Here is a 52,572-nt window from a genome sequence, read left to right as displayed (position 1 = left end):
CACGGCTCAACGACCCCGCCAGCCACGGGACACGGCAGATCTCAAACACGGTCTGAGGGTGGGCTTGCTCGTAAGGCAGGTGGGCTTGGGAATGCAATGGACGATAGACGGATGGCGGAATGTGTGCCCTGTGGTCGGTCGCCATTCATTCGGTCGCAGGGACATGGATTCACCAAGTAAGTCAAGACTTACCTTTGGGGAACTTTGACCGTAGGGTGTGGCTCGAATCGAAGGAGCCCCCTGTTGTCGAAAACGAATGATCCCGCTGTGCGTGCGGTTGAATCCGAGCGGGATTATGTGTCCTCCTTGCACGAGTTCCTCGCCGAGCGGATTTCCGAGGCGCGAGTGCACCGGGCGAGTGTGCTGAAGGCCCCGGCGGACAGTGCCGGTGAGGCATACGAGAGAGAAATCGCCGCCGAGCGTCTGGCCAAGGAAATCGGTCGGCTGGAGGGCGCCGAAAAGGGGCTGGTCTTCGGGCGCATCGACTGGACGGACGGCACGGCCCTGCGCATCGGGCGGATCGGACTGTACAGGGAGGAGGACGACCTGCCGCTGCTCGTGGACTGGCGCGCCAACGCGGCGCGGCCCTTCTACGAGGCGACACCGGTCCACCCGATGGACCTGCGGCGGCGCCGGCACCTGCGCATCGAGGAGCGCACGGTCGTCTCGGTGAGCGACGAACTGCTGGACGGGACCGCCCCGACCGACGAGGACGTCGTGGGGGACGGCCCGTTGACCGAGGCCCTGTCGGCACGGCGTACGGGAAGGATGCACGCGGCCGTCGCGACGCTGCAGGCCGAGCAGGACGAGATCGTCCGCTCCGCCCACCGCGGGGTGACCGTGGTGCAGGGCGGGCCCGGCACCGGTAAGACGGTGGTCGCCCTGCACCGGGCGGCCTATGTCCTGTACGCGTTTCCGCGCGCCGCGGAGGAGGGTGTCCTGGTGGTCGGGCCGAACGCCCGGTTCCTCGACTACATCTCCCAGGTCCTTCCCTCGCTCGGGGAGAACGACGTCGTCCTGGCGACCTGCCGGGAACTGGCCGGAGTGTCCACGGACACGGTGGACCGGTTCGATGCGGCGCGTCTCAAGGGCAGCTCCGACCTCGCCGAGGCCTTGGCCGGCCTGCTGCGCGAACACCAGGCCCCCGCCGGTGACTTCACCGTGCGGGTCGGACAGGAACTGGTTCGCCTATCCGGCGAGGAGGTCGCCACGGCACGCGACGCCGCCGTGGCAGCCGTACCGGGACACAACGCCGCACGCCGGGTGTTCAAGGAGCTCCTGGTCGACGCCGTCACCGATGCGATGCAGCGAGACATGGGTGACGTCCTGGAGCAGATCGACGCCGATACCGAAGCGATGACGGGCTTGGACCTCGACCGGTTCACGGGAGCCGCCCAGCGCCGTGCCGAAGGTGTGGCCGACTCGGGTCCGGTCCACGAGCTGGACCTGGACGCCATCCGAGCCGATCTCCTCGACGACGCCGGTGTCGACCGAGCGGTCGAGGTGTTGTGGCCGCGGTTGGTCCCCGGTGACCTCGTGAAGGCGCTCCTGACGAACGCCGGCGCTCTCGCCGGGCGCCTGCCCCGCGCTGCGCGGTCAGGACGACCCGTGGACCGACGCCGATGTGCCGTTGCTGGACGAGGCGGCGAGCCTGGTCGACGGCCCGCCCGAGCGGACGTACGGGCACGTCGTCGTCGACGAGGCGCAGGAGCTGACCGCCATGCAGTGGCGGATGATCGTCCGCCGATGCCCGTCGCGGGCGATGACGCTGGTGGGTGACTTCGCCCAGGCAGGCCCAGTCGCGACAGCACGCGACTGGAAGGAAGCACTGAGCCCCCACGTCGGCCCGCGGTTCAAACTGCACAGCCTGACCGTCAGTTACCGCACCACGCAGGAGATCCTGGAGAGCGTCCGGGACCTGCTCACGCGGATCGCTCCGGACCAGAATCCCACACGGTCACTGCGGAGCGGTGAGCGCCCTCGCACCGTGACCGCACCTCCGGACGGGTCGGTGACCGCCGTCGTCCGGGAAGTCCGCGCTCAGAGCACCGCGCACCCGGGCGAGCTTCTGGGAGTGATCTGCGCCGACGGCAGGGTGAGCGAGCTGACGGCCCAGGGGATCGCCCATTACGCACGCGTCGTGCCGGCGTCCGAAGCACGCGGCCTGGAATTCGACGGGGTAGTCGTCATGAACCCCGAGGAAATCATCACGGCTCGCCCCGCTGGGGAGCGGGACTTGTACGTAGCCCTGACCCGGGCCACCAAGCGCCTGTGCACAGTCACCGTCCAGCCCGCCTGACGATCCGGCATTCGCGGAAGTCGCGATCCCTACGGAGGTAGATCCGTGAGAATCGTCGTCTGCCGGCCGCGGAGCAGGGGAGCGGACGCCGCCTGTGCGGTCTCGGAGCGCCGGCTCAGGCGGTGGCGGTGGCCAGCAGGGCGAAGGCGACGAGCGGTCCCAGAGGTCGTTCTGCTCCCTCCAGTCGGCAGGTCGGTTCTCGGGGGTCCACGTCTTACTCCGGTTGTTGATCGGGGTGAGCAGCAGGACCGCGGGCCGATGGTGTGGCGGCTGACCCGGGCGGGACGGCCTCCGGTCGTGTGAGGGCCGGCGGCCGACTCCGCGTGGTGGGCCGCCGGTCCCGTGGTCCGGTCGTCAGTTCAGTGGTCGGCGGGGAAGCGTGCGGTGACCGGGCCGTTCGGGGTCTCGCGGTGCAACCACACCGGCTGGCGGCCGAGTTCGGCGACGGCTGGTGTCACGTACAGGATGCCCGGCTGCTCACCCGGCTCTGCCGTGTCGTAGGCCGCTGCGAGGACCAGGCGGAGGACCTCGCACGCCATGCCGTCCGGATCGGCCGCGGCGGCGAGCGGGTCGAGCCGGGCGCCCAGGTCGATCAGGGCTTGCCGCAGCGTGCTGGTGATGCGGCTGACGGGTGCGCCGTCCAGGGCGGGGTGACCGCTGGTGTCCGGATGGGTCAGCAAGGTTGCGGTGGTCGGTGGCGACGAGGTCACGGTATCCATGCCCTGGACGCTAGGGGAGGGAGCCGACACCGGCGGGGCCGCTCCTCGACGATCACCCGATCGGGGCGCGTACGGTCGAGCGCGGCCCGGCGTCGGTGCGCGCCGTGTCGGTGAGGGGTGGCAGGCTTTCCGGTACAGGTCAAAGGATATGACGACGGTTCACCAACTGGACCGGGGGCCGAGGCGGGAGGGGAGGGGCATGGACGAGGACGAGTGCCTGCGCCGGTACGGGCTCCGCCCGGGCGGAGCGGACCTCGACGAGATCCGCCTCCTGCTGGCGGAGCGGACGGCGCGCGAGCGACGTAGCCAGGGCGAGGGCGACACCGAGGTGATGAAGCTCTGCGGCGGCCGCGGCGGAGGCCCTGGTGGGGCTGCGGAGGGGGAGTCGAGCGGTGAGTTCGAGGGCTTCTCGGTGGCGGGGCACTCCGCGTACTACGACGGGTACTACGGGGACTGCTGAGGACGGAGTGCCGGTCGGGCGGACGCGCTCCGGATCCCGCCGCCGCGACCGGCAAGTGGGTGCAGTGCGTGTACGCCGGGTGCGCCTGGCATGCTCGCGTCCGAAAAGACTGCAGGTCAAAGCCCTTCTCCAGAGCGGCTGTCAGGTCTAGCATTCCGGGCACGACAGGTCCGACCCGAGCCGTCAGGGCTGTCGAGCAGAGCGGCCGCGCTCATCTCGGCCGAGCCTCCCCGGCCGGGGCCCGGGGGAATCCTCCCCAGGTCTTGGCCCTCTGCGGTCGGCCCTGATCCGTGCACACCTCTCCCTAGACCCTGGCAGCGTGATGATGAAGGCGTTGGAAGCACCCCACCCGAAGATCGAGATCGTGCAGGTGGACAGCGCCGGGTCCGATCTGTTGGCAGTCGTCGTGCGATGCCTGGCGACCACTCAGGTGGGTGCGCGCTTCCGTTGCGTGGGCCGGCACGGTCGTCCGGTCGACCTTGCCCTGGCGGAGATCCGCCGCTCCCCGCAGGCGGTGGTGACCGAGGTGGACCCGCCGCACGGTGCCCACTTCGTGTTCACCGGTGCGGGTGCGGACGACCTCCAGTTCAAGGCCGGGGACGTCCTGCGGGGCATCAACCCGGGGGCCTGAACCCGTCCTGACGGGCCCTCGCATCGTTGCGGACCGCCCTTCCCCGGGTGTCAGCGGTGGGTCAGGTGGGTGCCAGGCCGTGCGGGCACAGTGGTTTCACGCCGAGGGGGGTACGCGCCACTGCCGAGGCTTGGAGAGGTGCCGGAGCGGCTGATCGGGTGCCAGGCCGGTGACGGTCGAGCAGGACCTCCGGGTCCGCACAGGTTCGAATCCTGCCCTCTCCGCCCTTAGCCGGGCCCGGGACTGACGGGACGGAAGTTCCGTTGACGTGATGGTTCGGCGGAGAGGCGGGCGCCCGCCCGATCTGCTAACTCCTTCACAATCACGCCGAGTTGGTCGGCCAGCCGTCGCGTGCGCCGTTGGTAGCGCTCGATCAGGCCGGGGACTTGCTCGCAAAAGGTCTGCCGCGGGCAGCCCAGACGCCACGACCCTGCGCCCGTCCACCGGCACATCCGCGATCACCCGCCCGTGAAAACCGTGGACCTGTCCCGTCAGCTGCCCGCATATCGGCCACGGCACCGGATCGTTCCGGGTCCGCTCCGACACCCTGATGAACTCGCGCTCATCCGTCACGCCAGCGATGACCAAGCCAGACAGCCCCGAAAACACCACATTCACAAGCTCGTTGACATCACGCATACCATGCCGACGACGACTGTCGCCCTTCGTTACCACCGATTACGAGACAGAGCCGTTCATTGGACGGACTCCGTACGCGCGGTGGAGATCCCGATGGGCGGGGTGAGCGCGCACCGGTCGGCGCTGGGGCGGTCGGCGCCGACCGGTGCGGGCCGGGTGGGTCAGCCCTTGGCGAGGGCTTGGACGCGGTCGTAGGCGCCGTTGAAGTAGTTCTGGTCGCCGGGCAGCACACCGGAGTCAGATCCGGCAGGACGATCTGCCGGATCTTGATGAGGCTGCTGCCGAAGTAGCCGCCCGGACGCCGGGATGGCGGGCTGTCGGCCTGGCGGTGGGTCAGGTGATGTGGCGCGATGAAGCAGCACCATGGCCTCAGCGACTAGAGACGGACAGGGCGTTGGTGAACGATCCCGACTCGGTTGGTGTGCTCGTCTCGGGCCCGGCGGAGGCTGAGCTGTCGGTGGTGCTGTTCCGTGGTGGCTGGGCCGATGTCGACTGCTTCGACGGCCTGGACGACGCCGGCGCCCTGCCGGCCTCGGATATCGCCTCAGCGCGGGAGTTCGCCGTCCGGCTTGACGGCTGGGTGGCCCACGTATTTGGTCAGCTTTCCTGATTTGGGTGAACTGAGCCTGTGAGGGGGTCTTGCTCGGCGCCTGTCGGCTGGAGCCGAAGAAGACCCGTCGCGATCCTCAACCGAAAACAGCCGAAATGGGAACCGATCCCAGGAGATCCACACCACCACGACATCCGCCTCAGCCAGAACACCGGGGTGCGTATCCGCAGTCCCTGGCTGAGCCTCAGCCCGAAGTTGTGCTCTGCTCGGTGGCTGTGGTGTACAGGCCCCGGCCGGTCCGCTGCGCACGACCGCTGCTGGCGAGGCGCTCCAGCTGGGTGCGGATCGCGTTGACGTTCGCGGCGATGGCCTCCAGCCCGAGCTCTTCGGTCACCTCACGGGCGCGCAGCGGCCCCGCCATCTTGGCCAGCACCGCCAGCACACTGTCCGCGTCGGCGACACTCCGCCGCCGGCCCGGGGACGGCGCGGCTGAGACATCGGCCGCCGCCCGCTTCCCGGCCGCGGATACCTTCTTCACCGTCTCCTTCGGCGGGGCGCCCTTCGTTGTCTTCTTGGCCACTGACTTCGTCGCAGTCTTCTTCGTCGCGGCCGTCTGCTGCTCCATCTGCGCAGCGATATCCGTGGAGGCCGGGCCGGTGTTCCTCGCCGCCACCGTCTTGCGGGCGGTCGTCTTCCTCGCGGTGGTCTTCCTCGCCGTGGTCGTGGCGGGCTTCTTCTTGGCGCTGGTCCTGCGCGCGGGTCGGGTGACAGCTGGCACCGGCTGAGCTTCGGCTTCGGCCGCGCCGGACTGCCCGACGCCTGACTCCTGCACCTCCACCGCCTCCTCCGAAGTGGGCAATTGGGCCGGGGCAGCCGACGCGTCCCGGTTGTCCAGGGGAGTGCCGGCCAGGGCCCGCAGGCCATCCAGGACGCCGGTCATGGCGTCAATCTGCGCGGTGACGGCGGCGAGTTCCTCCTCCAGCTCGCGGCGGCGCTCTTGTGTGGCGGGAAGCCGGGTTTCCAGCAGCGTGATGGTGGATTCCACCCCGCTGTCCGAACCGAAGGTGCCGCTGTCTCCCACAGTTACTCCCAAATCGTTGTCGATCACCGCTCGTTGCGGTGAATCTACGGGCCCCGCAGCCCGCCTGTACCCGGCTTTGCCGGAAACCTCCACCTATGAGTTGTGCGAGGCAGGCCAGGGTGACGCCCCAACAGCGATACCGAGATCAAAAGGTGGAGGCGGACACTGGGGTGGCTCCAGTACTGTGCGCAGTCGTCCCAGTCGGCTACCGCCGACCGCGTATTTCACTGTGAGCAGGAACGTTTCTTGAACATCGACTTCGGGCTCGACCCGGTCTTCTCGTGGTACATCATCCTGCTGGCCGTCAGCGGGGTGGTCATGGTTGCGATAGCTCTGCTGCCCGTGGGCGGCTTGACGAACGGCATGCGAGCCCTGAACGGCGTCCTCGGCGTCGGCTTCGCGGGATACGCGTACTACCTGTGCTTCGTCTTCGAGGGCGGCAGTTACGCGGTCTTCTTCTACGCGTTCATCCTGCCCGTGCTGATGACCGCACGGTTCGTCAAGTCGCTGTCGGAGGGTCGCCGGGCCTGACCTGCCGTCACCACGCGGCCCCTGTCATCGGCATTCAACGAGCTACCGGTGACAGGGGCTGCGATCCATCGCTTTCCTAGACCCCCTGCGAACCGCTCCCGTACTGGTCTGCGCGGCACTGGGCCCCGTCGACCGAGCCTCGAGGGTGCGAAATTCAGACGTGGAGCCGGGGGTTGGGGCCTGGCCGACGAGGTAGATCCGCTTGCGGAGTTGCAAGTACAACACCGGGCTGACCGACCCACAGGAGTTCCTGATCACCCCCGGCCGGGCCGATGGGAGCTGACAAGACAGCGGCTCGTCTCTCACCACGGCTGCGGAGGGGACAAGGCGGATCAGCTGTCCACCTGCCGCCAGCAGTACCACCCGTGCTGCTACAGGACAGTGAGGGTGATGACCCACAGGTGGGGGACGGGCGGGTCGGGCAGGATCACGTAGTGCGCGATCAGATCCGGCAGGACGATCTGCCGGATCGAGTCGTCCAAGTCTTCGCGGTCGCTGGCCGGCCACGACCAGGGGTCGGCCATCGCCAGCTCAAGAGCACCTTGGAGCTGCTTACACTGATCCTCGGTCAGGACCGTGCGGACCAGGGCGGTGGCTTCGCCGGAGAGCCGGGCCCGGTAGGGAAGATCGGTCACTGGCCGAAGACGTCCTCGAAGTCGTGGCCGTCGTCTTCGGGCCGCCCTTCCCGATCCCAGGTCTGGACAGCGGCGGCGGTCAGGGCGGCAGCCCGGGCAATCTGCTCCGCACGGCTGCCGTGCGCCGCGAGGTAGTCGGCCGTGACGACCCGGGCGAGATGGGTATCGAGGTCGACGCCCGCACGGGCGGCCTCGCCCCTCAGATGGTCGACCACTACGTCGTCGAGACGGGCCGTCAACTCAACAGTCATAGACCGATGGTACGGGCGCTGGGCCGGGTTCCGTAGACCACATCGACGTACTCATCGCCTGGAACGCGGAACGGGCCCCGCCTGCTGGTGTGGCCCGCTGCCGGGAAGCGGACTGCCGCCGCGGCGGCGGCTGTCGCAGCCCGGCCGGAAGCGAGGCCGGGCGGCAGGCAGCCCGGGCTACGGCCGGGGGTGGTGCTTGCGCACCGCGGCGAAGGTCTCCGGGTGGTAGAGCCCGGGAACGCCGTACGGCAGGAGCTCCGGGTCGAAGTCCACCGGCAGGCCAGCCACCACCCGGAGCTCGGCCGGCGCGGTCCGGCGCCACTTCGGCTCGTAGGTCTTCTCCAGGTGCACGTGCAGCATCCGCCTCGCCATCTCCCAGTGCCGGGCCTCCTCGAAGGTGAGGTCGTTGTCGAGCATCCAGATGGACAAGCGCCTCATCATGCGGGGCGCCATCAGGAACTGCCCGAGGGTGGGAAACGGGAACTTCGAACGCTTGCGCATCAACTCTTACAGCACAGGCAACTTGAACTCCGATACATGTCCCAACGACGCGGTGGGCATGCGAGTATTCCCAGCTCAGACGGCGTTTGAGATCTGCCGTGTCCCTGGGCTGGTGGCCTCGTCGACGCGGCGGTCGTTCACCCGCGGCGCGGTGGCCTCGACCGGGCCGGCGGCGGTGGTTACGGTCCGGGGCCGGTGGTGGCCGTTGCGGACTACCAGGCGGTGCCCCCGCTCGTCCGTCTCGGCCGCCAACTCGGCTATGTACTGGTTGACTTCCGCCTCAAGCGCGGCGGCCAGCATCCGCCGGGCCCCCTCGCGGACGATCTCGTCGATCAGGGAGCCGGACTCCGTCGAACCGTCGGCATTCACTACGCTGAGCATGGGCGTGCCTTCCCGACCGGCGCTGCGAACGCGGGCCTACTCGGTGACCGTCACAGGATCATTCGGGAAGGTACGCCCTCCGCGCGCCCTCCCGGAACCGATCCACAGGTCTTGAGCATTGCTCCCAACTCTGGCCCGCCGACTGGCGAGACCTCCTGCGGGCTCCTGTCGCGCCGACAGCCTGAAGAGCACGTCTATCCAACCAATTGACAAGGGTGCACCACCTTTAGCGGGAGACCTGTCATCCGAAGCCAGGCGGGCGGTTGGGCTCTGTGATGGACTGGGAGTACAGGGTAGGAGCCAGGTCGTCGGGCGCAGAAAGCCCTGACCGCGAGGGTGGCGGCCAGGGCGAACTGCGCGCCTGCGGGGCGCACCGTTGGTGGTCCCGCACTGCTTGATGGGGTGTCAGCCCTTGGCGAGGGCTTGGAGGCGGTCGTAGGCGCCGTTGAAGTAGTTCTGGTCGCCGAGGAGGGGGCCGGAGTCGGCGTACTGCCAGATGGTTTGGTACGACCAGCCCGCCGGGAGGGTACCGACGGTGGAGGCGTAGCGGGCGATCCAGAGGGGGTTGGTGGCGCCGAAGCCGGAGTTGTTGCCGGTGCAGGTGGTCCACCAGTTGGTGGTGGAGTGTACACCCTTATACCTCGTAGCTGACCTGCGAAAACGAGGAAAGGTGCACATCTATGCAACACTCCGGCGGTGACCAATCTCGCGGCTGAGTGGGCCGCCTCCATGGGCGACGTCCTGACGGATGTGCCGGACGTCGTGAAGTTCCTGCCGGGTTGGCTGGCCCTCCTTTTGTCGGGCTACCTGGCCCTGCGCACGTGGCGTACTCAGCGGCTCCGGAGGGCGCTTGGTCCGGACGGAGAAGCTGTGCGCGAAGCATTGGTCGACGCCCGTCGCCTGCTTGAGGAGGTCTGCACTCGCGGAGGGCAGCGAGTGCAGTGGTTCCAGAAGGACGAGCAGCGCGAGGTCGGCCGCGTGGTGCAGGACCTTGCCGACCGTGTAGGAGACAAGAAGCTGCGGCGCGCGATGACCGCTGTCGCCGGGACATGTGCCGAGGTTTTCGCGTTCGCCCCGCCGAATCGGATCATGGTCGCCGTAGCCGGACAGCCCGAACACCCGAGCCAGATCGAGCAGCGGAACCGGGATCAGGCACAGCTTGCCCAGCAGGTGGAGCGTGCGCACCAGGGGCGCGGCGAGGTGGCTACGGCTATTACCCGGTTGAACGTCGTGGAGCGCCGCGTCACGGGCCGCTAGATCGTCAGTTCCGTGTGGCGTTCGTGATCGTGGGGCTGACGCTGGCCGTCTTCTTTCTCGGCATGGTCATCGGCCAGCAGTTCGCCGACTGTCTGTAGAGGCGGCGACGCCTCATGGCCAGACATTTCGCCGGCAGCCGGTCAGGAGTAGACGAACCCGAGATCCGTCAGCCCCTCCGAGCGGCACAGGTGATCAGACGCACCGTCAATCTCGGTCTGTAGGAGCTGGTATGCCGCGCCGTGGTCCGCTCCCCACCGCATCGCGGCCCGCCACAGTGCCCGGCCATGTCTGTGGCCTCGGAAGTCGGGCAGTACACCGAAGTACTGCGGGAGTAGCCGCAGCTGCCCGGCGTGGTCGGTCATGGTCTCCATGGGCCCGATGGCCCCGCTCACCCGACCGTCGGACACGGTCACCAGAACCGGCCCGACCCCGCCAAGCTCCATGCGGGAGTGCAGGAACGCGAAGCCATCGCCGGAGAGCTTGTCGGCGAACTCCGGGAACGTGGCCTGTACGGCCGCCGGCTGGTCCTCCAGCGGCCGGACAGTGCCCACCTGGTCCGTGGTGCGCTCGGTGGCGAACTCGCGGAACTGGACCCTCGTACAGGCCACGCCCGACCGTGCCGGTTGGCCGGGAGCACCGAAACTGACTACCCGGGCCTTACCCGCGCCGTGCTCGGCAGCGAGCTTGGTCGCCAGCTCCGCGGCCTCCGCCAGGCCGCCCGGCTGGTCGCCGTACAGGTGAACCTTGACCGTGCCCGCACCGCGTCGGCTCAGTGTCGGGATGAGTGTCTGGCCGGGCCCGTGGTCGATGGCCAGTGGCAGCACGGTTTCGCCCTTCACCTCGGACCACCGCGCGTCCTTGTCGTACGGCAAGAACCGTTCCGTCCCAGCCACGGCGAGCACGTCGGCGAACAGCTCGCGGCCGAAGGTGGCGGGATGGATGGGGCCGAGTGTCGGCACGTACGGGACGGTCACCACCGGCCGCAGCCAGTCCCACTGGAGTTGCATGGCCGCACTTTACTCAATAGCGGTGACGTCTTCCGGCGAGTCGTCGAAGCTGGCGAGTAGAAGCCGAAGCCGTGCGTTAGCGTCTGCGGCCATGAAGGAGAACGTCACGCTGGTCGTGTCCGTGCTGGCGTTCTTGGTCAGCGTGGCAGCGGTGATCTATACCCACTTGCAGCTGAGCCTGGCACGGCGGATCAGACGCGAGCAGCTGGAACCGTTCGTGGTCGTGGACATTGCTCCTCACGGTCCAGGGTCTCAGATCCTGTGCCTGACGATCAGTAATACCGGGCCAACCGTCGCCCGAGACGTGAAGGTCCGTGTGAAGCCGGAACTTCGCACCAGCCTTGGCGCAGAGCAGGAGCGGGCACTAGCGCGGGCAACGAGCCGGACGATTCCCTCGCTCGCGCCGGGGCGGGTGATCTCCTACATGCTCGATACCGGCAACAGGCTCTACTGGGCCGACCCGCCGCTTCCGCTCCTGTACACCTTCGAGGTCTGCGCGCGCGGACCCTTCGGCGATGTCGAACCGCTCACGTACGTGATCGACCTGGAGGTCCTCAAGTTCACTGAGTTGAACGGCGAGACCACAGTCGGGCAGTTGACGAAGATCGCAGAGAATACCAAGAAGGCAGCCAGCAACCTGGAACAGCTGCGACGTGAGACCGAGTTGAGGCGTCCGTCGAAGCGCGCGCCAGGGAAGTGGACCATCAGGCATCTGATCGTGCGATGCCGAAGGCCCCGGTCGAGTGTGCGCCGGGGCCTACGGTTTCGTCACCGTTCGGGCTAGAACGGGTTGTCGTCACCTGCGTTGCAGGCGCACTTGGTGGACTCGGCGAGGTCGTCCAAGTCGTCCACCAACTCCACCTCCGTCACGCTCGCGCGGGTCGTGCTGAGCTGGACCAGGGTTACGGGGTTCATGCGGTCACCTCCTCTCGCGGTCGGCCGTGCTGGCAGTAACTTCCGAGTGGTGCCTTCGCCTCCTGGTAGAGCTTGGCCATGGGCCGGCAGACCCCGCAGGAGCCTGACAGCGTGCAGCCGGAGCACCCACCGGTGCGAAGCATGAGGGAATCGGCGATAGCGCCGAGCTTCCGCAGACCTTCGACGCCTTCGGCCATCAGGTCCACGTTCGGGTCGCGTCCGACCTTGCAGATCGACGCGACGCCGTACGGGTCGGAGTGGAAGAAGGTGTGGCCGGCGTTGCAGCCGGAGAACACCTTGCGCTGCCGCAGGTGTTTGGCCGACTGTGCGGGCAGTGTCTCCCCGCCCCCGTAGATCGTCGGGGCCATGTTGACGTACGAGTTGTGCTCAAGGCCCCAGTCCTCCGCCATGGCGACCATCGCGGCCTCCTCGTGGGCCGAGCGCTCGGTGACCACCAGGTTGAGGCGCATTGGGATGCCCGCCTCCAACGCGGCGGCCATGCCCTTCTGGAAGGTGGCGAACGACCCCTTCCGGCGGGTGAGGCCGTCGTAGCTGGCAGCGCTCGCGCCGTAGACGCTGACGACCACCCGGTACGCCGGGAGGGTGGTCAGCACGTCTAGGACCTTCGGCTGCCAAAGGCGCGAACCGTTGGTCGAGACCGTGATCAGCATGCCCAACTCGTAGGCCAGCGTGTAGGAGTCGGCGAAGTCGCGGTCCACGGTCGGTTCTCCGCCCGTGATCTGCAACCACAGCACCCCGACCTCCTGCATCGTGCGCAGGAGCTTCGCCTTGCCCTCCATGGACAGGCCCTCGAACTTCTTCTCACCCAGGTAGCAGTGCTCGCAGTCGTAGTTGCAGCCCAGGTTGATTTCCCAACTCGCCCGGCTGTACTGCGGATCGGCCTTCTCTCGGAGCAGGAGAAAGTTACTGGCCGGGACGCTCACAGGCAGGTCGAGTGCCCACCTCCGACGGGCTGCCTTGATCAGCCAGTACGGGGTCGTCTCTCCGGCTCTGGTGGTGCGCTCCAGCTCCGCGTACTGCTCCTGCGGGACCTTGATGCCGGCGGTACTGCCGGGGTGCACGATCAGGTAGTCATCCAGGAATCGACTGCCGATCAGCTGGTGCTTGGCTGTGGCGCTCACTGAATCCCCTCCCTGGGGCTGATAGCCCGGGACCTGTTCCGTGATGCTGCTGCCCACGCCGCGACGGCGCGGGATGATGCCCCGTCCGCGAGTGCTCTGCCGTTCTCGCCCGGGGACAGGAGTTCAGGTGTAGAGGCCCACTCGGTGGGCCCGGTAGACGACCATGGCCGCCAGGGCGAACAGGTCGCGCCCGGCCACGTCGGCGGGCACGTCCCCTCACCCGTGAGAGCAGCGGTGGTCCCGGGCGTCAGCAGAACCGGTTTCACGGGCAGCAGCCGCACCCGTCGCGGCCTCCGCTGCTTCACCGGGTCAACAGGCCGAGCAGCACGCCGAGAACGGCTGCTCCGGCTATCACGTAGGCCCAGGACTCGGCGCGCGATGTGTCGCCGGTACGGGCCCGCTCGCAGCCTTCCTGATACTTGGTCATCTGGTCGTCAGCCAGCACTTCTCCCAGCTCGGCGGCCGTGACTTCCGGCCGGTACGCGTCCCGGGGCGGGTGCGCGTCGAAGTACCCCGACTGCGGCCGGTCGTGGTGCACGGGCATGGGGATAGTTCCCTGGTCGAGTTGCGGAGACGGACGCTCACGGCCGCCAGCCCCGTCTAAGGTCCCGGAGCTGCGCGACGCTGGCTCGGAGCGTCTGCATGGTCTCGGACTCCGGCATGGGCTCAAGCGGGGGCTTGGCGTGGGCCTGGTCCTGGTCGTCGGGGGCCGGGGCGTTCGGCTGGTCGGCCGTCACGCCGCCTGCTGTTGGCTGTGGGGCCCGCCGTGCCGCTCCTGCATCAGCCGGGCGTCAGCCGCCTTGATGGTCGGGGCTTCGGTGGTCTGATGCTTCAACAGGGCAGCGATCCACTCGCACTCGACACACACCGCCACGATGGGCCCAGCCTCGTTGTTCTTCTCCACGGCTCCACTCCTCCGGATCGCTGAAACAGCGTCAACAGGACGGTAGAGACAGGGCGGAACGGGAGGCTACGAAGTTCTATGGGATTCCACGCAGGATTGCACCGGTCACCCGAGCGCAGCAATAGCCGATGTGATCAGCGCACGGGCGTCTGGCCCGTAGACGGCCTGCTCGGCCAGCTCTGCAAATGCCTCGGCGTACGCCGTGACCTCGCTCGGTTGAGTGATCGTCAGGTAGCCGGACACCAGCTCCACGTTCACCTGCGCGGCGTCGAAGATCCAGAAGCCTTCAACCGGCATTCGGGATCGGTCAAGCCCCATCGGCACCACGCCGAGGCTGACGTTCGGCAGGGAGCCGACCGTGGCCAGCTGGTTGAGCTGTCCGGTCATCACGTCCGCCCCCGCGAGGCAGGACCGTAGAACGGACTCCTCGATCAGGAAGGCGAATTGGTGGTCACCCTCGTACAGGATGTGCTGGCGTTCCATCCTGGCGGCCACGGCAGCATCCACGTCGTCCACCAGAACCCGCCGACGCTGAATCCCCCGCAGCACCGACGCCGTATAGCCCCGCGTCTGGAGCAGGCCAGGCACCAGCCAAGACGAGTAGGCTCGGAAACGGTGAGTGCGCTCGTACAGCGGACGCCGGGCCTCCTGAGCCTGCCTCAGCCCGGTGCGCTCCATGCGTCGCCACTCAACGAACATGCCTGCGACAGCGCGGACCGAGGCAATCAGGTCCGCCGCGCGGTCCTCCGCCCCGCAGGCCCGGCACCACTGGCGGATGTCGTCCTCGGAAGGCGGGGTGTGGCCGTTCAGCAGGCGCGACACCTTTGACGGGTACCAGCCGCAGGCGGCGGCCAACTCGCGTCCCTTGAGCCCGGATTCCCGCAGGGTCTCGCCGAGGCGGTCGGCGAGATCCTGGCGGGCGCGCTGAACGCTTGATGATGCAGAGACAGCCATGAGATCGCCGATCAGCCGGGACGGTACTCCGCGTGCGGCGTGGCCCGTTCCCAGGCAGCCTCACAGGCCACGATGTACTGCTTGGCCAGGGCCGGATCAACTCGAACCTCCATACCCGGCCCGGCCCACTGCCCCTCACCGGTGAAGTGATGCAGGATCACCACCTGGTCGTCCATCACCCAACCGTCCAGCCCTGGGAGCAGCAGATCACCCGCTCGGGACCGTGGTAGCCAGCGCACATCCTCGCCCGCCGCGACGTTGGGGAACGTCACGTCGTACTCGTAGCGGATGTAGTCGGTGACCGGCTCGGACACCACTCGGAGACGGCGCATGGCCACGCCTCGGCCGGTCGTCTCGACCACCACGTCCAGCCAAGACCGCCACCATGACTCGCGGTCGGCAGGGTCCAGCCGCTTGCCCTGCTGCCAGGCGATGAACTCCGGGTCGTCCAGCATGTAGTGGTCGCGCATCTCCAGATGCACCGCTGAGTGCTGCGCCTTCGCCAACTGCTCACGAACCGCCGTTGCCACCGTCGTTGACCTCACTCACTGTCGGGCCGAGGGATGAACTGAAGCATGTTGGCAGGGAGCCGGATCACGGTCTCGTGGTCGGGCACGTCGGTGGAATGCCCCGGAACGGAACCCACCTCCTGAGCCTCCCTCACGGTAGCTTCGTCCGCCTTGTAGGACTGAATAACCAGATCGCCGGTCACGTCGTCCAGCCAGATGGTCGGCGAGCCGTCATCAGGGGTGTTGGGGTAGATGCCGAGGAACTTCAGAGCCATCGCTGTCTCCCATGACGAACGGATTCCACGCGGTTCCATGACCATCTCGGACCTGATGATTGCGCGTCAAGACCACGTTCGGGTAAGCGCGATGGAGATCCCGACGAGGGGGCGGGTGCACACCGGTCGGTGCCAGGTTGGGCTGGTGCCGACCGGTGCGGGCCGGGAGGCGGTCAGCCCTTGGCGAGGGCTTGGAGGCGGTCGTAGGCGCCGTTGAAGTAGTTCTGGTCGCCGGGGAGGGTGCCGGAGTCGGCGTACTGCCAGATGGTCTGGTAGGACCAGCCCGCCGGGAGGGTGCCGACGGTGGAGGCGTAGCGGGCGATCCAGAGGGGGTTGGTGGTGCCGAAGCTGCTGTTGTTGCCCGTGCAACTTACCCACCAGTTGGTAGTGGAATGTACAGGCTTGTACCTCGTAGCTGACCTGCGAAAACGTCCGGAGGTAGCTATCTACGCAAAGCTGGCCTGGGGCCAGGAGATCAGCAAGCTCGGGCTGCACCCCCGCACGGAGATCATCGCCTGGGTGGCCGACCACCCGAAGAGTCGACCATGAGTGGGGCCCCGTTTCCGAGCATGCAGTCCCCTTTCCACCGTGTAGTCGATCGCACGTGACCGAGTGATACTAATTGGTCTGTACGCTGCGTCGCCTGCGCCGGGCGGGGAGAAGGGATGCCATGACCATCACTGCGGAGGAGCGGCGGGCTCGCATTCTCGAGGTCGTCCGTGAACTGGGCACGGTCCGGGTGATCGATCTGGCGGACCGGATCGGCATCGCCGCGGTCACCGTGCGGCGGGACGTGGCAGCGCTCGCCGAAAGCGGCGTGCTCCGTCGCTCGCACGGCTCGGTCTCCCTCCCGCAGGAGGCATCCGCAGCCCACTCCGGCGGCCGCGACCGGGTCATCGGCATGCTCGTGCCCACCTTCGGTTCCTACTTCGACGAGGTGATCGACGGAGCGCGCGCGGCCGCCGCGGCCGCCGGGGCCCGGCTGGTCCTGGGAATCGCCTCGTACGAGTCCGCGGACGACCGCGCCCAGGTGGATCAGCTGCTGGACTCGGGGCTCGACGGCCTGCTGCTGACCCCCAACTGGCACCCGGGCGCAGCCCCCGCCGACACGACCTGGGTCCAGGACCTGCCGGTGCCCGCTGTTCTGGTCGAGCGCCTCGCGCCGCCGGAGAGCGCCGCCGCCGGGCTGGACGCGGTCGGCTCCGACCACCACCACGGTGTCCTGCTGGCCCTGCGTCATCTGCTCGGGCTGGGGCACGAGTCGGTGCTGCTGGCCGCCCGTGAGGACACCTGGACGGCCCATCAGGTGCGAGCCGGCTATGAGGAGGGTGTGCGGTTGCTCGGGCTCAAGCCGCAGCCGGTGATCGACATCCACCGCCCCGGGCTCGACACGGAGATCATCGCCACTCGGATCGTCGAGGCCGTCGCCGAGGGCGTGCGGGCTGTCCTGGTCCACAACGACCAGGAGGCGATCCAGCTGGCGCCGCTGCTGCGCTCGCGCGGGCTGCACGCCCCCGAGGACCTGGCGCTGATCTCGTACGACGACGTCTTCGCCGCGCTGGCCGCGCCGGCCCTGACCGCCGTCGCCCCGCCCAAGCGGGCGGTGGGTGCGGAGGCGGTCGAACTGATGCTGCGTCGGATCGGCGGCGGGCCCGAGCTGCCCGTCCACCATGTCCGGCTGCTGCCGGCCTTGAAGATCCGCACGTCCTGTGGTGGTGCGCCGGAGGACGGGGCCGGCTGACCCGGTGGGTCAGGCGGTCAGTCCGTCAGTCGGTCGAGGAAGCGCGCGCCGGGCTCGAGCAGCCCTTCGAGCGGGGCGGCCGAGGGAAACCACGGTGCCTCGTACTCCCAGGACACCCAGCAGTCGCGGGGCAGCAGGGCGACGCACTCGGCGATGGGCAGGATCCCGGTGCCGAGTGGCAGCGGTGTGAGGTCGTGTGCTCCGGCGACGTCCTTGACCTGGACGTAGCCCAGGTACGGGGCGAGGGCGGTGTAGGACTGCGCGGGTGACTCGCCGGCCAGGTGAGTGTGCATCAGGTCCCAGAGCGCGCCGATGGACGGATGGTCGACCAGGTCGAGCACTCTGGCCACGTCTCGCCCGGCTCGGTGCGAGTCGTGGGTCTCCAGCAGGATCCGTACGCCCAGCTCCCGCGCGCTGTCGGCGACGGCCGTCAGCCGGCGGGCCGTTCGGCGGTGGGGCCGTCGCCGCCGTGCGGGAAGACGCGGAGGCTGTGGGCGCCGAGGTCGGCCGCGAGGCGGAGTTGGTCGCGGAGTGCGGTGATCAGGTCGTCGTCGTCGCCGGGGGCCGCGATGCCGAGGTAGCCGGCCACGCTCAGGGGGGTGATGCCGGTGGTGGTGAAGGCCGAGGCGGCGGCCGACCGTTCGGTGGCGGTCATCGCGGGGTGGATGGGCTCGCCGGCGTGGCAGCGGAGTTCCAGGCCGGCCCAGCCGTGCGCGGTGGCCGCGCGGAGGTGATCGGCGAGTGGGCGGCCGGGCAGGCCGAGGGTGGAGAAGGAGAGTGGCACGGCGCTCACTCCGAGGGGCGGACGGTGACGGTGACCTGGCCCGGGGCGAGTACGGCCTCGTACTCGGCGCCGTCGGGGCGGCGCACGTGGAGCCGGGTGCCGTCGGTGTGGACGTGGAGGTGGGGGAAGGGCCGGGATGCGGTTCGCGCGAGTCTGGACGCGCTGACGAACAGCGCGGCTCCCGTGTTCGTGCGGCCGGTCAGGACCGGCAGCGCGGCGGCCGGCCCGAAGGCGGTGCCGGTGGGCAGCGGGTGGGCGGTGGCGGCCGTGAAGCCGTCGATGTTCTGCAGTGCGGAGGTGAGCCGTGCCCCCTCCGGGTCGGCGGCAGTGCTCCAGGCGAGCAGGCCGTCCGTCCCGGTGTCGGTTTCGGTGCCCGCCACCGCCCAGCCACTGTGCCGTACCTCGGTGCCGGGTTCGGCACCGTTGACCAGGTGGGCGTGGATCTCGTCGGCTCCCGAGACGAGGACCAGCGAGGTGACGGTGACGCCGGGCAGTTCGTGGCCGCCGACGCGTGGACGGTGGAGGGAGGCGGCCCAGCCGTCCCCGGCACCGAGCGGGTGGATCCGCCCGCGTTCGCTGAGCTCCCCGCCGGTCACCAGGCCGAAGTGGTTGTCCGGGGGACCGTCGAAGGCCGGGCCGGTGGCGGTGGAGTGGGCGAGCCGGGCGTAGAGCGGGTTGTCGGGCAGTACCTGGTCGGCGGGCTGGTCGTCGCTGCCGTGGTTGTGGAGGCGGACCAGGCCGTCAGTGGTGGACTGGATCAGCCAGCCGGGCTGCGGCAGTGCCAGGACGGCGTCGGTGGTCTCCGCCGGGCCGGGTTCCTCGACGGCGGTCCAGACGGGGTGGTCGGCCGGTAGCAGCAGGCCCAGGAAGCCCTTGCTCGCCCAGTAGGGGGAGGCCGGGCCGGAGTACGTCTGGACCATCGGGTCGAAGCGGCCGAACCAGCCGAGCGGGAGCAGGCCGTCCGCGTCCACGGCGCCGCCGTCGAGGAAGTACCGCAGCGCGCCGGAGGCGAGGCGGCGGGTTGCGCCGGGGGTGAGCGGGGTGTGTCCGGTGAGTGCTCCCGCCCACAGCGGCGCGGCGGCGGCGAAGCGGTAGATGAGCGAGCGGCCCTGGTGCACGGGGGCGCCGTCGGCGCCGAAGGTACGGGCGTGACCCTCGAGGTGGGCGGCGAGCCGGGGGCCGTACTTGTCGAGGAGCTGCTGGTCGCCGCTGAGGTGGGCGTGCAGCAGGGGGTAGAGGTGGAGGGCCCAGCCGTTGTAGTGGTCGAAGGCACGCGGGCGGCCGTCGGTGTACCAGCCGTCGCCGAGGTACCACTGCTCGATCCGCTCCAGGCCGCGGTCCACCGCGCGCTGCGCGGAGCCGTCGTGGTCGAGCCCGGCGTCGACGAGGAAGGCGCCCACCATCGCGGGGAAGAGCCACCAGTTGTTGTCGACCGGTGAGGGCCGCAGGCCGGGGGCGAGCCAGGCGCGGACCTGTTCGCGGGTCTGCTCGTCCAGGGTGTCCCAGAGCCAGGGCCGGGTGAGCCGGAGTGCCACGGCGATCGAGGCGGCTTCCACCAGGGCTTGGGGGCGCAGGGCGATGTCCGGCCAGGAGACCTGGTCGCCGCCGGCGAGGTCGTGTTCGGCGGTCGGGGTCCGGGTGCCCGCCGCCAGACCCCGGGCGTACGCGCGCATCAGCCCGGCCGGGTCCGCTCCGTCGGCTCCGGTGACGCGGAAGGCGGCGAGCAGAAACGTCCTGGCGTAGCCCTCCAGGGCGTCCGAGCGGTGCCCGGAGAGGCTCGGCCGACTGCCGGGGAGGCTGATGAGCGCGTGCTCGGGGCCGGCGTGCGTCCGTACGGCGGCCAGCAGGGCATCCGCCACCGTCTCCCAGTGGGACCTGGTCCAGCCGGTGTGCGGGCTGAGCGATCGGTCCTCAGGGGGAAGCTCGAGCGAGGGCATGGCTGGGCTCCTTGGTCGGTTGCTGATCGAATCTAGGAAGAGGGAGATCACTCGTCAAGCATTATTGACCAAATGATCGGCCTCCTACACTCATCTGTGACCTGAATGCAGGTGGGCGCCCAGCGGCATCTGCTTTATGTAGTCACGATCAGATCACATCAGATCAAGTGATCCTCTGCTCTTGACTCTGATCGAAAGCGGTCGCAGGATAGCCACACCCGCCGACCGACCACTCGATGATCGGCAGATCCGGCACCCCGCCCCCTTCTCAGGAGCCGAGCCATGACCAGCACCCCCTCTTCCGCCCGCCGCAGAACCCGCCGCATCGCCACCGCGGTCGCCGCCTCCGCCTTCTCCATCGCGCTCGTCGCGGGCTGCGGCAGCGGCGGCGGGGACAGCGCCACCCCCGCCGCCGACGGGCAGCCGGTCACCATCACCTTCTGGGGCTGGGCGAAGGGTACCCAGGAGGTCGTGAACGCGTTCAACGCCTCGCACAAGAACGTCCAGGTCAACTTCGAGTCGATCCCCTCCGGCGTCGCCGGCGGCTACGCGAAGATCTCCAACGCGGTGAAGGCGGGCAACGCACCCGACCTGTTCAACACCGAGTACGGTCAGCTGCCGGACTTCGTCAGCCAGGGCGCCGTGCAGGACATCACCAAGCTGCTCAACGCCGACCTGAAGGCCAAGTACCTGCCGCAGTCGGTGGAGCTGACCACCCTCGGCGGCAAGAGCTGGGCGCTGCCGCTGGACGCCGCTCCGCAGGCCTTCTTCTACCGCAAGGACCTGTTCGAGAAGGCCGGCATCACCAGCCCGCCGAAGACCTGGGACGAGTACCGCGCCGACGCGGAGAAGCTCAAGAACGCCGTCCCCAACAGCCGCATCGGCACCTTCTTCCCCGACGACCCGAGCACCTTCGAGGCGCTGTCCTGGCAGAACGGGGCGCACTGGTTCACCGGCGTCAGCGACACCTGGCGCGTGGAGCTCAACGGGAACGACACCAAGCGCGTCACCGACTACTGGCAGAAGCTGCTGTCGGACGACCTGGTCCGCGTCCAGCCCTCGTTCAGTCAGCAGTGGACCGCCTCGCTGCAGAAGGGCGAGACCGCCGCCTACCTCGGCGCAGCCTGGGGCGGCGGCGTCCTCAAGGGCACGGTGCCGGACGCCTCCGGCAAGTGGGCCGTCGCGCCGGTCCCGACCTGGGACGGCAAGCCCGCCAGCGGCATGCTCGGTGGCACCACCTTCGCGGTCTCCAAGGACAGCAAGAAGGCCAAGGCCGCGCTCGAGTTCGCTCAGTGGGCCACCACGACCCCCGAGGGCATCCAGGCCCGGATCTCCTCCGGCACCTCCTCGATGTTCCCGGCCGCTCCGGCGCTGGTGCCGGTCGCCAAGGCGGCCTTCAACACCGACTTCTACGGCGGCCAGGACATCTACTCGGTCTTCAGCGCCGCAGCCGAGTCCATCAAGCCGAACTGGCAGTGGGGGCCGGCCATGGCCGCCACCAACAGCTCGGTCAAGGACGCGTTCGGCAAGCTGGGCCAGGGTGGCACCATCCAGGCGGCCATCGACGCCGGCCAGCAGGCCACCGTCGCCGAGATGAAGAACCGCGGACTCAAGGTCTCCGAGTGACTCGGCACATCCTCCGCACCACGTCCTCCCGCGCCGTCACCGTCAGGCGGCGCGGGAGGAGCGGGGCCCCCGCCGTCCTGCTGGCCCCGTTCCTGATCCTCTTCACCGCCTGCACGCTGATCCCGATCGGCTACGCGGTCTACCTGAGCCTGTTCAGCGAGCGCCGCTCCGGCCTCGGCTTCGGTGGCAGCACGAGCGTCTTCACCGGGCTCGGCAACTACACCCGGGCGCTGACCGACCACGCCTTCCTGGACGGCTTCGCGAACATCGCCCAGTACTGCCTGGTCTACATCCCGGTGATGGTCGGCTTCTCGCTGCTGCTGGCGCTGCTGCTCGACTCCACGCTCGCGCGGGCCCGCCGGTTCTTCCAGCTGGCACTGTTCATGCCGCACGCGGTGCCCGGCATCATCGCCGCGCTGATCTGGATGTACCTCTACACCCCCGGCATCAGCCCCGTCATCGACGCGCTCAACGCCGCGGGCACCCAGGCCGACATCCTGGGCCACCCGCTCGCCGCGGTGGTCAACATCGCGGCCTGGGAGTGGACCGGCTACAACATGGTGATCTTCTACGCCGCGCTGCAGGCCATCCCGCGCGAGGTGCTGGAGGCGGCCGTGGTGGACGGAGCCGGGCCGCTGCGCACCGCGTTCAGCGTCAAGATCCCGCTGATCCGGGCCTCGCTCACGATGGTCGGCCTGTTCACCATGATCGGCTCGCTCCAGCTGTTCACCGAACCGATGATCCTGCACGGCACCGCACCCGGCGTGACCAGTGCCTGGACCCCCAACATGTATGCCTACACGGCCGCCTTCGAACGCGGTGACTACGGCCTGGCCGCCGCGTCCTCCGTCCTGCTCGCCGTCGTAGCCGCCGCCCTCTCCCTCATCGTCACCCGGATCAGCCGCAGCCGATCCGACCGACGAACGGAGGTCACCCGATGAAGTCCCCCACCCGCCCCCGCCAGTCCGTACGCCGCCGCCCCTGGACGCTCTCCAAGACCGCGGTCAACGGCGCACTGGTGCTGGCCACCGTCTACACCCTGCTGCCGCTGGGCTGGCTGCTCACCGCCGCCGCCAAGAACACCGGCGATCTGCTGGTCGGCAACACACTCACCCCCGACCGCTGGCACCTCGGCGAGAACCTCCAGCACCTGGTCGCCACCAACGACGGCATCTACTTCCGCTGGTACCTCAACTCCCTGCTGTACGCGGGTCTGGGGGCCCTGCTCTGCGCGTTCGTCTGCGTCTGCGCCGGCTACGCGTTCGAGGTCTACGCCTTCCGCGGCAAGGAGAAGCTCTTCGGGCTGGTGCTGGTCGGCGTCCTGGTCCCCACCACGGCCACCGCCCTGCCGATGTACCTGCTCGCGTCCGAGATCGGCATCGTCAACACCTTCTGGGCGGTCTTCCTGCCCTCGCTGGTCTTCCCCTTCGGGGTCTACCTGTCCCGGGTGTTCTGCGCCGGGTACATCCCCGGGGAGGTGCTGGAGGCGGCCCGGATGGACGGCGCCGGCGAGCTGCGCACCTTCTGGTCGATCGGGCTCAAGATGGTGATGCCCGGCTTCGTCACGGTGTTCCTGTTCCAGTTCACCGCGATCTGGAACAACTTCTTCCTGCCGCTGGTGATGCTCTCCGACAACCGGCTCTTTCCGGTCAGCCTCGGCCTGTACAGCTGGAACACCGAGACCCACGCCTTCCCCGAGTACTACCCGCTGGTCGTCACCGGCTCACTGCTCGCCGTTCTCCCGCTGGTCATCGCCTTCGTCGCCCTCCAACGGCACTGGAAGGCCGGACTCACCGCCGGCAGCGTCAAGTGACCACGCCGATAGCTCACTTCGAAGAACGTCTGGAGAACCGAGTGCCTCACCAGCAGACCGTGTCCACCAGCGCCGCCACCGCGGCGCCACCGGTCGGCCGACGGCCCCGAGCGCTGCTCGCCATGCACACCCGCCTCGCACCGCAGCTGCTCGACCCCCGCACGATGAGCCGCCTCTGCGACCTCGCCAGGTTCGATCCTGCCCTGGTGGTCGACGACTTCAGCACACCCGAGGCGCTCGCCGCGCTCGCCGACACCGAGGTGATCATCTCCAGTTGGGGCTGCCCGCCGATCGACGAGGACGTCCTGGCCGCCGCCCCGAACCTGCGCGCGGTGATCCACGCCGCCGGATCGGTCAAGCACCACATCACCGACGCCTGCTGGCAGCGCGGCATCCAGGTCACCTCGGCCGCCTGGGCCAACGCCCTCCCGGTCGCCGAGTACACCGTGGCCGCCGTGCTCTTCGCCAACAAGCAGATCCTCCGGCTGGCCGCCGACTACCGGGAGCACCGCACCCCCGGCGACTGGACCGAGACCTACCCGGCCATCGGCAACTACCGCCGCATCGTCGGCATCGTCGGCGCCTCCCGGATCGGCCGCCGCGTCATCGAACTGCTCCGGCCGTACGACCTGGACCTCCTGCTGCACGATCCGTACGTGGACGCCCAGCAGGCCACCGCCCTCGGCACCCGGCCAGCCGATCTCGACGAACTCTGCGAGCTCAGCGACGTCGTCAGCATCCACGCGCCCGAACTCCCGGGAACCCGGCACCTGATCGACCGCCGACGGCTCGCCCTGATGAAGGACGGCGCCACGCTGATCAACACCTCCCGAGGCTCGCTGATCGACCAGGACGCCCTGATCGAGGAACTGACGGCAGACCGCCTCAACGCCGTGCTCGACGTCACCACCCCCGACGTGCTGCCCGCCGACTCACCGCTCTACGACCTGCCGAACGTGCTGCTCACCCCGCATGCGGCCGGCTCCCTCGGCAGCGAACTGCACCGGATGGCCGCCGCAGCGGCGGACGAACTCGCCCGCTACACCGCCGATCTGCCCTTCGCCCACCCCGTCCTGCCGCAGGACATCCACCGCAGCGCCTGAACGGCCGTCACCCTCCGCTGAGACCCGGACGAGACTCCACACCGCCCGGGTGAGCGCCCACCATCTACGACAAGAGGAGCACCAGCCCCATGCCCCGAACAGTGATCGGCATCGTCATGAACGGTGTCACCGGCCGGATGGGCTACCGCCAGCACCTGGTCCGGTCGATCCTGGCCATCCGCGAACAGGGCGGCCTCGCCCTGGAGAACGGCGAGGTCCTGTGGCCCGAACCCATCCTGGTCGGCCGCAACGAGCTCAAGCTCAAGGAGCTGGCCGAACGGCACGACCTGGCGCACTGGACCACCTCGCTCGACGACGCGCTCGCCCACCCCCTCGCCAAGGTCTACTTCGACGCCCAGGTCACCCCGGCCCGCGAGCAGGCCATCCGCACGGCCATCGCCGCCGGCAAGCACATCTACACCGAGAAGCCGACCGCCGAATCCCTCGACGCCGCCCTGGAATTGGCCCGCCTGGCCCGCGCGGCCGGAGTGTGCAACGGCGCGGTCCAGGACAAGCTCTTCCTGCCCGGCCTGCTCAAGCTCAAGCGCCTGGTGGACAGCGGCTTCTTCGGCCGGATCCTGTCGGTGCGCGGCGAGTTCGGCTACTGGGTCTTCGAAGGCGACCAGCAGGCGGCCCAGCGCCCGTCCTGGAACTACCGCGCCGAGGACGGCGGCGGCATGATCCTCGACATGTTCCCGCACTGGCAGTACGTGCTGGAAGGCATCATCGCCCCGATCCGCTCGGTCTACGCCCACACCGCCACCCACATCCCCGAGCGCGTCGACGAGCAGGGCAAGCCCTACCCGGCCACGGCCGACGACGCGGCCTACGGCATCTTCGAGCTCGACGGCGGCATCACCGCGCAGATCAACTCCTCCTGGGCCGTCCGCGTCGACCGGGACGAGCTGGTCGAGTTCCAGGTCGACGGCACCGAGGGCAGCGCGGTCGCCGGACTGCGCAACTGCCGCTTCCAGCACCGCGCCGCCACCCCGAAGCCGGTCTGGAACCCCGACCTGCCGGTCACCGAGTCGTTCCGCGACCAGTGGCAGCAGGTGCCCGACAACGGCGAGTTCGACAACGGCTTCAAGGTGCAGTGGGAACTCTTCCTGCGTCATGTGGTCACCGGCTCCGAGTACCGCTGGGACCTGCTGGAGGGCGCCAAGGGCGTCCAGCTCGCCGAGCTCGGCCTGCGCTCGGCCGCGGAGGGCCGCCGCCTCGGCGTCCCGGAGCTGGAGATCTGAGCCATGGACCCGATGAGCCTCCTGGCGGCCAACGAGTGCCTGCCCCCGCGCCCCCGATCTGAGACGGCAGCGAAACCTGCCTCGGCACCGCCCGGCCGGATCGCCTACGCCGCCGCCCACGTGGTGGCCGACCCCCGCGGCGAGAACGCCCCCGGCGCGCCCGCCGCCGTCGACTGGGACACCACCCTCGCATTCCGCCACCACCTCTGGTCGCTCGGGCTCGGCGTCGCCGACGCGATGGACACCGCGCAGCGCGGGATGGGCCTGGACTGGGCCGCCACTCGCGAGCTGATCACCCGTTCCGGCGCCGAGGCCCGCGCGGTGGGCGGGCGGCTCGCCTGCGGGGTCGGCACCGACCAACTGACCGCTCCGGACGCGTCGTTGCCGCAGATCCTGGCCGCCTACGAGGAGCAGCTCGCCGTCGTCGAGGCGGCCGGTGCGCAGCCGATCCTGATGGCCAGCCGCGCGCTGGCCGCCGCCGCCCGTGGCCCGGAGGACTACCTCGCGGTGTACGGGAAGCTGATCGGGCAGTCCGCGCAGCCGGTGATCCTGCACTGGCTCGGCGAGATGTTCGACCCGGCGCTGGCCGGGTACTGGGGCTCGGCCGACCTCGACCAGGCCACCGCCACCGTCCTGGCGCTGATCGGTGAGCACCCGGACCGGATCGACGGCATCAAAGTGTCGCTGCTGGACGCCGACCGCGAGGTCGCGCTGCGCCGGGCCCTGCCCGAAGGAGTGCGCCTGTACACCGGGGACGACTTCAACTATCCGCAGCTGATCCGCGGCGACGAACTCGGGTACAGCCACGCCTTGTTGGGAATCTTCGACCCGATCGCCCCGGTCGCGGCCGCCGCTCTGCGCGCGCTGGACGCCGGGGACCTGGGCCGGTACGACGCGCTGATGGCCCCGACGCTGCCGCTGGCCCGGCACCTGTTCGCCGCGCCGACCTTCCACTACAAGACGGGCATCGTCTTCCTGGCCTGGCTGGCGGGGCACCAGGACCACTTCACCATGGTCGCCGGGGCGCAGAGCGGGCGTTCGGTCCCGCACCTGATCGAGCTGTTCCGCCTCGCGGGACCGGCCGGCATCCTGCCGGACGCGGAGCTCGCCGCCCACCGGATGGGCCGGTTCCGTGCCGTCGCGGGGGTGGGATCGTGAGCCGGCTGTCGCTGAACCAGATCACCACCAAGAACTGGAGCCTGCCCGAGGCCGTCCGGGGCTGCGTCGAGGCCGGGATCCCTGCGATCGGACTGTGGCGGGACAAGGTCGCCGAGGTCGGTGTCGAGCGGGCCGCGGCGCTGGTGCGGGACGCTGGGCTCGCCGTGAGCACGCTGTGCCGGGGCGGGTTCCTCACCGCCACCGACCGGGACGGGCGCCGGGCCGCGCTGGCCGAGAACCTCCGTGCGCTGGAGGAGGCGGCCGAACTCGGCACCGACACGCTGGTGATGGTGGTCGGCGGGCTGCCCGACGGGGATCGCGACCTGCCCGGGGCGCGGTCGAGGGTGGCCGCTCTGCTGGCCGAACTGGCCCCGCACGCCGGTGATCTGGGGGTCCGGATGGCGATCGAGCCGCTGCACCCGATGTTCTGCGCCGACCGCGCTGTGGTCTCCACCCTCGGCCAGGCCCTCGACCTGGCCGAGCTGTTCCCGGCCGAGCAGGTCGGTGTCGTGGTCGACAGCTACCACGTCTGGTGGGATCCGCAGCTGGCCGAGCAAATCGCCCGGGCCGGTGCGGGTGGGCGGATCGCCTCGTACCAGGTCTGCGACTGGACGCTGCCGCTGCCCGCCGACGCCCTGCTCGGCCGTGGCCACGTCGGCGACGGCCACATCGACTTCCGGTCCCTGACCGACCAGGTCACCGCCGCCGGCTACACGGGCTGGATCGAGGTCGAGATCTTCAACGAGGACGTCTGGCAGGCGCCCGGCGAGCAGACCCTGCGCACCATGATGGAGCGTCATCTCGCGCATGTGGTGGCCCCGTGAGGGTGGTGATCGCCCCTGACTCATTCAAGGGCACCGTGACGGCCGCCGACGCGGCCCGGGCGCTGGCCGAGGGCTGGCGCTCCATCAGACCGGACGATCAGCTGATGATGCGTCCGATGGCCGACGGCGGCGAGGGCACTCTCGCCGCCGTCGCGGCCGCCCACCCGGGAACTACCCTGCACCGGGTGGGCGGCTGTACCGGCCCCGACGGCCGTCCCGTCGACGGGGAGTACGCGCTGCTCCCGGACGGCACCGCCGTGGTCGAACTCGCCACCGTCAGCGGCCTGCCGCTGATGGCGGAACTCGCCCCGCTCACCGCCACCACTCGGGGCACCGGTGAGCTCATCGCCGCCGCCCTCGACCAGGGCGCGCGGCGCGTGATGGTCGCTCTCGGCGGTTCCGCCTCCACCGACGGCGGTGCCGGCCTGCTGGGGGCCCTCGGCCTGCGACTGCTCGACGCCGACGGTGTCCCCCTGCCCGATGGCGGGGGCGCGCTCCCGCGAGCCCGTTGGGTCCATCGGGGCGAGTTCCGGGCCGCCCCCCGCGATGGCGTCCAACTGCTCACTGACGTGGGCAATCCCCTGCTCGGCCCGGAGGGTGCGGCCGCCGTGTACGGTCCGCAGAAGGGCGCAGGTCCAGCCGACGTCGAGCAGCTCGAACGGGGACTGACCCGGCTCGCCGAGCTGCTCGGCGGTGACCCGGCCCAGCCCGGCGCCGGTGCGGCCGGGGGCACCGCGTACGGCCTGACGGCCGCCTGGGGCGCCGTCGTCACGCCCGGGGCGGCTGCGGTCGCCGAGTTGCTCGGGCTGGACGAGGCGCTGGCGGACGCGGACCTGGTCATCACCGGCGAGGGCAGGTACGACGCCACCAGCCTGCTCGGCAAGGTGGTGGGGGAGGTAGTGCGCCGCGCCGACCGGGCCGGAGTCAGTGCGTCGATCGTCGCCGGGGAGTCCGCGGACGAGGACGTCCTGACTCTCACCCGGCTCGCCGGAGACCCGGCGGCGGCCCGTGACCACGCGTCCCGCTGGCTCCGCAGGGCCGGCGCGCTCCTGGCTCATGAGGCGATCCGCACCGCCCTGGCGTCTGAGCTCCCGTCCGGCTTCAGCTCTCGCCGCCGCAGGACCCGCGGACCTTCAGGCCCGGCAGCAGCCCGATCCGGCGGGCGGGCAGGGACGAGCCGTGGTCGAGGCGCCGCAGCAGCAGCTCCGCGGCTGCGGCGCCGACGGCGCGCTTGGGCGGGGCGACGGCCGTCAGCGCGGGGGCGGCGAGAGCGGCGTACACGTCGTCGTAGGAGACCAGGGCGAGTTCGTCCGGGATCCGAAGGCCGCGGGCGCGCAGGAGTGGCGGCAGTTGGATGGCGTCGTGGTCGTTGTGGACCAGCACGGCCCTTACACCCGACGCGGTCGAGGCGGCGATCCGGTCCGCGAGCGTCTCGATGTTGCCCCGGCCGGGGGCCGGATCGAGTGCCTGCATGCCGATGACCGGCTGTGGTTCGAGGCCGAGCAGTCGTACGGCCTCGGTGTAGCCCGTGCGCACCTGGTGGGAGGTCCAGGTGTCGTCACGGGCGGCCAGCATCACGGAGCGGTGGCCGAGCGAGGCGAGGTGGCGCAGCGCGAGCAGGACGCCGTGGTGGTGGTCCGAGCCGACGGCGTCCAGTGCGGCGCCGGGGCCGGCGGGGGAGGCCCAGCGTTCCACCAGGACCGCGGGTACCGGCAGTTCGTCGAGCCAGCCGAAGTCCTCCTGGGATCCGTCGGGGAGCCAGTTGGGAGTGAGCATCAGTCCGCCGACACCGGTCTCCAGCAGCCGCTCGGTCTGGACGCGGTCGTCCCCCGCCCCGTAGGGGGCGATGCCGAGGACCAGTCGTGCGCCTGCTTCTGCGATGGCGGCGCGGGCGCCGGCGATCACCTCGTCGAAGTAGGAGCCGACGGTGGGCACCAGCATCCCGATCACTCGTTCGGGGGTGTCGGGGATGTCGGCTCGGGACCCGTCCGGCAGCGAGACAGCTCCGTGCGAGCGGCGCACCAGTCCTTCGTTGGCGAGGGCGGCGATGTCACGCCGGACGGTGACTGCGGGGATACCGAGGTGTCCGGCCAGGTCCACCACGCGCATGGTGCCGAGTTCTCGTACCGCGTTCACGATCCACGCGCGACGGACCTCGGTTGAGATGGCCATGTGCTCCCCTTCGATGGCAGAGACGGGATCCGCCCTGATCAAGTTTTACCATTCGATCGTATTTAGATCAAAGGGTCAACTCTCTGGCCATTCCCCTCGGGGTAGCCGACCGGTCCGGGCCGCCGTCAGGCGCGCAGGACACCGAGAAGGCGGGCCACTTCGTCGGCAACGGCGGCCCGGCCGGCCCCCAGATAGCGCCGGGTGTCGACCAGGTGGTCGTCGGACGCGAGCTGTGCGCGGACCGCCGCGGTGAAGGCCTTGTTCAGGTGGGTCGCGATGTTCACCTTGGTCATGCCGCGTTCGACGGCTGCCCGCAGGTGTTCGTCGGCCACCCCCGAGGAACCGTGCAGCACAAGCGGGACCGGGACGGCCTCGGCGAGGGCGGCGATCAGGTCGAGGTCGAGGACCGCGTCGCGGGTCAGCATGGCGTGCGAGGTGCCGACGGCCACGGCGAGCGAGTCCACGCCGGTGCTCTCGACGAAGGCGGCGGCCTCGGCCGGGTCGGTACGGGCACCGGGGGCGTGGACGCCGTCCTTGCCGCCCACCTCGCCGAGTTCGGCCTCGACCCAGATGCCCTCGGCGTGGCAGCGGGCGACGACCTCGGAGGTGGCGCACACGTTGTCCGCGTAGGCGAGCGCGGAGGCGTCGAACATGACCGAGGTGAAGCCCAGCTCCACGCTCTCGCGGATCAGCTCGGGCGAGGTCGCGTGGTCGAGGTGGACGGCGACCGGTACCCATGCGGCCCGGGCGACTGCCAGGGTGGCCGCGCCGATCGACTCCAGGCCGCCGTGGTAGCGGACGGCGTTCTCGCTGATCTGGAGGATCACCGGTGCCTTGGCGCGTTCGGCGCCCGCGACGATGGCCTGGGCGTGCTCCAGTTGGATGACGTTGAACGCGCCGACTCCGCGACCGGCGAGCAGCGCGGGGGCGACTATCTCGCCCGTGCCTACGAGGGCCATGACTCTCCTTGGGGAATGGTGGGGTCGAGCGGTCGCACCTGGATCAGGGGCAGCATCCGGTGGTAGGCGGCGTGGTCGAAGCTTCCGGCGAGCGGGGCGAGCACGGTCGCCGCGGACAGGGCGACTGCTTGGCCGAGGCGTTCGGGCCACGGGGTGTCGTCGACCAGGCCGGCGGTCAGAGCCGCGACGGCGGAGTCGCCCGCACCGGTCGGGTTCCCGTGGACCTTCCCGGGCGGACGGGCCTGCCAGCTGCCTTCGGGGGTGGTGGCGAGCAGGCCGTCCGGGCCGAGTGAGGCCACCACGGCGAGGGCGCCACGGGCGAGCAGTGTGTGAGCCCCGGCTCGCGGGTCGGTGGTGCCGGTGGCGGTCGCGAGTTCGTGGGCGTTGGGTTTGACCAGGGCCGGACCCGCCGGGAGCCCACCGCGCAGCGCGGCGCCGTCGGCGTCCAGGACCGCGGGCACCCGGCGGGCCTTCGCGAGGCTGACGAGGAGGCCGTACGCGTCGTGCGGCAGACCGGTCGGCAGGCTGCCGGAGAGCACCACGGCCGCCGCGCCGCCGAGCAGTCGCTCGTAGCGGACCAGGAAGCGTGCCCACTCCTCGGGGGTGACGACAGGGCCGGGTTCCAGGTAGATGGTGGTGTCGCCGTCCCGGTCCTCGGCGACGGCGACGGTGCGGCGGGTGTGACCGTCGATGGTCATCAGTTCGTCGCGCAGACCGGAGGCCGCGAGATCGGCCCGGACCGTCGCGCCTGTCACGCCGCCGGCCAGGCCGGTGACCACGCTCTCGTGGCCGATCGCGTGGAGGATCCTGGCGACGTTGATGCCCTTGCCGCCGGCGCGTTCGGCGACCTCGCGCACGCGGTTGCTGCCGTGGCGGTGGACCCGGTGGAGGCGGTAGGTGACGTCGACGGCGGTGTTGAGGGTGACGGTGAGGATCATCGGCGGCCGCCCTGGGCGAGGCTCAAGCTGTATTGGACGCTGCTGTGCGGGAGGCTCCGGCTGTCCAGGAGGTCCTGGGCGAGGAGGGCGGCGCCGCGGCAGCCGGCTTCGTGGCCGAGCTCGGCGGGAACGAGCTCGGGCGGGCGCTGGAAGGACAGCCGCGCGGCCAGCGCGGCTCTGAGCGGGGTGAGCAGGGCCTCGCCCGCCTTGGCCAGGCCGCCGCCGATGACGATGCGTTCGGGATTGATGAGGGTGACGGTGGCGGTCAGCCCGTCCGCCAGGGCCTCGACGGCTTCTCCCCAGATCCTGGTGGCTGCCGCCTCACCCGCAGCGGCGCGGTGCCCGACCTCCTTGGCGGTGACCTCGCGCTCTCCGGTTGCCCGGGTGTAGCGGCGGGCGATGGCGGAGGCCGAGGCGACGGTCTCCAGACAGCCGTGGCCGCCGCACCTGCACGGCTCACCCCCGGGGCGTACCACCAGGTGGCCGAGTTCTCCGGCGGCGCCATGGGCACCGGTCAGGGGGCGGCCGTCGGCCACGACGGCGGCGGCGATTCCGGTGCCCACGGGGACGAAGAGGAAGTCGGCGCAGCCCCGGCCGGCGCCGAGGCGGGCTTCGGCGAGCCCGCCGGTACGGACGTCGTGGCCGAAGGCGACCGGAAGATCCAGGTGCTCGGCGAGCCACTGCGGCAGCGGGACGTCCCGCCAACCGAGATTGGCCGCGTACACAGCCAGACCTGATGTCTCGTCAACAATGCCGGGTACCACGATTCCGGCCGCCGCCGGTGGCCGGTCGGCGCGCTCGGCGAGCGCTACCAGTTCGTCGGCGCAGCCGAGGATCCGGTCGATCAGCGCGTTGGGCCCGTGCCCGGCGCGGGTGAGCCAGCGCTCGGTGTGCAGGACGGTACCGTCCCCGCCGAGCAGGCCGCCCTTGATCTGGGTACCGCCGACGTCGAGTGCGATCACGCATCCGTCGGCCGGTCTCGTGACCGGGCCGCTCACGGCCGGGCCAGGATGATCGAGCGGGTGAGGTTGCGTGGCTGATCGGGGTCGAGTCCACGGCTCTCGGCCAGTTCCACCGCGAGCCGTTGGGCCCGGACCAGGTCGGCGAGCGGGTCCAGCGGAGAGACCGAGACGGCGGCGCCGGTCTCGCGCACCTGGTCGACCAGGCTGGCGGGCGGTTCGCCGAAGAACCACACCACACTGCCGGGGCCGCTGACGCTGATCGGCCCGTGCCGGTACTCCATGGCCGGGTACGACTCGGTCCACGATCCGGACGCCTCGCGTAGCTTGAGTGCCGCCTCATGGGCGATGCCGGTGCTCCAGCCGTTGCCGAGGAAGGTGAACTGCTCTGCTTCGATGGCGCGTTCGGGCAGTGGCAGGGCCTGCATCGCCTGCTCGGGCAGGTCCGCCGGGACGAGGCCGAGATGTCCACGCAGCAGCGCCAGGCAGGTGGTGGCGAAGCGGGTCTGGACCACCGACTTCTCGTCGGCGAACGAGAGGTCGACGATGCTGCGGGCGGCGGTGGTGATCGGCGTGGCGAGATCGCCGGTGATCGCGGTCGTCGGTGTGCCGGGCACCTGCGCAAGTGCGGTCAGCACCTCCGTCGTGGTGCCGGAGCGGCTGATCGCCAGCACCCGGTCGTAGCGACGCGCGGCGGGGAAGTCGGAGGCCGCGAAGGCGTCGGTCTCACCCAGACCGTGCGACTCGCGCAGCGAAGCGTAGGCCTGCGCGATGTAGAGGGAGGTGCCGCAGCCGATGACGGCCACGCGCTCGCCCCTCTCGGGCAGGGCCTTCGGGCTCAGTCCCAGCGCTCGGCGCCAGGTCTCCGGTTGGCTCGCGATCTCGTCGGACACATGGCTCATTGGGTGCCTCCTGCACATTTCCCGGATTGCTGTGCTCAAATGTGCGTACAAAGTAGCTCAAGCAAGCAAGAATGCGCAGGCCGTCTCACGATCAGAACGGTCTGGTTCACCGGCCAGCTGACGCGCGCAGCACGTCGAGGCCTCCGGCGGTGAGGTGATCGACCATGCCGTCGGGGGCGTCCCGGTCTGTGACCAGCAGCGATATCCGGCCGACCGGACAGACCTCGGCGGCGGCCCGGCGGCCGAGCGTGGCGGCCTCGGCGACCACGATCACCCGTTCGGCCCGTTCGGCCATGGCCCGGCTGGTGGCGGCCCTGCTCTCGTCGTGAGCCTCCGCACCGAAGCGCCCGTCCACCGCGTCCACGCCGAGGATCGCGAAGTCCAGCGCGACCTCCCGGAGCATCGCGACGGCGAGGGGCCCGGTGAGTTCACCGTGGCCGGGCCCGGCCACGCCTCCCGTCACGGCGATCCTCACGTGGGAACGGGCCGACAGTTCTTGGGCGATGTGGACAGCGTTCGTCACCACCGTCAGCGCGATACGGCCGCTCCTGGCGGAGAGGCCGCTGCGGATCGCGAGTTCACGGGCCACCTCCCTGGTGGCGGCACCGCCGTTGAGGCCCACGACTGATCCTGGCGGCACCAGTTCGGCCACGGCTCTGGCGATGCGGCGGTGCCGGACGGCCGCGCTCACGGATCCGAACCGCAGTGCAAGGTCGGACCCGGCGCCGGCCGTCAGGGCACCGCCGCGCGTGCGAACCAGCAGCCCCTGCTGTGCGAGCTGCTGCAGGTCCCGGCGAACCGTGGCGATCGAGACGCCGAGTCGTTCGGTGGCCTCGGCCGCCTGGAGGCGTCCGTGGTCGCGAAGGATCGCGAGCAGCCAGGTCTGTCGATCGCACGCAAGCATGGTTACCCCTCGTGTCACCCGTACTTCCCGGCGGCCGTCGCACTCCCCGTCGATGAGATCCGCGCATGGTCTCCGGCGGTTTCAACCGAGAATCGCGATCTCCGCCGTGACCTGGGTGCCACTCTCGGTCGACAGGATCCTGCAGCTGGTGGTGAAGGCGTCCACGAGGTCGAGACCTCGGCCGCCGCACTGCATCTCGTCGGTCGGGCGCGGATGCGGAGGGCGCCACCGTCCGGAGTCCTGGACGCGTATCGACAGCCGGCCGCCACCGGCGGCGAGAATGAGCACGATGTCGGCGCTGCCGCTGTGCCGCACCGCGTTGGCGGCAAGCTCCGTCACGATGAGCGCGACGGCGTCGTCGAGCCCTTCCGGAACTTGCCATTCCTGGATGACCCGACGCGCGAACCGTCGCAGCACGGGCACGGACGCCGCCTCGGCGGACAGTACGCAGCCGGCCGTCATAGTCCGTCGTGTCGGGTGGAACCGGGGGGCAGTGCGGGCGGGGCAGGTGGTCTTCTCGGCGCTGATCATGTGAAGCTCCTTCACGCCCCGGCGGTTGACCAGCCGGGCTGCGGAAAGCGAAGACGAGCTGGAGTCCGCGCTGACCTCGCAGCGTCGCTTCACGCTCGGTCGGACTCACAGGAGGGCCGCGGCGGTGCCGGAGGGTACGGATTCCTCGGTGGCGGGCCGGTAGGCGAACGAGTGCAGGATCCAGGCGGAGAGCCCGAGCCCACCGGAACCGGTAGGCATGACCCCACATTAGGTAGACCATCTGATCTCGTCAATACCAAATGGCCTATTCAGATCGAATGATCACATGGGTGGGTGATTCGATCTGCGATCAAAGACAGGCGGGGGCGGCCCGTCACAGTGGACGGGCCGCCCCGGTCTGGGCCTCGGACCTGTCAGCTCGCGTTCACGGAGAAGATGTGCAGCGCCGGCTTGTCGGGAAGGGTGAAGGACTTGATGGTCTTGCCCGCCGTGACACTCACCGGGCAGTAGGAGACGACGTAGTTGGTGGTGGGCTGGTCCGGGCCGGTGGGGCTGTTGCGGCCGGTGGTGGTGACGGCGGTGGAGCAGCCGAACGCGGTCGGGTTCGAGGTGACCCAGTTGGGGAAGCCGAGGGTGGTGGTGCTGCTGGTCCCGTCGGTGTAGTTGACCGTCAGCGTGCCGGAGGTGTCGCCGCCGCTGGAGGAGCCGAGGAAGGCGAGCTTCGTGCCGACCACGTGGTTGATGGTCTGCCCCTTGGCGACGATGTTGTCGAGCTCGCCCGAGCCCACGCCGGGCCACTGGAAGGCGCTGCCGCCGACGCTGAGGACCTCGCCGCGGTCGACGCCGGCCGCGGCGAGTCTGTCGGAGGAGTAGCTGTCGCAGGCGTTGTCGAAGCAGCCGGCGGTGGCCGAGTCGCCGTCGCTGATCGCGGTGGCGTTGCGGGCCTTGGTCCAGCCGGTGAAGGTGGTGCCCGGCGTGATCCGGTAGACGACGGCGCTGCCGGCGGGAACGGACGCGGAGATGGTTCCGGTGCTGGTGCTGGTGGCCTTCGTCCACAGGTTCTTGAGCGTCAGGGCGGTGGCGGAGGTGCCGACTGCGGAGCCGGTGGTGCTGATGGTCCTGGCGGTGGTGGTGTTCTTGTTCAGCAGGGTGACGGCGAAGTCGCCGTTGGCCAGCGGCTTGGCGTAGACGTCGGCGTCGGTGCTGGTGGAGATGCGCCGGCCCTGCACGCCGAGGCGGTCCTGGTTGATCGCGATGACGTCGGTGTTGCCGGCGTCGGCCACGATGTTCGCGGTGAACGCAGCGGTGCCCTTGAGCTTGATGTTCAGCGGGGAGTTGACCATCGCCCACATGCTGAACTGGGCCTGCTCCTGCGCCCTGGTCATGGTGCCCTTGCCGAAGCTGAGCTGGTCCAGGTCGTTGAAGTGGCCGGCCTTCGCGAACTGGCGGGCGCCCTCACCCTGCTCGAGCTGGCTGAGGCTGGCGGTCCAGGTGCCACCGGTGTCCACACCGGCGCGCCAGGCCTGCGCGCTGGTGGCCATTCCGGCCACGACCTTCTTGTAGGCATCGGTGCCGGTGGCGTCGCTGTGCCAGTTGAAGTAGGCCGGCGCGGAGGCGTTGAGCACCATCCTGGTGCCGTACTTGGTGTTCGCCGCCTTGATCCCGTCGGCGAACTCGCGGTAGGCGGCGACCGCGATGTCGGCGTCGTGGTCGGTGGTCAGCGGCCAGCCGTTCGAGGTGTTGTCGTAGTTGTAGCAGTAGTCCGACTTGATGTAGTTGACGCCCAGGCTCGCGAAGTAGTCCGCGTCCTGCGCGAAGTGTCCGTAGCTGCCGGCGCCGCCGTCGCAGGTCAGGGTGCCGGCGTCGTTGTAGATGCCGAACTTGAGGCCCTTGCCGTGCACGTACTCGATGAGCGACTTGATGCCGTTCGGGTACTTGCTGGGGGAGGCGATGAAGTTGCCGTCGAGGTCGCGGCCCTTCTGGGAGGAGGGCACGATCTGAGTGCCGTCCCAGTCCTGGCCGTTGGCCTTGATCATCCAGTCGTCGTCGATGGCGACGACGTTCCAGCCCTTGGCAGCCAGGCCGGTCGACACCAGCGCGTCCGCGTCCTGCTTGACCAGGATCTCGTTGGTCTCCCGCCACGAACCGGGACGGATCACCATCGGCGGGGTGGCCTGGAGGGTGTGGTCCGCGATGTTGTCGGGCGCGGACACGGCGACTGCCGGTGTCGTGTTCACCACGGTCAGGACGGTCGACGCGGCGACCATCACCCCCATGGCGAGTGCGGCGATGCGCTTGGTGGGAGGCATGTGGTTCTCCTGGTCGAGCGGGGGAAGCGCGGGGCTCGGCGATCGCCGAGACGGGGCCTGACGCGGAAGGGTGGGGGTCGGCCCGGCGCGATGACTGGTGTGATGTGCGCCGCAGTATCACTACCGCGCCAGATGAGGGTCAAGAAAGTCCTCACCGAATCCTTCGCTCCTACCGGCGCGTTGCTGCGGCCCTTCCCCCGGGTTGCGGATCGGGCGACGTTGCCGCAGGACGGGCGCGGCGCGGGCGGGTGGCTCTGCCGCCCCGCCGGTCAACTCAGCTGCCATTACGTCTCGTTGGGCACCTGCCCCGGCGGGCCGGAGCGCGGCCGGTCGGCCGGGGCTGCGGGCGGGCGCCCGCAGTGCACGCACGGGTGGAGCTAGAGCACCGGCGGTGTGTCGGTGTCGGCCGATCCGCCTCGGCCGCCGCAGGAGGCACGGACCACAAGGCGCGGGCGCAGCCGGATCTGGTGCACGGGGAAGGCCTCGCCGAACCGCAGGCGCTGCAGCAGCACGCGGGCGGCGAGCTGGCCGATCTGGAACTTGGGCGGTGAGACGGAGGTCAGCGGGACCGGCGCGGTCTCGCCGAGCTCGTTGTCGTAGGCCACCAGTGCCAGGTCGCCGGGCACCGACAGGCCGGCCCTGGCCGTCGCGCCGAGGAAGGTGAGCGCCTCCAGCTCGCCGAAGCACAGGACGGCGGTGGCCTTGGCCGCGCGGACCGCGCGGAGCGCCTCGTCGGCCCGTTCCGATGTCCAGGCCGCCAGGCGGTCCTCCTGCCGTGGCACTGCGGGCAGGCCGAACGCGGTGCGCGCCCACTCGTAGCCGGAGACGATCGCACCGGCGGTGGGGCCGTCGGTGCGCAACAGCAGGCCGATCCGGCTGTGACCGAGATCGTGCAGGTGGCGTACCGCCTCGTAGGCGCCGGCTTCGTGGTTGGTGCAGACGTATTCCATCGTGTCTGCGGGCCCCGCGGCGGCCAGTCTCCGTTCGACCAGGACGACCGGGACCGGCAGGCGGCGCAGTTCCTCACCGCGTGCGATGGGATCGGCCAGCTCGTGCAGGGACGGGACCAGCAGCAGGCCGGACACTCCGCCGGTGATCAGCTCCTCGATGGCCGCATTCTCCGTGTGCAGGTCGTAGTCCGAGCAGGCCAGGACGGTGCGGGCCCGTGCGGCGCCCAGGGTCGCCTCGATGCCGCGTACCACCCGGGGGAAGTACAGCGTCGTGGTCGGCACGACGACGCCGACGACGATCTGCCGCTGGGGTGAGGGCGGCACCCGGGTGGTGACGAATGTGCCCGCGCCCTGCCGGCGCTCCACCAGCCCGGCTCCCACCAGTTCGTCGTAGGCCCGGCGAACCGTGGAGATCGACATCCCGGACTCGGCGGCCAGCGACTCGTCGGTGGGCAGTTTGCTGCCGACGGGCCAGGTGCCGTCGGTGATGTTGCGGCGAAGGTCCGCGGCGAGCGCCCGGAACTTCAGCTCCCGCGAACTGATCGGCCCCTCACCACTCATGCACTACCTCGATGGTTGTCGCGCCACTCGGTGACCGCCCGGCCGGACGGCCGAACTCTATTCAACCCTCGCATCCGTCGTCACCAGGTGGAAGGCGTGGTGGCCGGCGATCCGCCGGCAAGACCGACCAGGTCCGTACTGTCCAATGCTCGCGTATGCGCCGCACTCGCTCACCGGAACGCCGAGGTGTGCGCAACGGTGACCGGGACCCAGGCCGGATGGTCGAAGGCGGAGGCTTGCGCGGGTACAGGTGGCGTGGCAATTCACCACCTCTCGTCGGAAGACCCTGGCACACCTTCTCCTCGTCACCTGCGGACAGAATTTGTGCTCGTGGCAGCTCGATCTGCGGACTTCGGGCTTAATTTCGCAGCCGGTCAGCAGAGGAATCCATAAGGATTGCCAAAACGGCTGCAGAACCGAAGCTTCGGGGCATCCCACCCGGAAGCACAGACGCCCTTGCCTGCGTGCTCAGGAGGGTCCAGGTTCATCAGCAGAGTGTCGAAACCAGCCCGCGAACTCCTTGTCAATACCGAGGGAGGGAGTCCCAGGACAGCATTCCGAATGGTTCGCCCAGCCCACAATCCTCTCCATGTGATGTGCGTCACATGTCTATCATGTCGCCTTGCCGGCTCGGGATATAAAATCCCAGGTCACGCTGATGAACTAAACACCCGGCCAGGACACAGGAACCAAGAGCACCGCCCTCGCTGGTTTCCCAGTCCCCGCTTATGCATTGACGCGCGCATGAATACACCGCCACGCTGCGGCGTCATGAAGCGCACCTTTCTTCTCGGCTCGCTGGCTCTTTCGGTCGCCGGCCTCGCGATAGCCGGCGGCGTCACCGCGTCCGCCGTACCCGCCGTCCCCCCGCAGCCCAAGGTCTCCACGAGCCAGGCCGCCCAAGATGCCGCCGCCCAGGTTGCCGCCCACCCCCAGGCGGTCAGGGCCAGTCCCCACGACACCTTCACGCCCCGCCGTTCCCTGGTGGACGCCGACAACGCTCGGCACGTCCACTTCGACCGGACCTACCAGGGCCTGCCGGTCCTGGGCGGTGACGTGATCGTCCACTCCGCCCCCGACGGCCGGCTCGACACCACCACCCTCAACCTCCAGGCCCCGCTCAGCCTCTCGGTGACCCCCTCAGTCACCGACCAGCAGGCGATCGCCACCGCCATCGAACTCTTCAAGGGCACCAGGAAGACCACCACCGCCACACTGAAGGTCGACGCCCTCGGGACCGACCCCAAGCTGGTCTGGGAGGTCGTCGTCAACGGCACCGCCGACGATCAGTCGCCGAGCCACCTGCACGTCCTGGTGGATGCCAGAACCGGTGCCACCGGCCAGAGTTGGGACGCCTACTCGGCCTTCCTACCCGAGAACGTGCACGCCCGCGGAACCGCCACCGGCAACACCACGGCAACCGCGGTCGCCTCCTCCGGCACCGGCACCGGCAACGGCTACCAGACCGGCAAGGTCACCCTCTCCACCACCGGCTCCGGCACCACCTACACCCTCGTCGACCCCGACCGCGGCAACGGCGAGACCCGCGACGCCCAGAACAAGACCGCCACCAATGACACCCCGTCAGCCGGCTGGGGCATCGCCTTCGCCGACGCCGACAACGTCTGGGGCAACGGCGCCCTCACCGACCGCGCCACCGTCGCCGTCGACGCCCACTACGGAATCCAGGCCACCTGGGACTTCTACAAGAACGTGCTGGGCCGCAACGGCATCAAGAACAACGGAGCCGGCGCCCGCTCCTTCGTCCACTACGGCACCAACTACGGCAACGCCGGCTGGGACGACGACAGTTTCTCGATGATCTACGGCGACGGGGACGTGGGCTCCAAGCCGTTCACCGAGATCGACGTGGCCGGCCACGAGATGAGCCACGGCGTCACAGCCGCCACCGCCGGACTGGTCTACTACGGCGACGCCGGCGGCCTGAACGAGGCCACCAGCGACATCATGGGCACGATGGTGGAGTTCAACGCCAACAACGCGGCGGACGCCCCCGACTACCTCATCGGCGAGAAGATCGACATCAACGGCAACGGCACCCCGCTGCGTTGGATGGACAAGCCGAGCAAGGACGGCAAGTCGGTCGACTGCTGGTCCGCCGGCACCAAGAACCTGAACCCGCACTACTCGTCGGGCGTGGGCAACCACCTCTTCTACCTGCTCGCGGTCGGCTCCGGCCAATCCCAGTGGGGCAACAGCCCGACCTGTGACGGCACGGCCGTCGTCGGCATCGGCAACGACAAGTCCGCCAAGATCTGGTACCGCGCGCTGTCGACCTACATGGTCTCCGCCACCGACTACCCGGGTGCCCGCACTGCCACCGTCAAGGCCGCCAGGGACCTGTACGGCGCCGGCAGCACCGAGTGCGCCACGGTCGAGAAAGCCTGGAGCGCGGTGAACGTCGCCCCGACCGCCACGACCTGCGGCGGCGCTGCCCCGACCCCCAGCCCCACCCCGACCCCGGGCGGCAACCTGCTGCTCAACCCCGGCTTCGAGTCCGGCACCGCCCCCTGGAGCGCGTCCTCCGGCGTCATCACCAGCGACACCAACGCCTCCCCGCGCACCGGCTCCTACTACGCCTGGCTGAACGGCTACGGCTCCGCCCACACCGACACCCTCTCCCAGTCGGTGACCATCCCGGCCACCGCCTCGGCCCCCAAGCTCACCTTCTGGAACAAGATCACCACCGCTGAGACCGGCAGCACCGCCTACGACACCCTCAAGGTCCAGGTCGTCAACGGCACGACCACGACCGTCCTGACCACTTACTCCAACGCCGACGCCACCGCCGGATACGTCCAACGCACGCTCGACCTGTCGGCCTTCAAGGGCAAGACCGTCACGATCAAGTTCACCGGCACCGAGGACTCCTCCCTCCGGACCAGCTTCCTGATCGACGACACCGCGGTCACCACCGGCTGAGGCCGCCCCACCCTGATCGACGACACCGCGGTCACCACCGGCTGGCACAACGCCGACACCCGGGCCGCCCACCACGCTCCTCGCCGACCACCGGGAGCGGCACAGGGAAGCCCCCACCTCCGAGAGGACGCAATGAGAGGCACACTCCTCCCCTTCATGACCACCGCCGCGCTGATCGCCGGGGCGGGAACCACTGCGCTGGCCGCCGGCGGCACCACGCCGCTCGCGGGTTGCGCCACCACCCAGGTGGTCGCCAACGGCGGCTTCGAGTCCGGCACTTCGCCGTGGGCGGCGTCCAGCGGAGTGATCACGAGCGATGGCGGGCAGAGCCCGCACGGCGGCACCCGGTTCGCCTGGCTCAACGGTTACGGCAGCAGCCATACCGACACGCTGTCGCAGACCCTGGCCCTCCCCGCCGACTGCACCTCCGCCACCCTCACCCTCTGGCTGCATGTCGACACCACCGAGACCACCACCTCGGTCGCGTACGACAGGTTGACCGCCAAGATCGGCGGCACCACCCTGGCCACCTGGTCCAACTTGGACGCCAGAACCGGATACGTACAGAAGTCGTTCGACGTCTCGTCCTTCACCGGGCAGAGCATCGCGCTCTCCTTCAGCGGCACCGAAGACTCCAGCCGGCAGACCAGCTTCGTGCTGGACGACATCGCGCTGAACACCTCCGGCAGCACCACGCCGACACCGACGGCGGACCCGACCCGCACCCCCGGAACGCCGGCGTACACGGTCAGCCTGACGAGCGACTCAGCGGGCACGGTCTGGAACGGCCACGAAAGCGTCCGCTTCACGAACACCTCCGCGACCGCGCTGAGCGACGTCTACCTGCGGCTGTGGGACAACGCGCACGGCAGCTGCGCCTCCATGCCGATCACCGTCACCAACATCACCGGCGGAACCGCGGGGGGCCTGTCCGTCAACTGCACCGCCCTCAAGGTCACCCTGCCCGCTCCGCTGGCCCAGGGCCAGAGCAGCACCATCGGCTTCGACCTCGGCATCACCGTGCCCAACGGCGCCGACCGGTTCGGCCACGACGGTGCGTTCAACTTCGTCGGAAACGCACTACCGGTCCTCGCCGTCCGTGACGCGGCCGGCTGGCACCTCGACCCCTACACCAACAACGGAGAGTCCTTCTACAGCCTCTCCTCCGACTTCGACGTCACCCTCGACCACCCGAACACCCTGCTGGTCCCCGCCACCGGCACCTCCACCGCCACCGCCGGCTCCGCCGGACGGACCGTCACCCGGGCCACCGCGAGCAAGGTCCGCGACTTCGCCTGGGCGGCCGGTCCGTTCACGAAGACCAGTGGCACCTCGGCCGCCGGTACCCGGATCAACCTCTACTCGGTGAGCGGCATAAGCTCCGCCGACGCCGGCGCCATGCTCACCACCGCCAAGAACGCGGTCGACGCGCACGCCGCCCGCTTCGGCGCCTACCCCTACGGCGAGTTGGACGCCGTCATCGACAACAACTTCTGGTTCGGGGGCATGGAGTACCCCGGTTTCGTCCTCGACCTGGTATCCGACACCGCCCTGACCCACGAGATCGGCCACCAGTGGTTCTACGGCATCGTCGGCGACGACGAGTACACCAGCCCCTGGCTGGACGAGTCGTTCACCGACTACGCCACCGACCTCGCCCTCGGCAAGAACGGCACCGGCTGCTGGAAGAACGTCGCCTGGGCCTCCGCCGACGAGAAGATCACCAACTCGATGGCCTACTGGGACGCCCACTCCACCCGCTACTCCGCCGTCGTCTACGGCTACGGCAAGTGCGCCCTGCACGACCTGCGCCGCCTGATCGGCGACACCGCGATGGCCGACCTGCTGAAGAGCTACACCACCGCGAACTGGAACGGTATCTCCACCACTGCCAAGTTCAAGGCCGCCGCCCAGGCAGCCACCAGCACTGACCTGACCTCCTTCTGGAGCACCCACCGGATCGAAGGCTGAGCCCGGGCTGTGCCCGCCCGGAGCCGCTGGGGCTCCGGGCGGGCCCGCCTCCTGGTGAGCTCGTCGTCGGCCGTCGCTGGCCGCAGCACTGCGGGCGCTTCAGTCCGTGCCGTGAGCATCGACATCGGCTGCGTCCGCGCCCTATTGGATCGGCATCCTGGGGGCAGGCGGGGAGCACCTCGCCCGCCCCCGGTGGGCAAGCGGGTCTTCGACAAGCGGCCGCCCACGGCGAGCTGCAGCTGCGCGAGGTGTTCACCGAACTGCCGGCCGAGCACGGGGCGGGCCGCTCATCACTGGAACGTCCGGCGTCCGACAACGCGCCGGAAGTCCCGGCAGAACCTGCCGGGACTTCCGAGGGACAGCGGGCAGAGCCGGACGTGTCCCGGTTGGGGATGCGTCACTTGCCGCCCGCCCGGACGGGGCCTCCCCGGTGCCCGTACTCCCGTCCTGCACGAGGGTGACGTGGATGACGGGAGCTGTTCGAGAGCCCCGGCGTTGCATTGCGCGGTCAGGGACGCCGGCGAGGTTCACCGAGTCACTGTGTGATGACCACCGTGGCGTCGTGTGCCGGGACGGTCACGGTCACCTTGGTCGTACCGGTCACGGTCAGGTTGGTCGGCGTTCCGTTGAAACTGCCGTTGGCGTCGACAGTGCCACCGCCGACGGTGACGCTCTTCGTGCTCAGCTGGGCACCCCCCAGTTCGTAGGACTTGGCCGAGGTGGCAGTGTCCGCCAGGGTGATGGTTGTCGTGATCGGGTAGTTGCTCTTGTTGTTGACGATGACGTTGTTGCCGATCCCCCACGCGGTGACGCCGGGCGAGGCGGTGACACTGGGGTCCGCGGTGATGGCCGTCTTGTGCAGACGGCCGGTTCCCGCCAGCTTCCACAGCAGTTGGCCGTAGTAGACGCTCTGCACGCCGGCGGGGGTGACACCGTCGGCGTTGAACGAGATCGGCGTGTAGTAGAGCGTGAACTGGGACGAGACGCCGCCGTGGAAGTTCACCCCCGACCCGCCGTGCTCGGCCACGCCCTCCATGAAGTCCAGCGACCAGAGTGACGCGGCCTTCGTGTTGCTGACGTCGGCCTTTCCTCCCGTGTAGTAGGAGTTGGCCTCGGTCATGCGCCAGCCGAGGCCGATGGACTGTGCGGCGGCGTCCAGCTTGGTGTTGGTGCTGAGGGGACCCGACGGGTTGCTCATCATCATGCTGGCCGTCGTGGTCGTCGAGCTGGGGCCGCCGATGTAGTAGTGCGCGGCAAGGAAGGCCAGCGGGGTGGCCTGCTCCTTCGTGGCGAACGGAGAGGCCCAGCTCTCGGAGTAGAGACATCCCGGTCCGTCGAACTTCGCTCCCGGGACCTTCTGGAGGATCTTCGAGGTGAACGACTCGTAGACGGCCTCGTAGTCGGTCAGCGTGTTCGCGCTGGAGTACTGGTTGGGCTCGTTGCCGATCTCGAAGGCGACGAGATTGGTGCCCAGCTTCTGTGCCGCGTATTCGGCCTCACTGGCGGCGTTGTCCGCAGTGTTGGGGACGACCCCCCGGCTGATGTCGCTGTCACTGAGGAAGCGGCTCGTCCCGTTGATGCCGTAGATGACCTTCCAGCCGGTGGCCTGGAGGAAGCCGGCCAGCTTGTCGACATCGGCCGGCGCGATCTCCCCGATCACTCCGCCCGTACCGCTCGACTTCCACGTGGCGTGGTTGACCAGGTTCCCACCGATACGAAGGTAGCCGTGACCCAGCAGCTTGAACATGTTGACCAGCGCGGTGTTGGACGCGTCGAAGGTGCCGGCCGCCATCCGGTCCTTCTCGTAACTGAATCCGGTGAAGCTCTCGTCGACGTAGCCCGCCCGCAGGGGGTCCACCGTGATCGCCACCGGTACCGGCGTCGCGCCGGCTGCGGGGCCGGTGACGAGCGTCCCGCTGAGGGCGAGCACCAGAGCTGCGGCCGACGCGACGCGTGAGCACGGACGAAGGGCGTGGTGGTGCATCACTGCCTCCATGGGGAGTGGGACCTGAGGGGGAGGGGTCGCAAGCATGCTCCGGCCGGTGCCTTGTCCCCGTCCGTGGGGACGCTGGACGCGGCGACCGCAGCCCCCGTGTCGGGGGGCGATGTGCTGGCGGGCGGCCGGGATTCTTCGGGCCGGTCTTGCGAAGAGGGAACGCGCGGCGGGGGCCGGGACGGGGCCTGACGAGGCCGGAGGGTCGGGCCGACGCGATGACTGCTGTGATGTGCCCCGCAGTATCCTCAGCGCGCAAGATCGGGGTCAAGGAGATCCTTACCAAATCATTCGCTCGACCGGCATCGTCGTTCGCGCCGATTTCCCGTCGCACGCCCGATGGCCTCGTCGGTCATAAGCGCGGTGGTGCCGCGATTCAGAAGGGCACCATCCGATCAATTGATCCCATCGTGGTCATTCGATGTACAGGGCCTTGACTCTGATCTGATGTGGTCGCAAGATGGCGCGCTAAGAACCCGGCCGCCGGACGGCTGCGCCGCCCGGCTCAGCTGTCACCCAGCGGCGGGACCTCTTCCTCGAAACCGGCACTGCGAAGGATTCGCCACGCCCGCTCGAATTGTGTACCGCCCATCAAGGAGCTCCCTGTGCCTTTCCCCCAGCGCACCGCCGCGCTCTCAGCGTTGATCACGACCCCAGCCGCGCACGCCGGCACCCCCACTCGACAGCGGAGAACCACCGGGCCTCGCCGGGCCGGCCGGATGGCCGCTGTCCTGCTCGTCGTGACGACAACCCTCTCTGTCGTCGTGACGACCACGGCGCAACCCTCGGTCGCGCTGTCGCGGATCGTCCCGAGCGACACGGTCAACGTCGATCACTCGTATGCCAAGACGCCGAAGATGATCCTCCGCTCGGAATCCTGGTCCAAGACGACTGCGGCCAGCATGAAGAAGACCGCTGACGACGCCGTCTCCACCGGTCTGGCCGATCTTGGCTGGAACACCGTCTCGTTCGATGACACCTGGGCCGTACGGTCCGACTGCACTGACTGGGACACCAGCGCCACGGTCGTGCCGAACTGCACGAACGGACGCGACACCACCACCGGCAACCTCATCCCGTCGCCGACGAAGTACCCCAACGGCCTGAAGGATGTCGGCGACTACCTGCACGGCAAGGGGCTGTTCTTCGGGGTCTACACCAGCGGCGGCAAGTACATGTGCGACTCGGGTGGGCGCTCGGCCGCCGCACCCGGCAGCTACGACAACTTCGACAAGGACTTCAAGTACTTCGCGAGCGTCGGCGCCGACTACATCAAGCTCGACTACTGCGGTGAGCCGAACACGACCAACAAGTGCTGCTTCACCGTCCTCGACACCGACCTTGAGATCAACGCGGCCATCGAGTCGGCGCGCCGGGCAGCTGCCGCGATCAACGCGGTCAAGGCCGACGCCGACCCCGCCAAGCGCCGGTCGATGATGCTCAACATCTCCGCGCCCGCGTACGCGAACTGGAAGAACGACACCTACAACACGCCGCTCTACCAGCGCCTGATGAACAGCCTCGCGCCGGCCGGACACGCCTACCGCGTGGGCGGCGACGTCGGCGGGACGAGCTGGGCGGGCACCGTCGGACTCGTCGACATGGCCGAGCAACTGCGCCCCTACAGCAAGCAGGGCCACACCCTCGACCTCGACCGGCTGTACTTCGACGACTCGTCCCTGACGGCCGACAACAAGCTCGGTGGCTACGCGATGTGGGCGATGCAGAACAGCCACATGGTCGCGATGATCCGCAACTCCAACAACAGCGGTGCCATCTCGTCCACGCAGGCGGCCCTGATGAAGAAGGCCGACCTGATCGCGGTGGGACAGGACGCCTTGGCCGTTGCGGCCAGGCGGGTCGCCCAGGGCACCGGGTACGACGTCTTCGCCAAGCCGTTGAGCAACGGTGACTACGCGGTCGCGATCATGAACCGTTCGGCCACCGCGCCGGTCACGGCCGCGACCAGGGGATCGGTGATCGGGACGTCCGCGAAGGCGTTCTCGCTCACCACGATCCTGGGACCCGACGTCACGTCCATCGACGCGAACGGCAACTTCAGCGTCACCGTGCCGGCGGGCACAGTGGCCATGTACCGCCTCAAGGTCGGCGCCACCGCGACGTACACCGGCTGGAACTTCGGGACCGACGGATCCAACGCCCGCAACGCCACCGCGATCACCGACGGCGACGCCCCGACCGCAGGCACCTGGGACGCGAGCGGCCGCACCCTGTCGTCCGACCGGCTGGCCGGCAACGCCCAGCTGCCGAACGGAACGGCGCTGAGCGTCAAGGCCGGGCAGACCGTCAGCATCGGCGGCGTCGACTACACCTGGCCCAACACCACGTCCGGGAACTTCGACTCCGTCAAGCCGGTCGGCCAGACGATCGACTACCAGTACACCGGGTCGAAGGTGAACTTCCTCGGCGCCTCCGGCATCGGCGAAGCCGGCGGGACGATCCGCCTCAACTACAGCGACGGCACGTCCAGCACGTCGACGTGGGGCTTCCCCAGCTGGAGCTGCGCGAGCGCGACGACCTACCCGGCGACGGTCGCGTTCAAGGTCTTCGGGCGCAATGACACCAGTGGCCCGGCGGACGCGGGCACGGGGTACTGCCTCTACACGAGGTCGGTGCCGATCACGTCCGGCAAGTCCCTGGCGTCGATCACGCTGCCGACCGCGCCGAACGTTCGCATCTTCGCCGTCAAGGCGTCCTGACCGGCCGAGCAGGCCGCTTGTCTCCATCCCCTCCTAGCCCACTGGCACTGGGAAAGCCGTGACTTCCGGACGGGGCCGGTGTCTCGTCGTCCGTGGATCCGATTCCGAGGTCCGCGATGATCGCCGGATCGGCAAACGCCGATCCGGCGATCATCGTCCGTCAGGTCCCGGACGGTTCGTCCGGGTAGACCTCGTGGACGGCTTTCCTGGTGGTGTGCAGTTTCTTGAGGACCTGGGCGACGTGGTGTTCGACTGTGCGGGGGGAGAGGAAGAGGGTTTCGGCGATGTCCTGGTTGGTGGCTCGTTGGACGAGGAGTTCGGCGACCTGATGTTCGCGGGGTGAGAGCTGGCCGCCGTAGCCGCGGCGGCCGCGGCCGGCCGGCTGGGCGAGCCCGAGTTCGTGCTGGGTGTGTTGGCAGCGTGCGAGGTCGGCGGTGGCGCCGAGGCGGGTGTAGGTGTCGATGGCTTCGCTAAGGTGCGCTGCGGCGTCGGCGCGGTGGGAGTGCACGAGGGTTTCGGCGAGGTGTTCGGCGGCGCGGGCGGCTTCGTAGGGGCGCCCGATCTCCTGCCAGCGGCGACGGGAGTGGGCGAAGTGTTCGGCGGCGCGGTCCGGCTCGTCGGCGCGGAGCAGGATCGCGCGGGCTGAATGAAGGTTGGCCGCGCCCGCGGGCGAGTCCGCGCCGTGCAGGCCGTGTTCGGCGTCGGTGGTGAGCTGCTGGGCGTCGTGGCGGTGGCCGCTGGCCAGGGCGGCCTCGACCGCGACCGGCACCAGACTGGAGTACAGGGCCCAGGTTTCGGCCTGCTGCAGCACGGCTACAGCGGGGGCGGCGACTGCCCAGGCGTCTTCCGGCGCCTGCTGGGCGAGCCGGGTGCCGGCCATCCCGGCGGCGGCCCGGAGTTCCCGGTTGACCTGCATGTCCCTTCTGCCTTGGTCGGCAGCTTCCTTGAACAGTTCGAGGGCCTGGGCATACCTGCCCCTGACGTGGGCCAGCTCCGCATGGAGCATGGTCTGCTCGGCATCGGCCAGAGAGATGTCCGGGTACTCGGCGGTGAGCGCGGCGAACCGTTCCTCGATCCCCTCCCAGCGGCCGGCCAGGAAGTCCAGCCGCAGCAGGTCGACCCGGCTGTAGCAGTCGAGGACCGGGGTGCCCACGCGGGGGGCCAGCTCCCGGCTCTCGGTGATCAGGGCTCTGGCTCGGCGGTCGTGGCCGAGACCGATGGCGCCATCGCCGCAGTTGAACAGCGCACGGACGGTCTGGCGCAGTACTTCCGCGACGTCCGACCGGCGCGGCAGCTGGTCCAGCTGGTCCCAGACGCTGGGGTCTCCGGCGTCGGCTAGGAGGGTGAGGCGGGTGGCCTGCACGGTTGCCCGGATGGCTTCGTCCGGGCTTTCCCGGACAGCTTGCTCGGCGCGGTCCAGCCAGGCCAGTGCCTGTTCGAAGCCGCCGATCCGCTCGTCCTGCGCCAAGGCGGTCATTGCCCTGGCCGCGCGTTCGGGCCGAGTGGTCAGTTCCTGGACGGCTGTTTCGAGTTCGCGGACGCCCGAGCGGTCGCCGGCGTGGTTGACCATGAGCAGGCCCAGGCCCAGGCGGACCTCGCCGCGGCTGGCTTCCGGGAGTTGGGGGTCGGCGAGGATTCGGCGCAGCGCGGCGGCGCTGGCCGTGTAGTCCACGCCGTTGACGACGATCCGGGCCAGGGTGAGGGCTGCTCGTGAGCGCAGGTCGGTGTCGGTTCGGGGTTGTTCGAGGATCTGGTGGAGCAGGGCAGCGGCGGTGCCGGTGTCGCCCAGGGTGGTGGCCTGGTCAGCGGCTTCCTCGGCGCGGCGGTACCAGGTTTCGCGGTCGCCGGCGGCGAGGGTGTGGTGGGCGATCTGCACGAGGGGGGCGGGTTGACGGGTCCGCAGTTGTTCGATGGCCCGGTGGTGGAGGCGGGTGCGTTGCGGTCCGGGGATGTGCTGGTAGGCGACCTGCTGGGCGAGGACGTGGCGGAAGACGTAGTGGCCTTCGTCGCTCTCGCGCAGGATCGAGGCGCGCAGGGCGTCGGTGAGGCCCTCGGCGCCGAGCGCGGGTTCCAGGGCGGCAACCTTGGTGAGAAGTTCTTCGGTGGCGGGGACGGCGAGGACGGCGGCGCTGTCGGTGATCGCCGCGCCGGCCTCGGTCAGGGCTCTGAGGCGTTCGGTGACGGCTTCGCGTAGTCCGTGCGGGACCTCGGCGCGGCCGAGTTGGGCGGTGGCGTCGCGGTAGCCGTGCAGTCTCGAGTGCTCGAGGAGGGTGATGAGGTCCTCTTCGGCGGTGAGAGGCAGGCCTTCGCTGCGGCGGTGCAGGACTGCGGTGAGGGCGGGTGTGGCGTGGCCGCCGAGTGCGGCGCGGGCGAGGTCGGTCACCTCGTGCTCGGTCATCGGGGTGAGGCGGATCGTGGTGCCGTTGGTGCCGGGCGGGCGGCGGTAGGCGGCGCCGAGGACGGGGGTCTGGGAGGGCAGGTCCTCGGGGCGGTAGGTGAGGACGAGGCTGAGGTGTTCGGGCAGGTCGCGGGCGAGCAGCAGGAGCAGGCCGCGGGTGGCCTCGTCGGCCCAGTGGAGGTCCTCCACCACGAGGACGGCGGGTCCGATGACCGTGAGGACGGATCGCACCGCCTGGACGATCTGGTAGCGCTGGGCGGCGTCGTCCTCGGGCCTGGGGGGTGAGGGCGGGAGGCGGTGCGCCAGGTCGGGCAGGAGCGGGGCGAGTGCGCCCGCGGTCGGGGGGATGCCCGTGGCCGGCAGCCACCGGCCCGCCGTGCGCAGCGCGTCCACCACCGGGCCGAACGGAAAGGGTTCGCGCAATGGATGGCAGAAACCCGTCAGCACCCGCCGTTCGTCGCCGGCCAGGGCCGAGAGGGCCTCACTGACCAGGCGGGACTTGCCGATACCGGCCTCACCCTCGATGAGGATCACAGCCGGCGGACGCCGGATCGCGGCCAGCAGCAGGTGGAGCTCACGCTCACGGCCGACAAACGCGAAGCCCCCGCCGAACGTCACCGCACCGGAGTCGACAACCGCCACCACACGATCACCCTCTTCACCCTCCACCACGCTAGAACGCGCGTTGGGTGCGGGCAAACGCGACCATCGGCGGTGGGGCCGCTCGTCGGCGCTTGGTTTCCGGGCCGTGCCTGTCCGGGCGAGCCGGGTCACGGGCCTGCGGTGCGCGCTGGCGGTGACAGGTCACATGGCGAACCGGGCGATGACCTGGGTGCCTGCGGCGGTGGTGAGCCGCGTCCACGCGGTCGTGTAAGCGCCGACCAGTTGCAGCCCCCGGCCGCACAGCGCGTCGGCGTCCTCCTCGACGACGCGGCGGGTGGTGCGCTTCTTCCACCGGCCCGCGTCCCGGATCTCGGCGGTGACACCGTCGCGGTCTCGGGCGAGCAGCAGCGTGACCTGCGGGCTCCCACTGTGCAGAACCACGTTGGTGACCAGCTCGGTGACCACCAGGCAGAGCGCCTCCTGGACGTCTGCCGGCAGCAGCCAGCGCGTGGCGGTGTGCCTTGCGAAACGCCGTAGGGTGGCCACGGACTCCGGAACGGCGGACGTGGTGCGCAGCGCGGGGGCTTGCTCGGCTGCGGGGCGGGCATTCTCGGTGCTGATCATTTCGGGGCTCCTGCCCGTGCTCTTCAGTGCCTGGTACTGCCAACCGTGGCGCGCGGCCGTGCCCGCGACAATGAGGGGCCGGGCAATTGCGGGTACGCAGAGAAGTTGGGGAGCGCCGGTCGGCCGTCCCCGGGACTACGAGCTGCCCGGCGCCCGCCCGGCCGCCGACGAGCGCCTGTCCGGCTGCACCGCCGATCCTCGGCGCAGATGACAACCCACAGGACATGACACTTCGTCACCACCGACCACTGGACGGGACGTCACAGGACATGACACTTCGTCACCACCGACCACTGGACGGGACGT

47 protein-coding genes and 8 pseudogenes are annotated in these 52,572 nt (G+C 69.7%); 21 read left to right on the top strand and 34 right to left on the bottom strand.

What is annotated here, in order from left to right; translation table 11 throughout:
• Nucleotides 1-297: 297 nt before the first annotated feature.
• Nucleotides 298-2,299, top strand: a pseudogene (locus ASC99_RS27500) (AAA family ATPase).
• A gap of 153 nt (nt 2,300-2,452) precedes the next feature.
• Here the strand turns inward: ASC99_RS27500 and ASC99_RS41240 are convergent.
• A pseudogene (locus ASC99_RS41240) lies at nt 2,453-2,551 on the bottom strand (DUF1772 domain-containing protein); the annotation flags it as partial.
• A 107-nt stretch (nt 2,552-2,658) separates the two neighbouring features.
• Nucleotides 2,659-3,018: a hypothetical protein gene (locus tag ASC99_RS27495; RefSeq protein WP_057236989.1), complete on the bottom strand. Its 360-nt coding sequence runs from the start codon at nt 3,016-3,018 to the stop codon at nt 2,659-2,661.
• A gap of 199 nt (nt 3,019-3,217) precedes the next feature.
• Here ASC99_RS27495 and ASC99_RS27490 point away from each other — a divergent pair, with 199 nt between their 5' ends.
• The 3 genes and pseudogenes from ASC99_RS27490 to ASC99_RS38970 all read left to right on the top strand — a co-directional run bounded on the left by ASC99_RS27490 (nt 3,218) and on the right by ASC99_RS38970 (nt 4,333).
• Nucleotides 3,218-3,478 carry a hypothetical protein gene (locus ASC99_RS27490; protein WP_063857212.1) on the top strand — a complete coding sequence of 87 codons (261 nt, stop codon included), beginning with the start codon at nt 3,218-3,220 and terminating at the stop codon, nt 3,476-3,478.
• A 334-nt stretch (nt 3,479-3,812) separates the two neighbouring features.
• Nucleotides 3,813-4,109, top strand: a complete 297-nt coding sequence (locus tag ASC99_RS27485; RefSeq protein ID WP_157531785.1) for a hypothetical protein — start codon at nt 3,813-3,815, stop codon at nt 4,107-4,109.
• A gap of 132 nt (nt 4,110-4,241) precedes the next feature.
• Nucleotides 4,242-4,333, top strand: a pseudogene (locus ASC99_RS38970).
• 57 nt (nt 4,334-4,390) lie between these two features.
• Here the strand turns inward: ASC99_RS38970 and ASC99_RS41235 are convergent.
• A pseudogene (locus ASC99_RS41235) lies at nt 4,391-4,718 on the bottom strand (ISL3 family transposase); the annotation flags it as partial.
• A 427-nt stretch (nt 4,719-5,145) separates the two neighbouring features.
• On the opposite strand from ASC99_RS41235, the gene ASC99_RS41230 reads away from it, so the two are divergent.
• Nucleotides 5,146-5,358, top strand: a complete 213-nt coding sequence (locus ASC99_RS41230; protein WP_235502785.1) for a hypothetical protein — start codon at nt 5,146-5,148, stop codon at nt 5,356-5,358.
• A 184-nt stretch (nt 5,359-5,542) separates the two neighbouring features.
• Here ASC99_RS41230 and ASC99_RS27475 read toward each other — a convergent pair whose 3' ends face one another.
• Nucleotides 5,543-6,406 carry a hypothetical protein gene (locus tag ASC99_RS27475; protein WP_157531784.1) on the bottom strand — a complete coding sequence of 288 codons (864 nt, stop codon included), beginning with the start codon at nt 6,404-6,406 and terminating at the stop codon, nt 5,543-5,545.
• Nucleotides 6,407-6,625: 219 nt separating this feature from the next.
• Here ASC99_RS27475 and ASC99_RS27470 point away from each other — a divergent pair, with 219 nt between their 5' ends.
• A complete protein-coding gene (locus ASC99_RS27470; protein ID WP_063857209.1) occupies nt 6,626-6,910 on the top strand; it encodes a hypothetical protein in 285 nt (94 codons plus the stop codon).
• A 371-nt stretch (nt 6,911-7,281) separates the two neighbouring features.
• Here the strand turns inward: ASC99_RS27470 and ASC99_RS27465 are convergent, their stop codons facing one another.
• The 5 genes and pseudogenes from ASC99_RS27465 to ASC99_RS27445 all read right to left on the bottom strand — a co-directional run.
• A complete protein-coding gene (locus ASC99_RS27465) occupies nt 7,282-7,545 on the bottom strand; it encodes a hypothetical protein (RefSeq protein ID WP_057236980.1) in 264 nt (87 codons plus the stop codon).
• On the bottom strand, nt 7,542-7,796 hold the full coding sequence (locus ASC99_RS27460; protein WP_057236978.1) for a hypothetical protein: 255 nt from the start codon (nt 7,794-7,796) through the stop codon (nt 7,542-7,544). The genes ASC99_RS27465 and ASC99_RS27460 overlap by 4 nt, the downstream gene beginning before the upstream one ends.
• 177 nt (nt 7,797-7,973) lie before the next feature.
• Nucleotides 7,974-8,225: a hypothetical protein gene (locus ASC99_RS38965; protein ID WP_157531783.1), complete on the bottom strand. Its 252-nt coding sequence runs from the start codon at nt 8,223-8,225 to the stop codon at nt 7,974-7,976.
• A gap of 165 nt (nt 8,226-8,390) precedes the next feature.
• Nucleotides 8,391-8,678 (bottom strand): annotated as a pseudogene (locus ASC99_RS27450) (transposase); the annotation flags it as partial.
• 405 nt (nt 8,679-9,083) lie between these two features.
• A pseudogene (locus ASC99_RS27445) lies at nt 9,084-9,341 on the bottom strand (GH25 family lysozyme); the annotation flags it as partial.
• Between the two features lie 33 nt (nt 9,342-9,374).
• Here ASC99_RS27445 and ASC99_RS27440 point away from each other — a divergent pair.
• Complete coding sequence (locus tag ASC99_RS27440; RefSeq protein ID WP_057236970.1) at nt 9,375-9,935, top strand: hypothetical protein; 561 nt, start codon at nt 9,375-9,377, stop codon at nt 9,933-9,935.
• Between the two features lie 140 nt (nt 9,936-10,075).
• Here ASC99_RS27440 and ASC99_RS27435 read toward each other — a convergent pair whose 3' ends face one another.
• On the bottom strand, nt 10,076-10,942 hold the full coding sequence (locus ASC99_RS27435; protein ID WP_057236968.1) for a GNAT family N-acetyltransferase: 867 nt from the start codon (nt 10,940-10,942) through the stop codon (nt 10,076-10,078).
• A 91-nt stretch (nt 10,943-11,033) separates the two neighbouring features.
• Here ASC99_RS27435 and ASC99_RS27430 point away from each other — a divergent pair, with 91 nt between their 5' ends.
• The gene (locus ASC99_RS27430) at nt 11,034-11,726 is read left to right on the top strand and encodes a hypothetical protein (protein WP_057236965.1); all 693 of its coding nucleotides are present in this window, start codon (nt 11,034-11,036) and stop codon (nt 11,724-11,726) included.
• On the opposite strand, the gene ASC99_RS41765 is transcribed toward ASC99_RS27430, so the two are convergent.
• The 9 genes and pseudogenes from ASC99_RS41765 to ASC99_RS37785 form a co-directional block, all read right to left on the bottom strand.
• Nucleotides 11,723-11,857 carry a hypothetical protein gene (locus tag ASC99_RS41765; RefSeq protein WP_255359279.1) on the bottom strand — a complete coding sequence of 45 codons (135 nt, stop codon included), beginning with the start codon at nt 11,855-11,857 and terminating at the stop codon, nt 11,723-11,725. The two genes, ASC99_RS27430 and ASC99_RS41765, sit on opposite strands and share 4 nt — an antisense overlap.
• Nucleotides 11,854-12,999, bottom strand: coding sequence for a radical SAM protein (locus tag ASC99_RS27425; RefSeq protein ID WP_057236963.1), 1,146 nt, complete (start codon nt 12,997-12,999; stop codon nt 11,854-11,856). The genes ASC99_RS41765 and ASC99_RS27425 overlap by 4 nt, the downstream gene beginning before the upstream one ends.
• A gap of 301 nt (nt 13,000-13,300) precedes the next feature.
• Complete coding sequence (locus ASC99_RS27420) at nt 13,301-13,543, bottom strand: hypothetical protein (protein WP_057236961.1); 243 nt, start codon at nt 13,541-13,543, stop codon at nt 13,301-13,303.
• Nucleotides 13,544-13,580: 37 nt separating this feature from the next.
• Nucleotides 13,581-13,736 (bottom strand): hypothetical protein, encoded by a 156-nt coding sequence (locus tag ASC99_RS38960; RefSeq protein ID WP_157531782.1) that lies wholly within the window; start codon nt 13,734-13,736, stop codon nt 13,581-13,583.
• Nucleotides 13,733-13,903: a hypothetical protein gene (locus tag ASC99_RS38955; RefSeq protein WP_157531781.1), complete on the bottom strand. Its 171-nt coding sequence runs from the start codon at nt 13,901-13,903 to the stop codon at nt 13,733-13,735. The genes ASC99_RS38960 and ASC99_RS38955 overlap by 4 nt, the downstream gene beginning before the upstream one ends.
• A gap of 105 nt (nt 13,904-14,008) precedes the next feature.
• A complete protein-coding gene (locus tag ASC99_RS27415) occupies nt 14,009-14,857 on the bottom strand; it encodes a helix-turn-helix transcriptional regulator (RefSeq protein WP_057236959.1) in 849 nt (282 codons plus the stop codon).
• A gap of 11 nt (nt 14,858-14,868) precedes the next feature.
• Nucleotides 14,869-15,387 carry a DUF6879 family protein gene (locus ASC99_RS27410; protein WP_369824309.1) on the bottom strand — a complete coding sequence of 173 codons (519 nt, stop codon included), beginning with the start codon at nt 15,385-15,387 and terminating at the stop codon, nt 14,869-14,871.
• Between the two features lie 11 nt (nt 15,388-15,398).
• Entirely contained in the window at nt 15,399-15,641 is a 243-nt protein-coding gene (locus ASC99_RS27405; protein WP_057236957.1) for a hypothetical protein, read from the bottom strand.
• Nucleotides 15,642-15,814: 173 nt separating this feature from the next.
• A pseudogene (locus ASC99_RS37785) lies at nt 15,815-16,027 on the bottom strand (GH25 family lysozyme); the annotation flags it as partial.
• On the opposite strand from ASC99_RS37785, the gene ASC99_RS41225 reads away from it, so the two are divergent.
• Nucleotides 15,981-16,190: a hypothetical protein gene (locus ASC99_RS41225; RefSeq protein ID WP_235502784.1), complete on the top strand. Its 210-nt coding sequence runs from the start codon at nt 15,981-15,983 to the stop codon at nt 16,188-16,190. The pseudogene ASC99_RS37785 and the gene ASC99_RS41225 overlap by 47 nt on opposite strands.
• A gap of 121 nt (nt 16,191-16,311) precedes the next feature.
• Nucleotides 16,312-17,382 (top strand): substrate-binding domain-containing protein, encoded by a 1,071-nt coding sequence (locus tag ASC99_RS27395; RefSeq protein ID WP_057236953.1) that lies wholly within the window; start codon nt 16,312-16,314, stop codon nt 17,380-17,382.
• 17 nt (nt 17,383-17,399) lie between these two features.
• On the opposite strand, the gene ASC99_RS42295 is transcribed toward ASC99_RS27395, so the two are convergent.
• Genes ASC99_RS42295 through ASC99_RS27385 form a run of 3 tightly spaced genes read right to left on the bottom strand, consistent with a single transcriptional unit; the run spans nt 17,400 to nt 20,103 of the window.
• A complete protein-coding gene (locus ASC99_RS42295) occupies nt 17,400-17,786 on the bottom strand; it encodes a sugar phosphate isomerase/epimerase family protein (protein WP_369825179.1) in 387 nt (128 codons plus the stop codon).
• A 26-nt stretch (nt 17,787-17,812) separates the two neighbouring features.
• The gene (locus tag ASC99_RS42290; RefSeq protein ID WP_369825176.1) at nt 17,813-18,166 is read right to left on the bottom strand and encodes a hypothetical protein; all 354 of its coding nucleotides are present in this window, start codon (nt 18,164-18,166) and stop codon (nt 17,813-17,815) included.
• Nucleotides 18,167-18,171: 5 nt separating this feature from the next.
• Nucleotides 18,172-20,103 carry a DUF2264 domain-containing protein gene (locus ASC99_RS27385; RefSeq protein WP_057236951.1) on the bottom strand — a complete coding sequence of 644 codons (1,932 nt, stop codon included), beginning with the start codon at nt 20,101-20,103 and terminating at the stop codon, nt 18,172-18,174.
• A 282-nt stretch (nt 20,104-20,385) separates the two neighbouring features.
• Here ASC99_RS27385 and ASC99_RS27380 point away from each other — a divergent pair, with 282 nt between their 5' ends.
• From ASC99_RS27380 to ASC99_RS37780, 8 genes and pseudogenes are all read left to right on the top strand, one after another.
• Nucleotides 20,386-21,729 carry an ABC transporter substrate-binding protein gene (locus ASC99_RS27380; RefSeq protein WP_057236949.1) on the top strand — a complete coding sequence of 448 codons (1,344 nt, stop codon included), beginning with the start codon at nt 20,386-20,388 and terminating at the stop codon, nt 21,727-21,729.
• The gene (locus tag ASC99_RS27375) at nt 21,726-22,670 is read left to right on the top strand and encodes a carbohydrate ABC transporter permease (RefSeq protein WP_235502783.1); all 945 of its coding nucleotides are present in this window, start codon (nt 21,726-21,728) and stop codon (nt 22,668-22,670) included. The genes ASC99_RS27380 and ASC99_RS27375 overlap by 4 nt, the downstream gene beginning before the upstream one ends.
• On the top strand, nt 22,667-23,542 hold the full coding sequence (locus ASC99_RS27370) for a carbohydrate ABC transporter permease (RefSeq protein ID WP_057236947.1): 876 nt from the start codon (nt 22,667-22,669) through the stop codon (nt 23,540-23,542). Before ASC99_RS27375 ends, ASC99_RS27370 begins: the two co-directional genes overlap by 4 nt.
• A 122-nt stretch (nt 23,543-23,664) precedes the next feature.
• On the top strand, nt 23,665-24,645 hold the full coding sequence (locus ASC99_RS27365) for a hydroxyacid dehydrogenase (protein ID WP_057237003.1): 981 nt from the start codon (nt 23,665-23,667) through the stop codon (nt 24,643-24,645).
• Nucleotides 24,646-24,734: 89 nt separating this feature from the next.
• Complete coding sequence (locus tag ASC99_RS27360; RefSeq protein WP_057236945.1) at nt 24,735-25,886, top strand: Gfo/Idh/MocA family protein; 1,152 nt, start codon at nt 24,735-24,737, stop codon at nt 25,884-25,886.
• Nucleotides 25,887-25,889: 3 nt separating this feature from the next.
• Nucleotides 25,890-27,044, top strand: a complete 1,155-nt coding sequence (locus ASC99_RS27355; protein ID WP_235502782.1) for a dihydrodipicolinate synthase family protein — start codon at nt 25,890-25,892, stop codon at nt 27,042-27,044.
• On the top strand, nt 27,041-27,868 hold the full coding sequence (locus ASC99_RS27350) for a sugar phosphate isomerase/epimerase (protein WP_200948445.1): 828 nt from the start codon (nt 27,041-27,043) through the stop codon (nt 27,866-27,868). Before ASC99_RS27355 ends, ASC99_RS27350 begins: the two co-directional genes overlap by 4 nt.
• Nucleotides 27,865-28,770: pseudogene (locus ASC99_RS37780) on the top strand (glycerate kinase); the annotation flags it as partial. The gene ASC99_RS27350 and the pseudogene ASC99_RS37780, both read left to right, overlap by 4 nt.
• Before the next feature lie 199 nt (nt 28,771-28,969).
• Here ASC99_RS37780 and ASC99_RS27340 read toward each other — a convergent pair.
• From ASC99_RS27340 to ASC99_RS27300, 9 genes are all read right to left on the bottom strand, one after another.
• Nucleotides 28,970-30,040, bottom strand: a complete 1,071-nt coding sequence (locus tag ASC99_RS27340; protein WP_057236938.1) for a substrate-binding domain-containing protein — start codon at nt 30,038-30,040, stop codon at nt 28,970-28,972.
• 125 nt (nt 30,041-30,165) lie between these two features.
• Nucleotides 30,166-30,999: a class II fructose-bisphosphate aldolase gene (locus tag ASC99_RS27335; RefSeq protein ID WP_057236936.1), complete on the bottom strand. Its 834-nt coding sequence runs from the start codon at nt 30,997-30,999 to the stop codon at nt 30,166-30,168.
• Nucleotides 30,987-31,937: a 1-phosphofructokinase family hexose kinase gene (locus ASC99_RS27330; RefSeq protein ID WP_057236935.1), complete on the bottom strand. Its 951-nt coding sequence runs from the start codon at nt 31,935-31,937 to the stop codon at nt 30,987-30,989. Before ASC99_RS27330 ends, ASC99_RS27335 begins: the two co-directional genes overlap by 13 nt.
• Nucleotides 31,934-32,899: an ROK family protein gene (locus tag ASC99_RS27325; RefSeq protein ID WP_057236933.1), complete on the bottom strand. Its 966-nt coding sequence runs from the start codon at nt 32,897-32,899 to the stop codon at nt 31,934-31,936. Before ASC99_RS27325 ends, ASC99_RS27330 begins: the two co-directional genes overlap by 4 nt.
• 32 nt (nt 32,900-32,931) lie before the next feature.
• A complete protein-coding gene (locus tag ASC99_RS27320; protein ID WP_057236931.1) occupies nt 32,932-33,798 on the bottom strand; it encodes an SIS domain-containing protein in 867 nt (288 codons plus the stop codon).
• A 106-nt stretch (nt 33,799-33,904) separates the two neighbouring features.
• Nucleotides 33,905-34,702, bottom strand: a complete 798-nt coding sequence (locus ASC99_RS27315; protein ID WP_057236930.1) for a DeoR/GlpR family DNA-binding transcription regulator — start codon at nt 34,700-34,702, stop codon at nt 33,905-33,907.
• An 81-nt stretch (nt 34,703-34,783) separates the two neighbouring features.
• Nucleotides 34,784-35,233 (bottom strand): ATP-binding protein, encoded by a 450-nt coding sequence (locus ASC99_RS27310; RefSeq protein ID WP_057236928.1) that lies wholly within the window; start codon nt 35,231-35,233, stop codon nt 34,784-34,786.
• Nucleotides 35,234-35,607: 374 nt separating this feature from the next.
• Entirely contained in the window at nt 35,608-37,503 is a 1,896-nt protein-coding gene (locus tag ASC99_RS27305; RefSeq protein WP_057236926.1) for a glycoside hydrolase family 27 protein, read from the bottom strand.
• A gap of 377 nt (nt 37,504-37,880) precedes the next feature.
• Nucleotides 37,881-39,014: a substrate-binding domain-containing protein gene (locus ASC99_RS27300; RefSeq protein WP_057236924.1), complete on the bottom strand. Its 1,134-nt coding sequence runs from the start codon at nt 39,012-39,014 to the stop codon at nt 37,881-37,883.
• 771 nt (nt 39,015-39,785) lie between these two features.
• Between ASC99_RS27300 and ASC99_RS27295 the strand changes: the two genes are divergently transcribed.
• Nucleotides 39,786-41,957 (top strand): M4 family metallopeptidase, encoded by a 2,172-nt coding sequence (locus tag ASC99_RS27295; RefSeq protein WP_057236922.1) that lies wholly within the window; start codon nt 39,786-39,788, stop codon nt 41,955-41,957.
• A gap of 132 nt (nt 41,958-42,089) precedes the next feature.
• Nucleotides 42,090-43,928, top strand: coding sequence for a M1 family metallopeptidase (locus ASC99_RS27290; protein ID WP_057236920.1), 1,839 nt, complete (start codon nt 42,090-42,092; stop codon nt 43,926-43,928).
• 535 nt (nt 43,929-44,463) lie between these two features.
• Here ASC99_RS27290 and ASC99_RS27285 read toward each other — a convergent pair.
• A complete protein-coding gene (locus tag ASC99_RS27285; protein ID WP_057236918.1) occupies nt 44,464-45,912 on the bottom strand; it encodes a hypothetical protein in 1,449 nt (482 codons plus the stop codon).
• Nucleotides 45,913-46,685: 773 nt separating this feature from the next.
• On the opposite strand from ASC99_RS27285, the gene ASC99_RS27280 reads away from it, so the two are divergent.
• Nucleotides 46,686-48,641 carry a hypothetical protein gene (locus ASC99_RS27280; RefSeq protein WP_162257929.1) on the top strand — a complete coding sequence of 652 codons (1,956 nt, stop codon included), beginning with the start codon at nt 46,686-46,688 and terminating at the stop codon, nt 48,639-48,641.
• Between the two features lie 160 nt (nt 48,642-48,801).
• On the opposite strand, the gene ASC99_RS27275 is transcribed toward ASC99_RS27280, so the two are convergent.
• Together ASC99_RS27275 and ASC99_RS27270 are read right to left on the bottom strand one after the other, a co-directional pair.
• Nucleotides 48,802-51,681, bottom strand: coding sequence for an AAA family ATPase (locus ASC99_RS27275; protein ID WP_057236999.1), 2,880 nt, complete (start codon nt 51,679-51,681; stop codon nt 48,802-48,804).
• A gap of 162 nt (nt 51,682-51,843) precedes the next feature.
• Nucleotides 51,844-52,266 carry an ATP-binding protein gene (locus tag ASC99_RS27270; protein WP_057236915.1) on the bottom strand — a complete coding sequence of 141 codons (423 nt, stop codon included), beginning with the start codon at nt 52,264-52,266 and terminating at the stop codon, nt 51,844-51,846.
• Nucleotides 52,267-52,572: the final 306 nt, after the last annotated feature.

The organism is Kitasatospora sp. Root107, assembly GCF_001424875.1.
Taxonomy (GTDB): Bacteria; Actinomycetota; Actinomycetes; order Streptomycetales; family Streptomycetaceae; genus Kitasatospora.
Note: the sequence above shows the minus strand (reverse complement) of the source record. Positions and strands in the feature narration are given on the sequence as shown.

Excerpts from the sequence above, each read along its gene's own strand:
- ASC99_RS27355 (WP_235502782.1), top strand. The coding sequence starts at position 25,890 with ATGGACCCGATGAGCCTCCTGGCGGCCAACGAGTGCCTGCCCCCGCGC.
- ASC99_RS27310 (WP_057236928.1), bottom strand. The coding sequence starts at position 35,233 with ATGATCAGCGCCGAGAAGACCACCTGCCCCGCCCGCACTGCCCCCCGG.
- ASC99_RS27320 (WP_057236931.1), bottom strand. The coding sequence starts at position 33,798 with ATGAGCCATGTGTCCGACGAGATCGCGAGCCAACCGGAGACCTGGCGC.
- ASC99_RS27285 (WP_057236918.1), bottom strand. The coding sequence starts at position 45,912 with ATGCACCACCACGCCCTTCGTCCGTGCTCACGCGTCGCGTCGGCCGCA.
- ASC99_RS27435 (WP_057236968.1), bottom strand. The coding sequence starts at position 10,942 with ATGCAACTCCAGTGGGACTGGCTGCGGCCGGTGGTGACCGTCCCGTAC.
- ASC99_RS27300 (WP_057236924.1), bottom strand. The coding sequence starts at position 39,014 with ATGAGTGGTGAGGGGCCGATCAGTTCGCGGGAGCTGAAGTTCCGGGCG.
- ASC99_RS27290 (WP_057236920.1), top strand. The coding sequence starts at position 42,090 with ATGAGAGGCACACTCCTCCCCTTCATGACCACCGCCGCGCTGATCGCC.
- ASC99_RS41765 (WP_255359279.1), bottom strand. The coding sequence starts at position 11,857 with ATGAACCCCGTAACCCTGGTCCAGCTCAGCACGACCCGCGCGAGCGTG.
- ASC99_RS27270 (WP_057236915.1), bottom strand. The coding sequence starts at position 52,266 with ATGATCAGCACCGAGAATGCCCGCCCCGCAGCCGAGCAAGCCCCCGCG.
- ASC99_RS27495 (WP_057236989.1), bottom strand. The coding sequence starts at position 3,018 with ATGGATACCGTGACCTCGTCGCCACCGACCACCGCAACCTTGCTGACC.
- ASC99_RS27340 (WP_057236938.1), bottom strand. The coding sequence starts at position 30,040 with ATGGCCATCTCAACCGAGGTCCGTCGCGCGTGGATCGTGAACGCGGTA.
- ASC99_RS27315 (WP_057236930.1), bottom strand. The coding sequence starts at position 34,702 with ATGCTTGCGTGCGATCGACAGACCTGGCTGCTCGCGATCCTTCGCGAC.
- ASC99_RS27430 (WP_057236965.1), top strand. The coding sequence starts at position 11,034 with ATGAAGGAGAACGTCACGCTGGTCGTGTCCGTGCTGGCGTTCTTGGTC.
- ASC99_RS27370 (WP_057236947.1), top strand. The coding sequence starts at position 22,667 with ATGAAGTCCCCCACCCGCCCCCGCCAGTCCGTACGCCGCCGCCCCTGG.
- ASC99_RS27330 (WP_057236935.1), bottom strand. The coding sequence starts at position 31,937 with ATGATCCTCACCGTCACCCTCAACACCGCCGTCGACGTCACCTACCGC.
- ASC99_RS27295 (WP_057236922.1), top strand. The coding sequence starts at position 39,786 with ATGAAGCGCACCTTTCTTCTCGGCTCGCTGGCTCTTTCGGTCGCCGGC.
- ASC99_RS27335 (WP_057236936.1), bottom strand. The coding sequence starts at position 30,999 with ATGGCCCTCGTAGGCACGGGCGAGATAGTCGCCCCCGCGCTGCTCGCC.
- ASC99_RS27460 (WP_057236978.1), bottom strand. The coding sequence starts at position 7,796 with ATGACTGTTGAGTTGACGGCCCGTCTCGACGACGTAGTGGTCGACCAT.
- ASC99_RS27305 (WP_057236926.1), bottom strand. The coding sequence starts at position 37,503 with ATGCCTCCCACCAAGCGCATCGCCGCACTCGCCATGGGGGTGATGGTC.
- ASC99_RS27360 (WP_057236945.1), top strand. The coding sequence starts at position 24,735 with ATGCCCCGAACAGTGATCGGCATCGTCATGAACGGTGTCACCGGCCGG.
- ASC99_RS27405 (WP_057236957.1), bottom strand. The coding sequence starts at position 15,641 with ATGGCTCTGAAGTTCCTCGGCATCTACCCCAACACCCCTGATGACGGC.
- ASC99_RS27415 (WP_057236959.1), bottom strand. The coding sequence starts at position 14,857 with ATGGCTGTCTCTGCATCATCAAGCGTTCAGCGCGCCCGCCAGGATCTC.
- ASC99_RS27420 (WP_057236961.1), bottom strand. The coding sequence starts at position 13,543 with ATGCCCGTGCACCACGACCGGCCGCAGTCGGGGTACTTCGACGCGCAC.
- ASC99_RS27490 (WP_063857212.1), top strand. The coding sequence starts at position 3,218 with ATGGACGAGGACGAGTGCCTGCGCCGGTACGGGCTCCGCCCGGGCGGA.
- ASC99_RS27385 (WP_057236951.1), bottom strand. The coding sequence starts at position 20,103 with ATGCCCTCGCTCGAGCTTCCCCCTGAGGACCGATCGCTCAGCCCGCAC.
- ASC99_RS27365 (WP_057237003.1), top strand. The coding sequence starts at position 23,665 with ATGCACACCCGCCTCGCACCGCAGCTGCTCGACCCCCGCACGATGAGC.
- ASC99_RS27380 (WP_057236949.1), top strand. The coding sequence starts at position 20,386 with ATGACCAGCACCCCCTCTTCCGCCCGCCGCAGAACCCGCCGCATCGCC.
- ASC99_RS27395 (WP_057236953.1), top strand. The coding sequence starts at position 16,312 with ATGACCATCACTGCGGAGGAGCGGCGGGCTCGCATTCTCGAGGTCGTC.